This window comes from Candidatus Pelagibacter sp. HIMB1587 (genome assembly GCF_052047775.1).
Taxonomy (GTDB): Bacteria; Pseudomonadota; Alphaproteobacteria; order Pelagibacterales; family Pelagibacteraceae; genus Pelagibacter.
In genome coordinates this window covers 584,128-641,798 of record NZ_JBNAJJ010000002.1, presented here as the reverse complement: position 1 = coordinate 641,798, position 57,671 = coordinate 584,128, and the positions used below count along the sequence as shown (strand labels likewise).

General features: G+C 30.4%; 58 protein-coding genes and 1 riboswitch (2 of these 59 only partly in view). Of the genes, 15 read left to right on the top strand and 43 right to left on the bottom strand.

The window, feature by feature from the left end:
- The 4 genes in view from ACTTBE_RS07770 to mobA are tightly spaced (at most 49 nt apart) and all read right to left on the bottom strand, a layout consistent with a single transcriptional unit that may run on beyond the window.
- Positions 1-728, bottom strand: partial view of an aminopeptidase P family protein gene (locus ACTTBE_RS07770; protein ID WP_440677845.1) — the 5' portion only. The gene continues 490 nt to the left of window position 1, outside the view; only the first 728 of its 1,218 coding nucleotides appear in the window; its start codon is at positions 726-728; its stop codon lies off the left edge, out of view.
- Positions 729-734: 6 nt separating this feature from the next.
- Entirely contained in the window at positions 735-1,640 is a 906-nt protein-coding gene (locus ACTTBE_RS07765) for a DMT family transporter (protein WP_440676078.1), read from the bottom strand.
- Positions 1,641-1,689: 49 nt separating this feature from the next.
- A complete protein-coding gene (locus tag ACTTBE_RS07760) occupies positions 1,690-2,943 on the bottom strand; it encodes a molybdopterin molybdotransferase MoeA (RefSeq protein ID WP_440677844.1) in 1,254 nt (417 codons plus the stop codon).
- A complete protein-coding gene (mobA, locus tag ACTTBE_RS07755) occupies positions 2,940-3,563 on the bottom strand; it encodes a molybdenum cofactor guanylyltransferase (RefSeq protein WP_440677843.1) in 624 nt (207 codons plus the stop codon). Before mobA ends, ACTTBE_RS07760 begins: the two co-directional genes overlap by 4 nt.
- A 24-nt stretch (positions 3,564-3,587) precedes the next feature.
- Here mobA and ACTTBE_RS07750 point away from each other — a divergent pair, with 24 nt between their 5' ends.
- From ACTTBE_RS07750 to ACTTBE_RS07725, 6 genes are read left to right on the top strand one after another with little or no spacing between them, the layout of a single operon-like run.
- A complete protein-coding gene (locus tag ACTTBE_RS07750) occupies positions 3,588-3,986 on the top strand; it encodes an iron-sulfur cluster assembly scaffold protein (protein ID WP_440677842.1) in 399 nt (132 codons plus the stop codon).
- On the top strand, positions 3,987-4,463 hold the full coding sequence (locus ACTTBE_RS07745; RefSeq protein ID WP_440677841.1) for an HPP family protein: 477 nt from the start codon (positions 3,987-3,989) through the stop codon (positions 4,461-4,463). It begins immediately after the preceding gene.
- Between the two features lie 3 nt (positions 4,464-4,466).
- A complete protein-coding gene (fdhD, locus tag ACTTBE_RS07740; RefSeq protein WP_440677840.1) occupies positions 4,467-5,306 on the top strand; it encodes a formate dehydrogenase accessory sulfurtransferase FdhD in 840 nt (279 codons plus the stop codon).
- A 16-nt stretch (positions 5,307-5,322) separates the two neighbouring features.
- Positions 5,323-6,978 (top strand): NADH-ubiquinone oxidoreductase-F iron-sulfur binding region domain-containing protein, encoded by a 1,656-nt coding sequence (locus ACTTBE_RS07735; protein ID WP_440677839.1) that lies wholly within the window; start codon positions 5,323-5,325, stop codon positions 6,976-6,978.
- Positions 6,978-9,755 (top strand): formate dehydrogenase subunit alpha, encoded by a 2,778-nt coding sequence (fdhF, locus tag ACTTBE_RS07730; RefSeq protein WP_440677838.1) that lies wholly within the window; start codon positions 6,978-6,980, stop codon positions 9,753-9,755. The genes ACTTBE_RS07735 and fdhF overlap by 1 nt, the downstream gene beginning before the upstream one ends.
- Entirely contained in the window at positions 9,752-11,197 is a 1,446-nt protein-coding gene (locus ACTTBE_RS07725) for a protein adenylyltransferase SelO (protein ID WP_440677837.1), read from the top strand. The genes fdhF and ACTTBE_RS07725 overlap by 4 nt, the downstream gene beginning before the upstream one ends.
- A 1-nt stretch (position 11,198) precedes the next feature.
- On the opposite strand, the gene ACTTBE_RS07720 is transcribed toward ACTTBE_RS07725, so the two are convergent.
- Together ACTTBE_RS07720 and ACTTBE_RS07715 are read right to left on the bottom strand one after the other, a co-directional pair.
- Positions 11,199-12,302, bottom strand: a complete 1,104-nt coding sequence (locus tag ACTTBE_RS07720) for an NAD(P)/FAD-dependent oxidoreductase (RefSeq protein ID WP_440677836.1) — start codon at positions 12,300-12,302, stop codon at positions 11,199-11,201.
- A 2-nt stretch (positions 12,303-12,304) separates the two neighbouring features.
- Positions 12,305-12,772, bottom strand: coding sequence for a TspO/MBR family protein (locus ACTTBE_RS07715; RefSeq protein WP_440677835.1), 468 nt, complete (start codon positions 12,770-12,772; stop codon positions 12,305-12,307).
- Positions 12,773-12,793: 21 nt separating this feature from the next.
- Here ACTTBE_RS07715 and ACTTBE_RS07710 point away from each other — a divergent pair, with 21 nt between their 5' ends.
- Positions 12,794-13,552, top strand: coding sequence for an SDR family NAD(P)-dependent oxidoreductase (locus ACTTBE_RS07710; protein ID WP_440677834.1), 759 nt, complete (start codon positions 12,794-12,796; stop codon positions 13,550-13,552).
- Here ACTTBE_RS07710 and ACTTBE_RS07705 read toward each other — a convergent pair whose 3' ends face one another.
- From ACTTBE_RS07705 to ACTTBE_RS07660, 10 genes are all read right to left on the bottom strand, one after another.
- Positions 13,553-14,092: a DUF3833 domain-containing protein gene (locus ACTTBE_RS07705; RefSeq protein WP_440613940.1), complete on the bottom strand. Its 540-nt coding sequence runs from the start codon at positions 14,090-14,092 to the stop codon at positions 13,553-13,555.
- Positions 14,093-14,102: 10 nt separating this feature from the next.
- Complete coding sequence (locus ACTTBE_RS07700) at positions 14,103-15,281, bottom strand: class I SAM-dependent methyltransferase (protein WP_440677833.1); 1,179 nt, start codon at positions 15,279-15,281, stop codon at positions 14,103-14,105.
- A complete protein-coding gene (locus ACTTBE_RS07695; RefSeq protein WP_440677832.1) occupies positions 15,281-16,045 on the bottom strand; it encodes a DUF1365 domain-containing protein in 765 nt (254 codons plus the stop codon). The genes ACTTBE_RS07700 and ACTTBE_RS07695 overlap by 1 nt, the downstream gene beginning before the upstream one ends.
- Positions 16,038-17,276, bottom strand: coding sequence for an NAD(P)/FAD-dependent oxidoreductase (locus ACTTBE_RS07690; RefSeq protein WP_440677831.1), 1,239 nt, complete (start codon positions 17,274-17,276; stop codon positions 16,038-16,040). Before ACTTBE_RS07690 ends, ACTTBE_RS07695 begins: the two co-directional genes overlap by 8 nt.
- Positions 17,277-17,282: 6 nt before the next feature.
- Positions 17,283-20,153, bottom strand: a complete 2,871-nt coding sequence (gcvP, locus tag ACTTBE_RS07685; protein ID WP_440677830.1) for an aminomethyl-transferring glycine dehydrogenase — start codon at positions 20,151-20,153, stop codon at positions 17,283-17,285.
- Positions 20,153-20,533 (bottom strand): glycine cleavage system protein GcvH, encoded by a 381-nt coding sequence (gcvH, locus tag ACTTBE_RS07680; RefSeq protein ID WP_262589607.1) that lies wholly within the window; start codon positions 20,531-20,533, stop codon positions 20,153-20,155. The genes gcvP and gcvH overlap by 1 nt, the downstream gene beginning before the upstream one ends.
- Positions 20,533-21,633, bottom strand: a complete 1,101-nt coding sequence (gene gcvT / locus ACTTBE_RS07675; RefSeq protein WP_440677829.1) for a glycine cleavage system aminomethyltransferase GcvT — start codon at positions 21,631-21,633, stop codon at positions 20,533-20,535. The genes gcvH and gcvT overlap by 1 nt, the downstream gene beginning before the upstream one ends.
- A gap of 78 nt (positions 21,634-21,711) precedes the next feature.
- A riboswitch (glycine riboswitch) is annotated at positions 21,712-21,801 on the bottom strand.
- 31 nt (positions 21,802-21,832) lie between these two features.
- Positions 21,833-22,705 (bottom strand): DMT family transporter, encoded by an 873-nt coding sequence (locus ACTTBE_RS07670; protein ID WP_440677828.1) that lies wholly within the window; start codon positions 22,703-22,705, stop codon positions 21,833-21,835.
- Positions 22,705-23,646: a biotin-dependent carboxyltransferase family protein gene (locus ACTTBE_RS07665; RefSeq protein WP_440677827.1), complete on the bottom strand. Its 942-nt coding sequence runs from the start codon at positions 23,644-23,646 to the stop codon at positions 22,705-22,707. Before ACTTBE_RS07665 ends, ACTTBE_RS07670 begins: the two co-directional genes overlap by 1 nt.
- Positions 23,636-24,313, bottom strand: coding sequence for an allophanate hydrolase subunit 1 (locus ACTTBE_RS07660; RefSeq protein WP_440677826.1), 678 nt, complete (start codon positions 24,311-24,313; stop codon positions 23,636-23,638). The genes ACTTBE_RS07665 and ACTTBE_RS07660 overlap by 11 nt, the downstream gene beginning before the upstream one ends.
- 28 nt (positions 24,314-24,341) lie before the next feature.
- On the opposite strand from ACTTBE_RS07660, the gene ACTTBE_RS07655 reads away from it, so the two are divergent.
- The 3 genes from ACTTBE_RS07655 to ACTTBE_RS07645 are packed head-to-tail and all read left to right on the top strand — an operon-like array spanning position 24,342 to position 26,390.
- Positions 24,342-25,115 carry a 5-oxoprolinase subunit PxpA gene (locus ACTTBE_RS07655; RefSeq protein ID WP_440677825.1) on the top strand — a complete coding sequence of 258 codons (774 nt, stop codon included), beginning with the start codon at positions 24,342-24,344 and terminating at the stop codon, positions 25,113-25,115.
- Positions 25,115-25,600: a tetratricopeptide repeat protein gene (locus ACTTBE_RS07650; RefSeq protein WP_440677824.1), complete on the top strand. Its 486-nt coding sequence runs from the start codon at positions 25,115-25,117 to the stop codon at positions 25,598-25,600. Before ACTTBE_RS07655 ends, ACTTBE_RS07650 begins: the two co-directional genes overlap by 1 nt.
- Positions 25,601-25,604: 4 nt before the next feature.
- Positions 25,605-26,390: a putative hydro-lyase gene (locus ACTTBE_RS07645; RefSeq protein ID WP_440677823.1), complete on the top strand. Its 786-nt coding sequence runs from the start codon at positions 25,605-25,607 to the stop codon at positions 26,388-26,390.
- Here the strand turns inward: ACTTBE_RS07645 and ACTTBE_RS07640 are convergent, their stop codons facing one another.
- Genes ACTTBE_RS07640 through ACTTBE_RS07625 form a run of 4 tightly spaced genes read right to left on the bottom strand, consistent with a single transcriptional unit; the run spans position 26,391 to position 29,686 of the window.
- Complete coding sequence (locus ACTTBE_RS07640) at positions 26,391-27,098, bottom strand: ABC transporter ATP-binding protein (RefSeq protein WP_440677822.1); 708 nt, start codon at positions 27,096-27,098, stop codon at positions 26,391-26,393. It lies immediately after the preceding gene.
- Positions 27,088-27,810, bottom strand: coding sequence for an ABC transporter ATP-binding protein (locus ACTTBE_RS07635; RefSeq protein WP_440652829.1), 723 nt, complete (start codon positions 27,808-27,810; stop codon positions 27,088-27,090). The genes ACTTBE_RS07640 and ACTTBE_RS07635 overlap by 11 nt, the downstream gene beginning before the upstream one ends.
- On the bottom strand, positions 27,807-28,820 hold the full coding sequence (locus ACTTBE_RS07630) for a branched-chain amino acid ABC transporter permease (RefSeq protein WP_440677821.1): 1,014 nt from the start codon (positions 28,818-28,820) through the stop codon (positions 27,807-27,809). Before ACTTBE_RS07630 ends, ACTTBE_RS07635 begins: the two co-directional genes overlap by 4 nt.
- Positions 28,820-29,686, bottom strand: coding sequence for a branched-chain amino acid ABC transporter permease (locus ACTTBE_RS07625; protein ID WP_440635302.1), 867 nt, complete (start codon positions 29,684-29,686; stop codon positions 28,820-28,822). The genes ACTTBE_RS07630 and ACTTBE_RS07625 overlap by 1 nt, the downstream gene beginning before the upstream one ends.
- A gap of 147 nt (positions 29,687-29,833) precedes the next feature.
- Here ACTTBE_RS07625 and ACTTBE_RS07620 point away from each other — a divergent pair, with 147 nt between their 5' ends.
- Together ACTTBE_RS07620 and ACTTBE_RS07615 are read left to right on the top strand one after the other, a co-directional pair.
- On the top strand, positions 29,834-31,090 hold the full coding sequence (locus ACTTBE_RS07620) for an ABC transporter substrate-binding protein (RefSeq protein WP_440651084.1): 1,257 nt from the start codon (positions 29,834-29,836) through the stop codon (positions 31,088-31,090).
- 101 nt (positions 31,091-31,191) lie between these two features.
- Positions 31,192-31,803, top strand: coding sequence for a YjbE family putative metal transport protein (locus ACTTBE_RS07615; RefSeq protein WP_440677820.1), 612 nt, complete (start codon positions 31,192-31,194; stop codon positions 31,801-31,803).
- On the opposite strand, the gene panB is transcribed toward ACTTBE_RS07615, so the two are convergent.
- The 10 genes from panB to ACTTBE_RS07565 are packed head-to-tail and all read right to left on the bottom strand — an operon-like array spanning position 31,800 to position 39,500.
- On the bottom strand, positions 31,800-32,573 hold the full coding sequence (gene panB / locus ACTTBE_RS07610; RefSeq protein ID WP_440677819.1) for a 3-methyl-2-oxobutanoate hydroxymethyltransferase: 774 nt from the start codon (positions 32,571-32,573) through the stop codon (positions 31,800-31,802). The genes ACTTBE_RS07615 and panB overlap by 4 nt on opposite strands.
- Positions 32,566-32,967 carry a hypothetical protein gene (locus ACTTBE_RS07605; protein ID WP_440677818.1) on the bottom strand — a complete coding sequence of 134 codons (402 nt, stop codon included), beginning with the start codon at positions 32,965-32,967 and terminating at the stop codon, positions 32,566-32,568. The genes panB and ACTTBE_RS07605 overlap by 8 nt, the downstream gene beginning before the upstream one ends.
- Before the next feature lie 9 nt (positions 32,968-32,976).
- Positions 32,977-33,396, bottom strand: coding sequence for a VOC family protein (locus ACTTBE_RS07600; protein WP_440647864.1), 420 nt, complete (start codon positions 33,394-33,396; stop codon positions 32,977-32,979).
- Positions 33,397-33,417: 21 nt separating this feature from the next.
- A complete protein-coding gene (gene guaA, locus ACTTBE_RS07595; protein WP_440677817.1) occupies positions 33,418-34,980 on the bottom strand; it encodes a glutamine-hydrolyzing GMP synthase in 1,563 nt (520 codons plus the stop codon).
- Complete coding sequence (locus tag ACTTBE_RS07590) at positions 34,970-35,407, bottom strand: tetratricopeptide repeat protein (protein ID WP_440677816.1); 438 nt, start codon at positions 35,405-35,407, stop codon at positions 34,970-34,972. The genes guaA and ACTTBE_RS07590 overlap by 11 nt, the downstream gene beginning before the upstream one ends.
- Entirely contained in the window at positions 35,407-36,483 is a 1,077-nt protein-coding gene (gene guaB, locus ACTTBE_RS07585; RefSeq protein ID WP_440677815.1) for an IMP dehydrogenase, read from the bottom strand. Before guaB ends, ACTTBE_RS07590 begins: the two co-directional genes overlap by 1 nt.
- A gap of 37 nt (positions 36,484-36,520) precedes the next feature.
- Complete coding sequence (locus ACTTBE_RS07580) at positions 36,521-37,132, bottom strand: RlmE family RNA methyltransferase (protein WP_440677814.1); 612 nt, start codon at positions 37,130-37,132, stop codon at positions 36,521-36,523.
- Entirely contained in the window at positions 37,133-38,044 is a 912-nt protein-coding gene (locus ACTTBE_RS07575) for a glycosyltransferase (protein ID WP_440677813.1), read from the bottom strand. It lies immediately after the preceding gene.
- Complete coding sequence (pssA, locus tag ACTTBE_RS07570) at positions 38,044-38,850, bottom strand: CDP-diacylglycerol--serine O-phosphatidyltransferase (protein WP_440677812.1); 807 nt, start codon at positions 38,848-38,850, stop codon at positions 38,044-38,046. Before pssA ends, ACTTBE_RS07575 begins: the two co-directional genes overlap by 1 nt.
- A gap of 2 nt (positions 38,851-38,852) precedes the next feature.
- Positions 38,853-39,500, bottom strand: coding sequence for a phosphatidylserine decarboxylase (locus tag ACTTBE_RS07565; protein WP_440677811.1), 648 nt, complete (start codon positions 39,498-39,500; stop codon positions 38,853-38,855).
- A 76-nt stretch (positions 39,501-39,576) separates the two neighbouring features.
- On the opposite strand from ACTTBE_RS07565, the gene ACTTBE_RS07560 reads away from it, so the two are divergent.
- Entirely contained in the window at positions 39,577-40,791 is a 1,215-nt protein-coding gene (locus tag ACTTBE_RS07560) for an NADP-dependent isocitrate dehydrogenase (RefSeq protein WP_440677810.1), read from the top strand.
- Here ACTTBE_RS07560 and alaS read toward each other — a convergent pair.
- From alaS to ACTTBE_RS07530, 6 genes are all read right to left on the bottom strand, one after another.
- Positions 40,783-43,449 carry an alanine--tRNA ligase gene (gene alaS, locus ACTTBE_RS07555; RefSeq protein WP_440677809.1) on the bottom strand — a complete coding sequence of 889 codons (2,667 nt, stop codon included), beginning with the start codon at positions 43,447-43,449 and terminating at the stop codon, positions 40,783-40,785. The genes ACTTBE_RS07560 and alaS overlap by 9 nt on opposite strands.
- 94 nt (positions 43,450-43,543) lie before the next feature.
- A complete protein-coding gene (gene recA / locus ACTTBE_RS07550) occupies positions 43,544-44,698 on the bottom strand; it encodes a recombinase RecA (protein ID WP_440613910.1) in 1,155 nt (384 codons plus the stop codon).
- Positions 44,699-44,805: 107 nt separating this feature from the next.
- The gene (locus tag ACTTBE_RS07545; protein ID WP_440677808.1) at positions 44,806-46,104 is read right to left on the bottom strand and encodes a TolC family protein; all 1,299 of its coding nucleotides are present in this window, start codon (positions 46,102-46,104) and stop codon (positions 44,806-44,808) included.
- A complete protein-coding gene (locus tag ACTTBE_RS07540) occupies positions 46,101-47,069 on the bottom strand; it encodes a uridine kinase (protein ID WP_440677807.1) in 969 nt (322 codons plus the stop codon). The genes ACTTBE_RS07545 and ACTTBE_RS07540 overlap by 4 nt, the downstream gene beginning before the upstream one ends.
- Positions 47,035-47,400 carry a GFA family protein gene (locus ACTTBE_RS07535; protein WP_262589637.1) on the bottom strand — a complete coding sequence of 122 codons (366 nt, stop codon included), beginning with the start codon at positions 47,398-47,400 and terminating at the stop codon, positions 47,035-47,037. The genes ACTTBE_RS07540 and ACTTBE_RS07535 overlap by 35 nt, the downstream gene beginning before the upstream one ends.
- Before the next feature lie 13 nt (positions 47,401-47,413).
- Positions 47,414-47,797 (bottom strand): VOC family protein, encoded by a 384-nt coding sequence (locus ACTTBE_RS07530; protein ID WP_440677806.1) that lies wholly within the window; start codon positions 47,795-47,797, stop codon positions 47,414-47,416.
- A 188-nt stretch (positions 47,798-47,985) separates the two neighbouring features.
- Here ACTTBE_RS07530 and ACTTBE_RS07525 point away from each other — a divergent pair, with 188 nt between their 5' ends.
- Positions 47,986-48,381, top strand: coding sequence for a LexA family protein (locus ACTTBE_RS07525; protein ID WP_075506508.1), 396 nt, complete (start codon positions 47,986-47,988; stop codon positions 48,379-48,381).
- Positions 48,359-49,636, top strand: a complete 1,278-nt coding sequence (locus tag ACTTBE_RS07520) for a Y-family DNA polymerase (RefSeq protein WP_440677805.1) — start codon at positions 48,359-48,361, stop codon at positions 49,634-49,636. The genes ACTTBE_RS07525 and ACTTBE_RS07520 overlap by 23 nt, the downstream gene beginning before the upstream one ends.
- Here the strand turns inward: ACTTBE_RS07520 and ACTTBE_RS07515 are convergent.
- The 7 genes from ACTTBE_RS07515 to ACTTBE_RS07485 form a co-directional block, all read right to left on the bottom strand.
- Positions 49,633-50,874: an alginate lyase family protein gene (locus ACTTBE_RS07515; protein ID WP_440677804.1), complete on the bottom strand. Its 1,242-nt coding sequence runs from the start codon at positions 50,872-50,874 to the stop codon at positions 49,633-49,635. The genes ACTTBE_RS07520 and ACTTBE_RS07515 overlap by 4 nt on opposite strands.
- Positions 50,875-50,909: 35 nt before the next feature.
- Positions 50,910-51,944 carry a GMP reductase gene (locus tag ACTTBE_RS07510; RefSeq protein ID WP_440613904.1) on the bottom strand — a complete coding sequence of 345 codons (1,035 nt, stop codon included), beginning with the start codon at positions 51,942-51,944 and terminating at the stop codon, positions 50,910-50,912.
- 87 nt (positions 51,945-52,031) lie between these two features.
- The gene (locus ACTTBE_RS07505) at positions 52,032-52,922 is read right to left on the bottom strand and encodes a DMT family transporter (RefSeq protein WP_440677803.1); all 891 of its coding nucleotides are present in this window, start codon (positions 52,920-52,922) and stop codon (positions 52,032-52,034) included.
- Between the two features lie 47 nt (positions 52,923-52,969).
- Positions 52,970-54,121, bottom strand: coding sequence for a DUF1501 domain-containing protein (locus ACTTBE_RS07500; protein ID WP_440677802.1), 1,152 nt, complete (start codon positions 54,119-54,121; stop codon positions 52,970-52,972).
- On the bottom strand, positions 54,118-55,557 hold the full coding sequence (locus ACTTBE_RS07495; RefSeq protein ID WP_440677801.1) for a DUF1800 family protein: 1,440 nt from the start codon (positions 55,555-55,557) through the stop codon (positions 54,118-54,120). Before ACTTBE_RS07495 ends, ACTTBE_RS07500 begins: the two co-directional genes overlap by 4 nt.
- A gap of 19 nt (positions 55,558-55,576) precedes the next feature.
- The gene (locus ACTTBE_RS07490; protein ID WP_440677800.1) at positions 55,577-56,446 is read right to left on the bottom strand and encodes a glycosyltransferase family 2 protein; all 870 of its coding nucleotides are present in this window, start codon (positions 56,444-56,446) and stop codon (positions 55,577-55,579) included.
- A 3-nt stretch (positions 56,447-56,449) separates the two neighbouring features.
- Positions 56,450-57,671, bottom strand: the 3' portion of a protein-coding gene (locus tag ACTTBE_RS07485) for a glycosyltransferase family 39 protein (protein WP_440677799.1). The gene runs 98 nt beyond the window's last position; the window shows 1,222 of its 1,320 coding nt (coding positions 99-1,320); the start codon falls outside the window, past its right edge; it ends in the stop codon at positions 56,450-56,452.

Below are 57,671 nucleotides of genomic sequence, written 5' to 3'. Positions count from 1 at the left end.
ACTAATTTTCTATTAGTCTTTGGATTGTGAGCTCCATCTGTATTGATACCAGATTGAAACCATACCCAGGTATCCATGTACTCTGCACCTGGATAACTTTTAACAATCTCTCTTTCCATTCTATCTCTTGCTGCTATTGCTACTTCGATCTCCGTGTTATCTTCTCTAATATTTTTAGCTATTTCTTCACCACCAATATCTGCAATCCTTGCACCATTTCGAATGATCTCAATTTCTTCATCAGATTTAATCATTCTAAGTTTCATTAGGTCTTTTGAAACGTCACTAAATACAGAAAAAGTAAATAAAGATCCTATTTTGTCTCTCATATCTAAAGTGACATGATCATTTTCAATTCCAATGTTTTTTGGAGGCTCATCTCTTCCGATAATTGATACAATTGCTCTTAAAAAATTATCTCTCTTCCAATCTGTATAAATAACATTATCACAATGCGATCTACGCCATGGTTGGCTTGCATCAATATTAGCTGAAATTGTTGAAATTTTATCTTGAGTAATCACACATCCATATGGTCTTCCAAAAGAACAATAAATAAAACCTGTGTAATACGCAACGTTATGCATGGATGTTAAAATAATCATATCAAGACCATTTTTTTCCATCACTGATCTAAGTTTACTTACTCGATCGTTATACTCTTTATCTGTAAATGGTAATTTTACTTTTTCACCATTTTTTAGTTCAAAAAAATCTGGTCGTTCCATAATAATTTAATTTAATGCTATATAGCGTTTATTCCATCTCATAATTAAGCTGTAGTAGAATAAAGATACAAACAGAAAAAAACCTCCAATAATTGTATTTGTTGATGGCACTTCATTAATTCCTAAAATTGGTAACCAAACCCAAAATATTCCACCCACAACTTCTGTTAAAGACAATAATGTTAACTCAGCAGCTGGAATAGCCTTTGAACCAATTGAATATAAAATTAATCCTGAACAAACTAAAAATCCATGTAGTGAAAATAATGAACTATTATAGCTTGTAGCAAAGAATGCTTGTCCAGTAGATAAAATCATAATTGATGCAAACACAAAACAAAAGAAACCAGCAAAAGCAACTGTTGTAAATTTAGGAGTTTCTTTTCTCCATCTTAGTGAAACTGAAAATACTGAAAAACCTATCGATGAAGTTAGTCCAAATACAAAACCAATTAAAGATTTCTCACCAGTATTACCAATTGCCATAATCAATATACCTGCTGAAGCAATTATAATTGATATCCAAACATTAAGTGAAATTCGTTCTCTAAGAAATAAAAATGCCAAAAGAGCTGTAAAAAAAGGCATTGCAGCCAAACAAAGTAAAGTAACAGCAGCACTGGTGTTTGTTATCGAATAAATAAACGTGATCATCGCAACTCCAAGACCAGAGCCACCAACTACCCCTGATAATCCTATTTTATAGTAATTTTTGTAAAAGTTTTTGCCTTCTTCAAAATATAAGTAGAGATTAAGTAGAATAAAAATAGTTAAACCTCTTCCAAATATATACTGCCAGGGAACAAGATTGGGACTATCCATATATCTTACAACCAAAGGTCCAAATGACCATAATATGCCAGCAAACAGTACAATTGGAACAGCAAGTTTTGGATTTCTTAACTCTAACATTTGTAGAAATCTAATTCTAAAAAGATTTTTCTACAACAAAAATACGTTTCTAAATCAAAGTTTGATTAGAGTGGTTGGGGAAAAAACAATCTAAGATGTCCCCTTTTTTAAATTTTGATTTCCCTGCTGGCAACAAAGACCAAATGTTTGATTTAACAAAAGATTTTACTCTAAAAGACTCTTGCCCTTGTAAAATCTCAACTTCTATTTTTCCATTTTTAGTTGTGCTTAATTTACTTTTTGCAAACCTTGTAAAATTCTGTTTTTTAGAAAAACTATTTTTTAAAGTCGCCCTAACAGGCTGCTCATCGCTTAACCCTAAAATGTTTTCCATGAAAGGAATAACGAAAAATCTAAAGCAAGCAGATGATGACATTGGATTTCCTGGAAGTCCAAAGATTGCTTTTTGTTTTCCTTTAATTTTGGCAAATAAAATTGGTTTTCCTGGTCGGATTGCTACACTTTTAAAATAATTGGATAATTTAAATGTTCTAATAATACTTGGGATATAGTCATATTTTCCAGCAGAAACAGCGCCTGAAGTTATCAATATATCGCTATCACTATTTATAAGTTTCTTAATTTGTGATTTATAAATATTTTGATGGTTGTCTCTAAGTATTCCACCATTTTTAAAATTAAATAAAAAGTTTTCTTTAAGATTTTTTATATAATGACTATTAGAGTTCCTAACTTTCCAATTTGGAATTTTGTCTTGATCTGTAATTTCGTTTCCAGTTGAAAAAAATAAAATATTAATCTTCTTTTTAACTTTAATCTTTTTTATCCCCAAAGTTTTAAAAGCTAAAATATGATTTGGCTGAATAATTGTATTTTTTTTGACAACTATCTCACCTTTTTTGAAGTCTGAACCTGCAAATCTTACATGATTAAACTTTTTAATTTTTTGGTTAACTAAAATGTATTTTTTATTATTTTTATTTGGATAAAAAATAATTTGTTCTATTGGGATAATTGTATCAAAACCTTTAGGGATTATACCACCTGTCATTATTTCAACAGCATCATATTTTTTAATTTTTTTATTTAATGATTTTGTTCCTGCTGCAATAGATCCGATTATTTTAAATTGTTTTGGTGAATTTTTATTAATTCCGTTTGTATCTTTTGATTTAACTGCAAATCCGTCAAACGCAGCGTTATCTCCTGCTGGATAATTGATCTTTGAATAAATGTTATCTGAAATCACTCTATTAAGAGAGTTTTCACTTAATATAGTTTCATCTTTAATTTTAATTCTTGCTTTTTTTAAAATTTTTCTAGATTGATCGTAACTAATCATTTTTTTAATAATTCTTTAGCTTGTTCTAAATCTTCTTTTGTATTGATATTAAAGAAAGGATCTTGATTTGGAAACTCCATATTAATTGTTTTAACTCCAATACTATTAGCCCACAATTCAACTTTTCTAGCTCCTTTTTCTAGATCATCTTCTAATTGATCTAATAAATTCATCGACCATAAACCAAAGATGTTATGCCTAGTATTGTTTGATTTTATAAAAAATAAACTACTTTCATTTTCATCAATTTGATTGATGAATTGCTCTAAAATTTCTTTTTTAAAAAAAGGAGTATCTACTGGAAAAGTTGCTATCCATTGATAGTTTTTATTATGATCTCTTGCCCATTTCATTGCTGAAAGAACTCCGCCTAGAGGACCAAGATCTTTTTTAATATCTCCAATTAGTGAAATTTTATCTGAATTAGTAAACTTAATTGAATTATTAGATACTATTAATACTTCCTTAAATTCATCAATTATTTCTGCCAAAATGTAATCAATTAATATTTTATCAGCTAGCAATATCTGAGATTTGTCTTCACCAAACCTTTGTGACTTCCCGCCTGCTAGCACTGTTCCTAAAATATTGTTATGTTCCATTAATAAAATATAAAACATTCAAAGTTGAATTAAAGAAATTAAATGGATTTAAAAATTTTAGAAATCGCGTCTCACACAGAAAATAATAAAGTTTTAGAAAACTTTACTCACAAATCAAAAAACAAAAATCCTATTTGTGGAGATGAAATGGAAATAAGCTTAATTGTCAAAGATGACGTTGTAAAAGATATGGGTTATCAATGTAAATCTTGTATTTATTGCCAAGCATCCGTCAGCTTATTATCTAGAAAAATTAAGGATAAAAACTTAAAGGAAATAAAAGATTTTGTTACAGCTGGTGAAAAATTGTTTGAAGATGTTAAAGTAAGTCTAGAAAAACACTGGAAAGATTTTAAAGAAATTTTAGATAAGAAAAATCTTTCAAGGAAAGAATGTTTGCTTTTACCTTTAAGAACAATTGTTAAAGCATTAAAAATTTAAATGATAAAAATCACAAAACTATTATTGCAAAAAGCATTGATTGCAGGTTTTTTTTCAACAATCACTATAGGAGTGCTTACAGTATTAACCTATAAAAGTACTCTTGGATATTTTATTGCAGCATCATTTGGATCGTCTATGGTTTTATTATTTGGATTTCCTGAAAGTCCTTTTGCTCAACCAAAAAATGTTTTCTTTGGACATTTGTTAACTGCTTTAGTGGGGGTGTTATTTGTTAATTTTATTCCACTTCCAATTTATATGAGTATTGCATTTGCAGTAGGTATTGGGGTTTTCTTAATGATTTTATTAAATGTTGTTCATCCTCCTGCAGGAGGAAACCCAATAATTGTTATTATTGGAAGTGCTTCTTATGATTATTTAATTAATCCAATTATATTTGGATGTATCATAATTTTGTTGCTCGCAATTATAATCAACAAATATTTATTGCAAAAAAACTATCCCTTTAAATAATTTATGAATTCAAAATATAAAGTTTTAAAATATTCATCTAATAATTTTAAAGATGTTGAGGATTTAGTTTCTATTGAAGAGCCATTAGAGATTTCTTTAAAGTACAAAGAAAAAGATAATTGGGTTGAACAAACTTTATCTATTACGATGAGAACTCCTGGTAATGATGAAGATCTTGTAAGAGGATTTTTGTTTAATGAACAAATTGTAAAAAGTTTAAATGATATTGATGGTATTGAAAGTTATGGAGACAAAGTTGGTCAATATAAAATTCAAAATAAAATATTAGCAACACTTAATAATTCAGAAAATGTAAATATATCAAAAATTAAAAGAGATTTCTTAACCAACTCCTCTTGTGGTGTTTGTGGGAAATCTTCATTGGATGCGCTCGAGATAATTAAAACTACAAAGACAAAAGTCTCTGAACCTAAAATTTCAAAGGATGTAATTATCCAATCACCTGATATTTTAAGAGAAGGTCAGTCTGAATTCAGCAAAACTGGTGGTATCCATGCAAGTGGTCTATTTAACAGTGATGGAAAATTGATAGCTCTAAGAGAAGATGTTGGAAGACACAACGCTTTAGACAAACTTATCGGCTGTGCTTTGGAGAAAAACCAATTTGATCCAAAAGACCAGTTTATTACGTGTTCTGGGAGACTTAATTTTGAGCTAGTTCAGAAGGTTTTCATGACAGATATTGGGATTATGATCGGGGTTGGTGCGCCAACAAGTCTTGCTATCGATTTAGCTAATAAGTTTGACATTACCCTCATAGGTTTCGTAAAGAGGGACAGTTTTAATATTTACACAAATAACAAAAAAGTTAAGGTGGAATAATAAAAAAAGGGAAATTGTGTCAAAAAATATAAGTAATTTATCTGGAAGAATAGGCTTAAAAGACAACCTATTTAAGCAAATTTCAGAGAACACATTAAGTGAAAACCCTCAAGATATTAAAGAAATTGCAAAAAAACATAACCTTGGAGTTTCAACACTTCATGGTGCAGAATCTTTTTATGAATTTTTAAGACCTTCACATAGAGAAAAAAAAGCTTTCGTATGTAACGGAAGTGCATGCATGTGTGCAGGTACGCAAGACAAACTAAAAGATAAATTAAAAGAAAAATTAGGTGATGACAAAGTTGGAGAGATGTTTTGTCTGGGTCATTGTTATGAAAATCATGCATTTCACTATGATGGTGAAAATTATGCTGGAAAAGATATTGAAAAGATTGATCAAATTTTAAAAGGTGAAGAAATTAAACAAGAAAAATTTTTCTCTAAGAGCTATGCAACAACAAGTTTTTTAATGGATGATAAATTGTCATCAACAGATCAATTTAAAGAACACTTAAGTAAATTTTTAAAAACAGATAAAAAAGAAATAGTAAAATCATTATTAGACTCAAACCTTACAGGAAGAGGTGGCGCAGGTTTTCCAACAGGAATGAAATGGGATTTCTGTAGTAAAGCAAAAGGTGATAAAAAATATGTTATCTGCAATGCAGATGAAGGTGACTCAGGAGCTTTTTCGGACAGATATCTGTTAGAAGATCAACCATTAAAAGTTATTTTTGGAATGGTGTTATGTGGATTTGTAATTGGAAGTGATGAAGGAGTATTATACATCAGAGGTGAGTATCCAAAATCGATTGAAGCGATCAATGGATGTATTAATGAACTTAAAAAATTAAATCTATTAGGTGAAAATATTTTAGGGACAGATTTTTCTTTTGATCTTGGAATTTGTATCGGTCAAGGTGCATATATTTGTGGAGAAGAAACAGCTTTGATAGCTTCTATTGAAGGAAGAAGAGCTGAAGTAGATGTAAGACCTCCCTTCCCTGTAACAGAAGGGTTATATAAAAAACCAACTGTAGTTAACAATGTTGAAACTTTAGCTGCTGCAACTGGAATTTTATTAAATGGATCAGAAAAATTTTCTTCAGTTGGAAATAAAAAGTCAGCTGGAACAAAATTAGTTTGCTTAGATAGTTTCTTTAATAATCCTGGTGTTTATGAAATTGATATGGGAACACCGATGAAAAAAATATTTAATGAAATTGGTGGTGGATACAAAGAACCTGTCAAAGCTTTTCAAATAGGTGGTCCTTTAGGTGGAGTCGTTCCTTTAAGTGAAATAGAAAATCTAAATTTAGATTTTCAAGAGTTTACTGCAAAAGGTTTTATGCTAGGTCACGCAAGTGTAGTTAGTATTCCAAAAGATTTTCCAATGGCTGAATATATTCATCATTTGTTTGAATTTTCTGCAGAAGAATCTTGTGGAAAATGTTTTCCAGGAAGACTTGGATCTTACAGAGGAAAAGAAATGTTTGATCAAGCTAAGAAGAAAACAGCTAAAATTCCTTTAAAATTACTAGAGGAATTGTTGGTTACTATGCAAAAAGGCTGCTTATGTGCTCTATGTGGAGCGATCCCAACTCCTATTCAAAACATCCTAAAATACTTTGGCGATGAAATGAAAAATGATATGGTGAAAGATAATTAATGAGCTCAGAGAAAAGAAAAATTGCTTATATTGATGGAAAACCTTACGAAATAGGTCCTAATCATACATCTATTTTAAAATTCGTTAAAAGCTATGTTGGTGAAAAAAAGGTGCCAACTTTATGTGATGACCCTAACTTAGCACCATATGGAGCTTGCAGAGTTTGTTCTGTTGAAGTAGCTTTAGAAAAAGACGGACCAACTAGAGTAGTTGCATCTTGTCATACACCAGTTGCTGAAAACCAACATATATTCACTTCAAACGAAACATTAACAAGCCTTAGAAAAAATATTGTTGAATTAGTTTTAACTGATCACCCAATGGAATGTGATACTTGTGAAGTAAACAATAACTGTGAACTTCAAACAGTTGCAAATGATTTAGGTGTTGCTGATCATAGATACAATAGTCCTAAGCAACATAAAGGAATTCCAAGAGATACTTCTCATGATTACATGAGAATGAATTTAGATAACTGTATTAACTGCGGAAGATGTGTCAGAGCATGTGATGAAATTCAAGGATCATTTGTTTTAACAATGAGTGGTAGAGGGTTTGAGTCTAGAATTACAACAGATAACGATATGATGTTTGGAGATAGTTCTTGTGTGTCATGTGGAGCTTGTGCTCATACATGTCCAACGGATGCAATTTCAGATGTATTCCAATCTAAGTCAGCAGCTGTAGACAAAAAAGTCAGAACTACTTGTTCGTACTGTGGTGTTGGTTGTAACTTAGAAGCATCTATTAAAGATGATAAAGTAGTTGCAATAGATACTCCTAAACAAACAGAAGTAAACGCTGGTCACACTTGTATTAAAGGAAGATACGCATTTAGTTTTTATGAACATCCTGACAGATTAAAAACTCCATTAATTAAAAGAAATGGAAAGTTTGAAGAAGCAACTTGGGATGAAGCTTATGACTTTATCAAAAAAGAAATGAACAGAATTACAAAAGAAAACGGACCAGATGCTTTTGCTGGAATTTCTTCTGCAAGATGTACAAACGAAGAAAACTATGTGTTCCAAAAAATGATTAGGGCAGCTGTTGGGACTAACAGTGTCGATTGCTGTGCAAGAATTTGTCATTCACCTACAGCTTGGGGTATGCAGCAAACATTTGGAACAGGTGCAGCAACTAATTCAACAGAAGATATTTATCATGCAGATTTATTTTTAGTTATTGGTGCAAACCCGACTAATGCTCACCCAGTAACTGGTGCAAAAATCAAACAGCAAGTGATGAAAGGTAAAAAATTAATTGTCCTTGATCCAGTAACAACTGAATTAGCTAAACTTGCAGATTATCATATCAAACTTAGACCAGGAACTAACGTTGCGGTTCTAAATATGATGTTACACTTTATTATTAAATCTAAACTTTATAATGCTGACTTTGTAAGAGATAGAACTGAAGGTTTTGATAATTTCTTAAAAGAAATTGAAAGACAGGATGTTGATCAATTAGCAAAAGTAGCTGGTGTTGATAAACAACTAGTTAAAGAAGCTGCAATTGCTTATGCAACAGCAAGAAATTCAATGGAGTTTCATGGATTAGGAGTTACTGAACACGAACAAGGCTCTAAAACTGTGATGTTGATTGCTGATTTAGCAATGATTACAGGAAATATTGGAAGAAAAGGTGTTGGTGTAAATCCACTTAGAGGTCAAAATAATGTACAAGGTGCTGCAGATATGGGATGTCAGCCTCACCAAGGTGCAGGTTATTTTGAGGTAGCAGATGAAAACAATCAAAAATTTTATACTGAAAAATATGGTGTAACTCACCCTACTAAACCAGGTTTAAAAATCCCTCAAATGTTTGAGGCTGCAATCAGTAAAGAACTAAAAGGTTTATGGATTATTGGTGAAGATATAGTTCAAACAGATCCAAATAGTGCACATGTTATTGAAGCAATGAACTCATTAGAGCTATTAGTGGTTCAAGAAATATTTATGAGTGAAACTGCAAAACTTGCAACTGTCGTTTTACCGGGAACTACTTTCCTAGAAAAAGATGGAACTTTTACAAATACTGAAAGAAGAATTCAAAGAGTTAACAGAGCAGTTCCTCCATTACCAGGTACAAAACCAGATGGACTAATTGTAACTGAGATGATGCAAAAATTAGGTTTTGATCAACCATCTTATGATGCAGATCAAGTATTAGCAGAGATTGCTGATGTGGTACCATTCTTTAAAGGTGTTACTAGAGAGAGACTTGGTAAATTAGGATTACAATGGCCTGTAAAAGAAGATGGAACAGATACACAAATTCTACACACAGAAACATTTAAACTTGGAAAAGGAAGATTGAAAAACTTTGATTGGAAAGAATCTAGTGAGATAGAAGCTAATCAAAAAGATTATCCATTAATTTTAACTACAAGTAGAGTTTTACAACACTACAATGCAGCAACAATGACAAGAAGAACAAAAAACATAAACATTGTTGATGAGGATGTTTTACTTATTCACCCTAAAGATGCAGCTCATAGAGATTTAAATACAGGTGATATTGGAAGATTATATTCTGGACGAGGAGAAGTTGCTTTAAAAGTTGAAGTAACAGATAAAGTTAAAGAAGGAATTGTATTTACAACATTCCACTTCCCTGAACACATGGTTAATATGGTAACTGGTCATGGAAAAGATGAGGAAACAATGTGTGCTGAATACAAAGTTTCATCAGTTGAAGTTCAAAAAATTTCTAATCAATTTAAAACAGAAGTTAAGCCAAAAGAACATCAAGCTGAAGTTAGTTCATTAAAATGACCATCGGTTGGCATTTTGAAAATTCATATTCAAAACTATCAAAAACATTTAAAGAAGACATCAAGCCTACACCAGTTCATGAGCCTGAGCTTGTTATTTTAAACGAAGAACTTGCTAAAAATTTAAATTTAAACTTTTCAGGAATAGATAAAAAAAAATTAGCTGAAATATTTTCAGGAAATAGTTTGCCTGAAGGAACTAATTCAATTGCACAAGCATATGCTGGTCATCAATTTGGTCATTTCACGATGCTTGGAGATGGAAGAGCAGTTTTATTAGGAGAACATATAGATAATAAAAATCAACGTTTCGATATACAATTTAAAGGTTCAGGAAGAACTTCTTTTTCTAGGGGTGGTGATGGAAGAGCAGCTTTAGGTCCAATGCTGAGAGAATACATAATTAGTGAAGCAATTAACGCTTTAAATATTCCAACAACTAGAAGTCTTGCGGTTGTCAAAACTGGCGAAAAAGTTGTTAGAGAAAATTTGTTAAATGGAGCAATTTTAACAAGAGTTGCATCCAGTCATATTCGAGTTGGAACTTTTCAATATATTGCAGCCACTCAAAATCTAGAAGATCTTAAAACATTAGTTGATTACACAATTGATAGACACTATCCAGAAATTAAGTCCTCTAAAAACAAAGCTTTAGATTTATTAAATCTTGTAATGGAAAAACAATGTCAATTAGTCATTAATTGGATGAGAGTTGGATTTATTCATGGGGTCATGAACACTGATAATATGGCTATTTCTGGTGAAACAATTGATTATGGTCCATGTGCTTTCATGGATCAGTATGATCCAAAAACAGTATTTAGCTCTATAGATAAATTTGGAAGATATGCTTTTTCAAATCAACCACCGATTACAAAATGGAATTTAGCAAGATTTGCAGAATGTCTGATCCCACTTATTGATAAAGATGAAGATACAGCAATTAAAATTGCAACAGAATTAATTGATAACTTTCAAAATATTTATGAAGAAAAATGGTTAAATATGATGAGAGATAAACTTGGTTTATTTGGTGAAGATAAAAATGATCTAGCATTAATTAATAAACTTTTAGATTGGATGAAAAATAATAATGCAGATTACACAAACACCTTCTGTTATTTAATGGGTGTTGAAGTCGGTGATGAGATCTACAAAAATGAGGAATTTAAAAGTTGGATTAATGAATGGGAAAAAAGAGTAAAACTAAATAATTCATCTGACAAACATTTAGAACTGATGAAAAAAACTAATCCTATTGTTATACCAAGAAATCAAAAAGTAGAAGAAGCACTAGCTGATGCAGACAAAGGAAATCTAGAAACAATGAATAAACTTTTAAAAGTTTTAAGTAATCCTTACTCTGATCAAAAAAATATTATTGAATTTCAAAAACCTGCCCCAATTGGAAATGAAAAGTATCAAACTTTTTGTGGAACCTAATTTATAATACGTATGGCTCAGGTCTTGCACTTTTTCCCAATACTCTCTCAACTGAAAAATCACTAATATCAATTGTCTGATACGAGCCGGTAGTAATCAATTCTGTTAGTGCTCGTCCAATACCTGGAGCTTGCATTAATCCTCTTCCAGTAAAACCAGTTGCCATATAAACATTGTCGTACTTAGGATGTTTCCCAACAACAGCATTATTATCTAATCTGTTACAATCGTAGTAACCTGCCCAGCCTCCAGTTAATTTTAATTCTTCAAAAGCTGGAATTCTTTTTGCTAGTGCTGGCCAAACTAATTCTTCAAAATCATTCCATGCTGGCTCTAAATCGTCTGCACCAAATACTGACAATGGTGATCCTGCTAAATACTCTCCACCCTCAGGTCTCCAATAAACACCCGTAGTTAAATCACCAGTTAGAGGCATTTCTTTTATGTATGTTGGGCATTTTACTCTGAACACTGTGTGTTTTTGAGGCTCAACAGGAATATCTTCTAGTAATTCTTTAGTCCAGCAACCAGCTGCAGAAACAATTGTTTTAGCATTTATCTCTGAAAGACTTTTAACCTCTCCTTTTATAAATTCTGCTCCAAGTTCTATTGCCTTACTTTTCAGTGCACTATGAAACATAAAAGGATCAATCCAACCTTCACTTTGATTATCTGTGTAAGTAGCAGTCTCAACACCTTCATCATTTATATATGGAAATACTTTTGATAGTTCTGAGCCTTTGATATTTTTTGTACCTGCATCACATTCTTTATGATTTTCTAAAGCTTTATATTGTTCTTCAGCATGTTCAGGACCAAACATCAAAAGGTAACCATTGGTTACCATACTTGCTGTTGGATTAGGATTTTTTTCAGTTTTCAATAATTCTGGTATTTGAAAAATAAATTCTCTTGCAAATTTACCAAGTAAGATATTTTCTTTTTGAAAAAACTGTCTTCTAAAACCTCCTAAAGACAAAGGAAATGAAGCTGTTTTGTAAGTTGGATCTCTTTCAATGACCTTAACTTTTCTCCCTTCTTTTGAGAGAAAATAAGCTGTTGCTGCTCCAATTATGCCACCACCAACTACAACAACATCATCCATAATTAATTCAATATTATCAAACTTGTATTCAAAATTAGAGCAAAGCAACACCAAAGTAAATATGGAATCATTAAATACGAGCTCATCATTGTGACGCGTCTATATCTTATGATTAGATTGATAATAAATGCAATTAATACAACTAATACTAATAAAGCTAAAACCATGTTGTGAAATACAAAGAAAACTATACTCCAAGTTGCATTGAAAACTAAATGAATAAAATAAATATAAACTGTATTCATCTCTTTATTTTTGGAATGCCAATAGATCCAAATAGAAATTGTCATCAATAAATATAAAATTGTCCATACTGGACCAAACACCCAGTCTGGTGGATTAAAAACAGGTTTATTTAATAGAGAATACCAAGGCTCCTTGAAAGTAACTGTAGCTAATCCTCCAATTAATGAGGCTGAAAATGTAATGATAAGAAATAATATAAATGTTACAATTTTATTTTTTAACATAATGTTTATACATAACAAAAAATGAGCAAAAAAACTATTTGGATAACTGGTGGTAGCACAGGAATTGGTAAAGCTTTGGCAATTAAATTTGCAAACAAAGGATGGAATGTTGCGGTATCTGCGAGAAGAGTTGAGCTCCTAGATGAACTTTCAAAAAATTATGAAAATATTTCATCATTTCCCTTAGATGTTACTGATAAAACAAAATGTATAGAAGTTTTCAATAAGATTAAAACTAAGTTTGAAAATATTGATATATGTTTTTTTTCAACTGGTACATGGAATCCAAAAAAAGAAAAAGAAATCGATGTTGAGCAAATGGAAGATGTCTTTAAAGTAAATTTTTTTGGAACAGTGAACTCCATTAAAGCAGTGGAACAATATTATAGAGAAAGAAAAAATGGTATAATTACAATAGTTTCATCTATTGCTGGTTATAGAGGATTGCCTAATTCAACTGGTTATGGACCATCAAAATCTGCACTAAATAATTTAGCAGAAAGTTTATTTTTTGATTTTAAAAGGTACAATGTTCGAGTTTGTTTGGTTTCTCCTGGTTTTATTAAAACACCAATGACTGATAAAAACGATTTTAAAATGCCATTTTTGAAAACACCTGAATTTGCTGCTGATCAAATCTATGATGGTTTAATTAATAAAAATGTTTTTGAAATACATTTTCCAAAAGCACTTACTTTAACTTTAAAATTCTTTAGTTTTCTTCCAAGTAAGCTTTATTTTAAATTAGTGGGGAAGATGACTAAGCATCAAAAGAAGTAATTAATCTTTAACGAATACAACAGTTAGCTCTGCTACTTTAAATCCAAACTTAGTCATTGTAGCTCTGTTAATTGCAACCCTTTCATCTTGCTTAAAGATCCAATCATCAAAAGTAATTTTTAATTCTTTTCCTTTAACTGGAACTAATAACACATACTCAAATTTAAATGCAGGTCCGTAAGAATATCCTATTGCTTTTCCAACAACGTCCCCTGCTGTACCTTCATAATTATGTTCATCTATTTTAGTAATTGTCCACTCTCGGTCTTGAACTTCACCATCGTCCCAATTAAATTTTTCTTTTAAAATTAGTTGTTTGCCATCCCATGTTCCGTCTAAGTCGGCTGAGAATTGTCTTGTAACTTTTCCTGATCGATTTTGTAAAACACCCCAAGCTTTAACGTTTCCTGTAAGGTATTCTTCAATAATTAATCTAGGTTCTTTATTTTTAAAATCTTCTGGTTTCATGGCACTATTATTTGAGCAACTTGTAATTAAGAAAGCCAGAATTATCAACGAAATTGATTTAATTATTTTCATATTATTGGTGTTATTTATTCTGCATTGAAAATTGAATCAAATCAATATTTTTAGATTTAAATCCAGCTTCACAATAAGATAGGTAAAATTCCCACATTCTTTTGAAAGTCAGATCAAATCCTTGATTTTTAATTTGATCCCATTTTCTCAAAAACTCTTCTCTCCAGATAGCTAACGTTTCTGCATAATGATCTGCATAAGAAATGTACGAATTAATTGTTAAACCGTTATCTGAAACGTATCTATTAATGCTATTTTTATTAGGAAGAAATCCTCCTGGGAAAATGTATTTTTGAATAAAATCCTGTTTATTTTTGTATCTATCAAACAAACTATCATCAATGGTTATTGCTTGAATTGCAGCCTTTCCTCCATTCGATAAATTATCTTTTATTGTTTTAAAATAACTCTCTAAATAATTTTGCCCAACAGCCTCAATCATTTCAATTGAAGCGATCGAATTATATTTTCCTTGAAGATCTCGGTAATCTTTAATTTCGATATTTACTTTTTCATTTAGACCACACTTATGAATTCTTTTTTTTGCGTATTCAAATTGTTTTTTAGAAATAGTAATACAGTCTAGTTTCACATCGTATTTCTTTCCTAAATATTCTGCAAAGCCACCCCAACCACAACCAATTTCTAAAACTTTGTCACCAGAACTAGGTTTGATTAGATCAATTAATTTTTGGTATTTATTATTTTGCGCAACGCTTAAATTTTTTGAGCCATCATCAAAGATTGCGCTTGAGTAAGTTAAAGTATCATCTAACCATAATGAAAAGAAATCATTTCCAAGATCATAATGTTTTGCAATATTTTCCTTACTTCGACTTTTTGTATTTTTAATTATTTTATTTTTTACAAAATTAATTATAGGTAGATCAAGCAAACCAGAAAATTTATATATCACTTGAATATTTCTAGCTGTTAATTCAATTAGATCTGAAAGATTATCAGTTTCAAATTCACCTCTCATATAACTTTCAGCAAAACCAATACTTCCACCTCTAATTAAATTATAATTAAAATTTGGATTTTTTATCTTAATATTTGCATTTAAAGATTGTTCAGGGTTACCAAATTTTAAAATCTCACCTTCATGGGTAGTTATCTCAAGGTATCCATTTTTAATTTTACTTAAAAATTTAAAAACTAATTTATCTGCAGTTTTATTTAATAACATTAATTCTCTACCGTTATATTGTTTCTTATTTTTATTTTTTTTTTAATAATTTTAATTCCTTTCATCCATAATTTAAATGCTTCAAAATGGATTGCTGATATTATTTTAATGGTCATTAGAGGATGTTTTAAATAAGACTTTAATAATTGGCTGCTATTTAAATCAGTTTTTTTACCATCCTGAGATGCATATAAAATTTTTCCTTCTTGATCATATTGATCAATGATTACAGAAAGTTTTTCATCAGGATTAAGAATTCTAAAGAAATACTTACAATTCATTTCTATAAAAGGTGAAACATGAAATTTTTTAGAACAATTATTCTGAATTAGTTTATTTTCACTATCTACTCTAAAAACATAAGTATGTTGCTCACCAAATGTATTTTTCACCTCATATAATATAGATATTAATTTATCATTTTGGTTATAAACGAAAAAGATACTTAAAGGATTAAATACATAACCAAAAATCCTTGGATAACAGAGAAGCTTAATTTTAATATCTGTGGTGTCTATTTTATTTTGTTCTAAATTTTTCTTCACCCACTCTTCAAGAGAAGATCCGTCGCGTTCACCATGATCCTTTTCATGAAAACTGATTAGATTGAATTTATTCAATGAAAAGAAGCTTATCTCTTGATCTATTTTTCTTAATTCAGATAAATCAATTAAAAGTGAGAAAACGCTATAATTAAAATAATGCTCTTTAGGTTTAAAACGTTTATGGATTACTTTTCCGTTATATATGCATGAGTTATTCATTTAGGTATTTTAGCATTTCAATTGATGATTTTATTCCATCTTCATGAAAACCGTAACCAAAATAACTCCCACAAAAAAGTAAATCTTTTTTATTTTGTAAACTAGATAGCTCTGATTGAGCATCTAATGCTTCTTGATCATAATAAGGATGAGTAAATTTAACTATTTTAAGTATTTTGCTCTCATCAATTTCAAAATAAGGATTGAGAGTTAAAAAGATGTCCTCATCGCATTTAAGGTTTTGCAAAAGATTTAACCAATAAGTAATAGAGTTTTTTTCTAAATCCTTGTCATTGATTGATGAATTCCATGAGGACCATGCCTTTTTATTTTTTGGCATCGCTCTTTTATCTGTATGAATATATGCAATATTTTCCTTGTAACTAAAATTAGATAAAATTTTTTTCTCTTCATTAGTAGGATTATCAATCAACTTTAAAGCTTCATCAGCGTGAGCTGCTATTACAACCTTATCATAATCAAAAAATTCACTTTCACCGCCGTAATATAAATCTAAACCTTTTGACTTTCTTATAATTTTTTTAATTTTATAATTTTTAAAATATTCACCACTTATCTTTGAAATTACTTTATTCACATAAGTTCTGCTTCTATTGGTTACAGTATACCACTGAGGTCTATTTTTTAGTTTAAAGAGCCCATGATTTTGAAAAAATTTTAAAAAGAATGTTATTGGCATCTTGCTTGCTTCATAAGGTGGCATAGACCAAATTGCAGATACCATTGGGATAATATGGTAATCAATAAATGTTTTTGATAATTTATTATTTTCTAAATATTCACCTAAAGTAAGTTTTTGATCTATAACATTTATTTGATCACTATTTTTATAAAATTTAATGATATCAAAAAACATTTTTAAAAAATTAGGATTAAACAAATTAGATCTATTGGAAAAAATTCCATTTAAACCTTTTCCACAATATTCAAAGTTTGTATTTTCTACTGATACAGAAAATGACATGTCACTTTTTTCAATTTGAACATCATTTTCTTTAAAGAAATTAATTAAATTTGGATAGGTTTGAAAATTAAATACAATAAAACCAATATCTACAGATACTTTCTTTTCATCAAAAATTAAATCTATTGTATGAGAATGGCCACCAAAATGATCTTCTTTCTCAAAAAGATCTACATGATGTTTTTTTGATAAATAATAAGCAGCACTTAAGCCTGATATACCAGAACCGACTACGGCAATTTTCATTAATGGTTATGCCGCGTCTTCTTTAAACTCATCCATACTTGGACAAGTACAAAAGATATTCTTATCTCCATAAACATTGTCCACTCTTGCAACTGGTGGCCAAAATTTATTTGTTTTTAAGAACTTAGCAGGATAAGCAGCTTGCTCTCTTGTGTATTTATGCTCCCAATCATCTGAAGCAAGTTCTATATCTGTATGAGGAGCGTTCTTAATAGGATTGTCTACTTTATCAAACTCACCAGAATTGATCTTATCTATTTCAGATTTAATATTAATCAAAGTATCACAAAATCTATCAAGCTCAGATAAACTCTCACTCTCTGTTGGCTCTATCATCATAGTTCCCGCAACTGGCCAAGACATTGTTGGTGCATGGAAACCATAATCGATCAATCTTTTAGCGATATCTTCCTCAGTGATACCTGTCTCACTCTTAATTGATCGAATATCTATAATACATTCATGAGCAACATTGCCATTTGAGCCTTTGTACAAAATTGGGAAATGATCTTTAAGTCTATGGGCTATATAATTTGCGTTTAATATCGCAACTTGAGTAGCTAGTTTTAAACCTTCAGAACCCATCATTTTAATATACATCCAAGAAATTGATAAAATACTTGAGCTTCCCCAAGGGGCTGCTGAAACTGCGCCTATTCCTGTAGCGGGTCCACAATCTTTAACAACTGGATGATTAGGCAGGTAAACTTGCAAATGTCTCTTACATGCAATTGGCCCCATTCCTGGTCCTCCGCCACCATGTGGAATGCAGAATGTTTTGTGTAAGTTTATATGACAAACATCTGGACCAAAATTTCCAGGTCTTGCTATTCCAACAAGTGCATTTAGGTTTGCACCATCCATATAAACTTGACCACCATGTTTGTGTATCAGTTCACAAATATCTGTAATTTTTTCTTCAAATACACCGTGAGTAGACGGATATGTAACCATTAATGCTCCAAGATTTTCAGAATGTGCTTCTGCTTTTTTCTTCAAATCTTCAAAATCAACATTTCCTTCTTTGTCACAATCAACAACTACAACTTTCATTCCAACCATTTGTGCACTAGCAGGATTTGTTCCATGTGCTGAACTTGGTATCAAACATATATTTCTATTTTCTTCTCCTCTATCTAAATGATATTTTCTAATTACCATTAAGCCTGCATATTCTCCTTGAGCACCTGCATTTGGTTGAAGTGAAACACCAGAAAAACCAGTAATTGATCTTAACCAATTTTTAAGATCAGTGAATAATGCTCTATAACCTTCCATCTGCTCTACTGGTACAAACGGATGAGGCTCAGCTAACTCTCTCCATGAAATAGGAATCATTTCTGCAGTAGCATTTAATTTCATAGTACATGAACCAAGTGCAATCATAGTTCTGTTAAGAGCTATATCTTTATCTTCTAATTTTTTTAAATATCTAAGCATCTCTGTTTCTGAATGATATGAATTAAAAACAGGGTGTTCCAAGTATTTAGAAGTTCTCAGTAAATTTTTTGGTAAATTAGGTAAACTTACTGTTGGATCTTCTTTTTTAATAGACTCGGCTGCATTAAAAATTTTCAACAATTGATTTACTCTATAAACATTTTTCTTTTCATCAAAAGAAACGGCCAACATTTCAGAATTTACTCTTCTAATGTTTACTTTTTGATCCAAAGCATTTTTATAGATTTGATCAGTTTTATCTTTTGTTACAATTGTAACTGTATCAAAGAAATGATCTGAATAAATTTCATATCCAGATTGTTTTAATTTATCTGCAAAATTTTTAGCTAATTGAGAGACTCTTTCTGCAATAGTTTTTATTCCATCTGGCCCGTGGTAAATTGCATATGCTGCTGATACGATTGCTAACAATGCTTGAGCAGTACAAATATTACTTGTCGCTTTATCTCTTCTAATATGCTGTTCTCTTGTTTGAAGTGATAATCGGTAAGCTTTGTTTCCATGTCTATCAACAGACACACCAATAATTCTTCCTGGCATAGATCTTTTGAACTCGTCTTTAGTTGCAAAGAAAGCTGCATGAGGTCCACCATAACCCATTGGAATTCCAAATCTTTGAGAGCTTCCTACAGCAATATCAGCGCCTAATTCTCTTGGTGTTTTAAGTAGCGCTAAAGCTAATAAATCAGAAACTAATACAGCTTTTCCATTTTTTTTATGAATTTTACTGATGGCTTCACTTGGATCTTTGATGTCTCCTAAAGTTCCAGGATATTGAAGAATTCCACAAACTAAATCCTCTTTAAGTTGATCCAATACTTTATCTTCATTGCCAACAAGTACTTTTAATCCCATTGGCTCTGCTCTTGTTTGAATTACATCGATTGTTTGTGGATGACAATTTTCTGAAACAAAAACTAAATTACTATCCTTTTTATTTAATCTATGACTTAATCCCATAGCTTCTGCAGCTGCTGTTCCTTCATCAAGCAAAGATGCGTTTGCAATATCCATGCCAGTGAAATCAACAATCATTTGCTGAAAGTTTAGAAGCATTTCTAGTCTTCCTTGTGCTACTTCAGGCTGATAAGGAGTATATGATGTATACCAACCTGGATTTTCTAAAATATTTCTTAAAATTACATACGGAGTGTAAGTTCCATAGTAACCCATGCCAATAAAATTAGAATAAATTTGATTTTTTTTTGAAATTGCTTTCAATTTTCTTAATGCTTCATACTCAGAATTAGACTCTCCTATATTTAATCCATCTTTCAATTGTATCTTTTCTGGAACTGTACTTTTTATTAAATCGTCTAATGAATTATAATTAAGCTCCTTCAGCATTTTATTTTGATCTTCTTCTGAAGGCCCAATGTGTCTTTTTAAAAAGTCTTTTTGTGAGTTATGTAACATTAGCTAGCACTCTCCTTTGCAAATTTATCGTATTCTTCTTTATTCATTAAGCTGTCCATTTCTGAACTATCTTTCAATTTAAGTTTGAAAAACCAAGCTGATCCCTCAGGGTCTTCATTAATTTTAGCAGGATCATCTACTATAGCTTGGTTAGTATCAACTACTTCACCACTTACTGGAGTATAAACATCACTTGCAGCTTTAGTTGACTCAACTACTCCTGCTGTGCCATCTTTTTCAACGCTTGAACCTTTTTCAGGTAACTCAGCAAAAACAATATCTCCCAACATTTCTGTTGCATGCTTTGTAATTCCAATGGTGGCAACATCGCCCTCTACTGTAATCCACTCATGCTCTTTTGAAAATTTAACTTCACTCATTAGTTTACTCCTTTCACGTAACTTTTTTTATAAAATGGTAACCCGCAAACACTTGCAGGATGTTTTTTTCCTCTTACTTCCAGTAAAATTTTTGTATCAACTTTGGAAAACTCTTTATCTATGTAGCCCATTGCTATTGGACCATTTACACTTGGGCCAAAAGTTCCGCTTGTAACCTCACCAATAAGTTTTTCTGTCTCATCAAATATTTTAGTTTTTTCTCTAGCAATCAATCTTCCTTCTGGCTTGATGCCAATTCTAATTTTAGAGGTACCCTCTTCTATTTCTTTCATAATTTTTTCAGAACCAACAAATCCACCATTTGAAATTCTCTCTTTAGAAATCGCCCACTTTAAGTTTGCTTCAATTGGTGTTTTTTCTGTATCAAGTTCATGTCCATATAAGCACAATCCAGCCTCTAATCTCAAGGTATCTCTTGCCCCAAGTCCTATAAGTTGTGCTCCTTTTTCCATCAAATTCTGAGTAAATCCTTCGGCTAAATCGTTATTAATAGACACTTCAAAACCATCCTCTCCAGTATAACCAGACCTTGTAACAAAAGCTTTTTGATCTTTATAATCAAACCAGTTCCCTGTCATAAAATTAAGTTTTTCAACACCTTCTATTATGTCATTTAAAATCTCAACTGACTTTGGACCTTGAATTGCAATTAATGCTCTTTGATCATCAAGAACCATTTCATATTTACTGTTCAGTAAATCTGATAAAATTTTAAAATCATTATCTTTGCATGCTGCGTTTAAAATAATTAAATATCCTTTTTCAATTTTAGTGATTATCAAATCATCATGAATTCCAGCACTATCGTTCATTAAAAAACTATATTTAGAACAGTTTTGTTTCAAATTTTTTAAATCAAGTGGAAAAATTTTTTCAAGATCAGCAGTTAAGTCATCTCCACCATGAATAAATAATTGACCCATATGAGACACATCAAAAATACCTGAATTTGATCTTGTGAATTTATGCTCCTCAACAATCCCTTTGCTGTATTGTATGGGCATTTCATATCCAGCAAATTCTACAAATTTAGCTTGGTTATCTTGATGAAGTTTGTTTAAAGATGTTTTTTTTCCCATACTAACTCTGTCGTACCCATCTGTATTTTTGCCTGAGAGTTTTACTCCTTCGGCGAGAACTCAATCTCTTTCCAGAGTTAATATAATACGGTCCTTTTACCTGAGAGTTTCCTGGGCGGTTGCTCCTTCGGTGTCACAAAGTTTGTGATCTCTCCCGTTAACAAATATTCTAATAAATACTGTTTAATGTCAAATGTTATTAGATCGCTTTTTTTTCTGAGGTATATAAATTGTAAAATTGAAGTAAAACTGCAAAAATAACTATTGATCCTCCAATAATTACTATGAACGGTGGCTGTTCATTTATAAACAACCACGCCCATAAGGGACCTAGCACTGCTTCTGTTAGCATTATGATTCCAACCATTGCCGATGGTGTTCGTTGAGCTCCGATAGTAATAAAGATAAAACCTAATCCTAATTGTAAAAACCCAGCTAAAAATCCTAAAAAAATATCATTAGGAGATATCATTATTTTTTCTGACATTAGGAAACCTATTAACAACGCAAAAACACCTGCAACAAATTGAGCAGGAACCATATCAACAGTTGGATATTTTCTTACTACCAAAATTAATGTAGCAAAGGATATTGGCATTATGAAAGCTGCAATATTTCCAGACATTTGACCTGGAGATAAAGAACTTCCAACCATTAAAAGTATTCCTGAAATTGCAAGAATTATTGAAGTAAGAGTAATTGCTGAAATTTTTTCTTTTAAAAAAAAGTAACCAAATATTGCTAAAAAGATTGTTTGTGTTTGAATTATAAAATTAGCATTAGCAACTGTTGTGTTATACATGGCGAACACATAACCACTAAAACCAAGTGATAAAATAAATCCACCAAAGAAACCAGGAAATCCTAAATTATAAAAGGATCTAAATACTTGTTTCTTATAAGTTAAAGTTAAATACAAGCTAATAACAATTAGGAAGAATACCGTTCTCCAAAATAATATTTGCCAAAGAGTTGCTCCCTCAAATGATTTTACAATCAAACCTCCAAAACTAAGACTACATGCACCTAGAAATACTAAGAAGGGTCCAGGAAGTTTTCTGATAATATTCATTATATTTGATTAAGTAAGTTCTGAGTGTCCATCTCATATAATTTAAACAAAGTTTCAGCATCAGATAAATTTATCTCTTTAAATTTGATTTTTGAGCCAGGTGATATTTGTACCAATCGATCATAATCAACACTAGCTACCACCCCAATTTTTGGATACCCTCCAATAGTACCATGGTCTGACAGCATAATAATTGGGTTTCCATCTGCTGGTACCTGAATGACCCCTTTTAACAAACCTTCTGATTTAATATTGGTGTTTACAATATTTTCAATTTTTGGACCTTCTAAACGCATCCCCATTCTATCTGAAAGTTTTGATACAGAAAATTCTTTTTCAAAAAATATTTTTTTTCCTTCCTCTGAAAAATAATCAAAGTTTGGTCCTTTTATTACTCTGATATTTTCAACTTTAGAATTTATATAGTTAGTTTTTTTTTTACTTTGTTCTGTATTAATATTTAAGATATTTATTTTTTGACCGTTCTCTAATTTTTTTCCATCATTTGATCCGATATTTGCCTTGGTATTTATAGAGCAACTATTCCATTGAAATCTTAAATCTAATTCTCCACCAACTGCTAAATAACCATAAACTGATTTATTTGTTGAGATAAGATTGATTTCATCTCCACTTTCGATTTGATAACTCTCATAACAATTACCATCAATTTCTGTGCCATTTTTAATAATTTGAAAAACAATATCGCCAGTGACTACTATGTTAATTTTATCTCCAGAATATTTTAAATGTGGTCCTTGGTATGCAAATTCTATAACTGGAGAATTTAATTTATTACCTACCAGCTTGTTAGCTAAACTATAATTTCTATTATCCATTGCTCCGCTAAATGGAATTCCTATATGATATAAATTATTTCTTCCTTGGTCCTGAAAGGTTGTATTTACTCCAGCTCTTATAATTTGAAAATTATTTGTCATTGTAGCTATTATATTTTTCAAGATTTATTTGTTTGAAAACTACTATGTCGCCAGGATTTATTAAATTTGGCTCTTCCTCTTTTGAATTATCAAAAACATCTACAGGTGTATTACCAAGTATGTTCCATCCACCAGGGCTTTCAAATGTATAAATGTTTGCAAATTGTTCAGTTAAAGCAACTGATCCTTTGGGGACTTTTACTCTTGGTGTTTCTAATCTTGGTACTCTCATATTTTCATCCAAATCACCTAAAAAAGGCATACCGGCAATAAATCCGGTCATATAACAAAAATATTCCTTACTAAAAAAATTTTCTAAAATTTTATCTCGATTAATATTTAATTTTTCTTCTAATCTTTTTATATCAAGAGAAAATTGATCATCACAACAAACTGGAATTTCTATTTTAGTACTATTGTTGTTTTGAGTTTCATTAACATTTAAATTTTCAATCAATTTTTTAACTTCTTTAAAGTTTGTTTTTCTAAGGTCGTAAGAAACTATTAATTTATTATAAGAAGGAGTAAGATTATTTATACTTTCAACGTTCTCTTTTTTTAAAGCTTTAAAATATTTTATTACTTCAGAGTTAACTGATTTATTTACCTCTACACCAAAATCGCAATAAACAGCTGCGTCACCAAGATTTGATATATTTTTTATCATGGCATGTTATACTTCAACAATTAGAACTATGGAAATTAATATAAATTGTGATTTAGGTGAAAAATCAAAACACCATTCAAATAAATATGATCCAGACTTACTTGATATAGTAAATTCTGCTAACGTAGCATGTGGATTTCATGCTGGTGATGAAGAATCCATGAACCAAGTGGTTCAAATATCAAAAAAAAATGGCGTTAGTATTGGAGCCCACCCATCATTTAACGACCCAGAAAACTTTGGAAGACAAAGAATGAACCTAGCACCTGAAGAAGTTAGAAAATTAATTATTGACCAATATGAAATTTTACAAAAAATTGCTCAAGATCATGGAGAAAATGTTACTCATATAAAACCACATGGAGCGTTAAATAATATGGCGTGTGAGGATATTGATCTGGCAACTACTTTAGCAAAAGCAATCAATGAAATAAGTAAAGATTTGATCTATTTAGTTCCTACTGGCTCTAAAATGGAACAAGCAGCTAAAAAATTAGATATGAAGATTGCCTGCGAAATTTTTGCAGATAGAACCTATGAAGATGATGGAAATTTAGTTTCTAGAAAAAAACCACATGCATTAATTACTGATCCTGAAGAGGCTAAAAAACATGTATTAAGCATGGTAAAAAATCAGGCACTGAATTGTCACAGTGGAAAGCAAATACCTTGTGAAATCGACTCTGTCTGCATACATGGTGATAATGAAAGTTCACTTGCTACCGCAAGATCAATTAGAGAAAATTTAATTGAAAATGGACTAAATTTAAAACCTTTAAGCCAAATGGAGAAATTTTTATAATGATTAAAAAAATATTTATTACTTTGATATTTGTTTTGTTTGCTTCCAATGCAATTTCAGCAGGTTCAGACTCAACACCAAAGAAGGTAAAGTCAGATTATGATAAAGCAGTACAATCAATCAAATTTGCCAAAAAATATGAAAAAAAAGGCAAATTAGAAAAAGCTAAAAAAAGATATGCAAAAGCTCAAAAGCTTCTTCTCAAATCTAATAAAGTAAAGCCTCTTCAAGCAGATACTTTAAACTATCTCGGTTTTACAACTAGAAAACTTGGCGATTACGAAAATGGAGAAAAATATTATCTTTTAGGTTTAGAAATAGATCCAAATCATAAAGGTATTAACGAGTATCTTGGTGAATTATATGTTGCTACAAATAGAATGGATTTAGCTAAAGAAAGACTTAAAGTATTAGAAACTTGTAACTGTGAAGAATATAACGAGTTAAAAGAAATAATTGAGGGAACAAAGAAATCTAAATACTAATTTAATGCTAGATATTCAAGATCCATTAGAGGCAAGAAAAGTTATCAGAGAAAATAATTATAAGGAACAAACTGCAGGCGCTGCTAATAAGTATGTTCAAGGAAATCTTTGTATCTTACCAAGCAAATATGCAATGGACTTTGCTTCTTTCTGTCAAAAAAATCCAAAACCTTGTCCATTAATTGGATTTGGTACTAAAGGAGATCCTTCATTAAAAGATCTTGGTGATATTGATATTAGAACTGATGTCCCTCAATATAGAGTATGGGAAAAAGGAAAATTAATTGACGAACCATATGATATTAAAAAATATTGGAATGAAGATCTAACAACTTTTGTTTTAGGATGTTCAATGTCTTTTGAGCTTCCTTTAATTGAAGCCGGTATTCCAATTCAACACATAGAAAACAATACTATTGTTCCAATGTATAAAACTTCAATAGACTGTGAACCTGCTGGACAATTTTCAGGAAAACTAGTTGTGTCTATGAGACCCTTAAGTTCAAAGGATACTATTAGATCAATTCAAATTAGTTCCAGATTTCCTGCTGTGCATGGTGCACCTGTACATGTTGGTAATCCAAATGAAATTGGAATTAAAGATATAATGAAACCTGAATATGGTGATCCACCTAGGACAATAAAGAACAATGAAATTCCTGTATTTTGGGCATGTGGTGTTACTCCTCAATCTGTTTTAGAAAATTCAAAACCTGATTTTTGTATCACTCACAGTCCAGGTAAAATGCTTATTACTGATAAACTAAATAACGATCTTGCTGCTTTTTAATTAATTTCCTAAAAAAACTTTAGTTACTCTCTCATTATCAATTAGATCTTCTGATTTACCATCAATAACTAATCTGCCACTTTCTAAAACATAGCCTCTATCTGCCATACTTAATGCAAGTCTTACGTTTTGTTCTACGAATAAAATTGATATCCCCTCTGCAACTATATTTTTAAATATCTTAATTAAGTCTTTCATAACCATTGGTGATAGACCTAAAAAAGGCTCATCGACCATTAAAAGTTTAGGTAAACCCATCATGCCTCTAGCTATAGCTAACATTTGTTGCTCACCACCAGACATTGTTTTTGCTAGCTGATCTGATCTAGTTTCTAGCTTTGGAAATATCTTATAAACTTTGTTTAATGAATTTGTTAACTCTTCTTTAGCCTTAGGATGCCAAGCACCCAACAAAAGATTTTGTTTAACAGTAAGATGAGGAAATACCCTTCTTCTTTCAAGAACATGTGAAATTCCTAATTCAGTTCTTCTATAAGTTGGAATATTTGAGATTAAGTTATTATCAAAAGTAATAGAACCTTTTTTATGTTCAACGAGATTACTTATAGTGTTTAAAACAGTACTTTTACCAGACCCGTTTGGTCCTAAAAGTGCAACCATTTCTGCTTTATTTACGTTAATTGAAACATCCCAGATAACTTGAAAATCATCATACAAAACATCAATATTTTTTACATCAAGCAGCATCAAATGTTCCTAAGTAAGCATCTATTACTTGTTTATTGTTCTGAATTTCTTTTGGTTCTCCAAATGCAATTCGTTTTCCCTGATCTAATGCAAGAACATTGTCAGAAATTTCCATTATAATATTTATGTTATGTTCTATTGTAATAATTGTTACACCAGTTTTTTTTAATTTTTTAACAAGTTCAACAAGTCCAGGGATAGTCTTTTGATCCACACCTCCTGTTACTTCGTCCATCAAAAGTAATTTAGGATCAATAGCCATAGCTCTAGCCATTTCTAATCTTTTCCTTTGTCCGGTTGATAACTCTTTTGCAAAATGATGTCTTTTCTCAATCAAATCTACAAAGTCAATAATCTCTAAGGCTCTATCTCTTGCTCTTTTAATATCTTTCTCTTTAACAAACGCTCCAATCATAACATTTTCAAGTAATGTTTGATCTGCGAAAGGTTTTAGTTTTTGGAAGGTTCTACCTACTCCAAGATTGCTAATTTTATCAGGACTAATTCCAAAAATATTTTTGTCATAAAATTTAACTTTTCCAGTGTCTGGTTTTGTAAAACCAGTAATCAAATCAAATAAAGTAGATTTACCAGCACCATTAGGTCCTATCACTCCTAAAATTGACCCTTCTTCAACGTCAAAAGAAATATCTCTATTTGCATGGATTCCACCAAAAGATTTACTTAAATTTTCAACAGTTAATATTTTCATCTTTGTTTTTTTCTTTCTAAAATATCTTTAGGAATAAATGAGATCAGACCGTTTGGTCTAAAAATACAAATAATCATTAAAATCAAACCATAAAAAATTAAGTCAACAGCACCACCCGTACCTCCTAAATAAATTCTTGAATATTCTGAAATTGGCACAAGTATTGCAGCACCTATAATTGGACCCCAAACATTTCCTATTCCACCAAGTACTGTGATTAATAAAACTATAATTGATATCTCAATATTAAAAACTCTATCTGGATCAATAATTAAAATATATTGAGCAAACAAGCTACCCATCGGAGCCATGATCATTGCTGAAATCACATAAGCTATAATTTTATAATTTGAAACATTGATACATAAACTTAATGCTGCTTGTGGATCGTCTCTAACTGCTCTTAATCTGTAACCAAGTTTTGATCTACTCAACAACCAGACTAAAAAAAATGTGATTAAAAAGAATATTAAAAAAACGTAATAATAGGGAGCTTTACTGCTATGAAACTGCAATGCAGACCATGAGTCTTCTGGTGTCATTGTCACCCACAATCCTGATGCAGCTCCAACTAAATCCCATCTTTGAAAAACTACTTGGAAACTTATCCCAATTAACAATGTGGCAATTGCAAAGTAGTGGCCACTTAATCTAAGCATTGGTATACCAATTAAGACAGCAAAAATTGCTGAAACTAACATGCCAAAAAATATGCTGATCCAAGGAGTTATTCCGTATTCCATATAAAAAAATGAAGTTGCATAAGCACCTATTCCAAAGAATGCTCCATGGCCTAAACTAATCTGACCAGAAAAACCTGCAATTACATTCCAAGACTGAGCCATAACTGCATGCATGAAAATCATAATAAATAAATGGAGATAAAATGAATTCATCCCAAAAAGCGGCAGTGCAAACAAAAGTATAATTAAACCAGCAATAATTGATATAACCCTGTTATTTGTATTCCAAATTGGTTCTGATTTTGCAATTGCTAACTTACTATCCATTAATACCTACCAAACAGACCTTGAGGTTTATAAATCACAACTAAAAGATAAATTGCAAATACATACAAAAGTTTAAATGATGGATCGATCAATAATCCACCAAGAGATTCTACTAATCCTATAATTATGCCAGCATATAAACACCCAATGATACTCCCAAAACCTCCTAATGCTACTGCAACGAAAGCAAATAATGCAAAATTAATACCAACATCAGTAAAAATAAAAAAATAATTTGCCATCATTCCACCTGCTACACCTACACAACCAAGTCCAATCGCCCAACCAATAGCAAACATTTTATTTGATGGAATTCCTAAAATTTCTGCCGCATGTCTATCTTGAGCTGTTGCTTGAAGAGCTAATCCAGTTTCTGTTTTTGTTACAAACCAATACAAACCAAAAAATGCAACTAGACAAACAAGACTTGCATATAATTGGGGCTGACCAATAAACACAGATCCAATTTCAATACGTCCTTCTAGTAAAGGTTTATCAACATTTCTAAAGTCTGGTGTCCATAATAATTGAGCGATCGATCTAATAAAAATAGATAATCCAAATGTTGCACAAATTTGGATAAGCATTTTTGCTTTTAAGATATAGCGAATTAAAAAATAATGAGTAACAATTCCACAAAATGCCAATAAAAGTATAGTAATTGGAATTGAAAACAGTGGATCTAAACCAAATAAAGACCAAAGCCAAAATGATGAAAACATAGACAACATCAAATGCTCTCCATGAGCAAAATTTACAATTTCCATTAATCCAAAAATTAAACTTAAGCCTGCTGCAATTAATGCATAGATTAATCCCATCATTAATCCTGTGACTATAGCTTGAATTATAATTTCAGAAGTCATTTGGTTTATTATTAAAGTATATATAAAGAATGTATATATTAAACAAATACTTCTTAAGCATTGATAAAATAAAAAAACTAAACCATTGAATTGATCAATTGAATAGTATTAAGTTAGATATTTAAAAATTAAACAAGAGGGAAAAAAATGAGAAAATTAATTCTTACAGTATTTACTTTTTTTTCATTAGTATCTGCGCCAGCAATTAGTTATGCAGAAGATGTAAAAATTGGAGTACTTTATCCACTTACAGGACCTGTTGCTCAGGTTGGTAAAGACGCTGTTGCAGCAGTTAAGACAGCTTTGGATATTATCAATAACAGTCACAACATTCCAGGTATGCCACTTGCAAAAGATGCCGGATTAAAAGGATTGGGCGGCGGTAAAATATCTATCGTTGTTGGAGACCATGGTGGAAAACCAGATATCGGTGTTGGTGAGACTGAGAAAATGTTAAATTCTGATAAAGTTCATGCAATGTTTGGGGCTTACTACTCATCAGTAACTGGTGCTGCTAGTCAAGTATCTGAGAGAGCAGGAATACCTTGGGTAAACGGTGAGTCTACTTCTCCAAAATTAACAACAAGAGGATTTAAATACTTCTTCAGAGTTACTCCACACGATGGTGAGTTTACTCAACTTATGTTTGAGTTCATGAACGACTTTAACAAAAAGAATAGTAATAAGTTAAAGACACTAGGTATTATTCATGAAGATACATTGTGGGGTGCTGATAGTGGTGGAACTCAAGACAAAATGGCTAAAGAACAAGGTTATGATGTTATAGAGAAAATTAGCTACAAAGCTAAAACAACAACTTTGAGTTCTGAGGTACAAAGATTGAAAGCAAAAAACCCAGATGTTTTATTGCCTTCATCTTATACAGCTGATGCATATTTATTTTTAAATACTGCAAAAGAACTTGATTATAATCCTAAACTTTTAGTCGCTCAAAACGCTGGTTATACAGATCCTAAATTCATAGACACAATGGGAAGCAAAGCAGAAGGTGTAATTACAAGATCACCTTTTAATACTGACTTAGCAAAAACTATTCCTATGATTGGAACTGTAAACGACTTGTTTAAAACACACTCTGGTGGAAGAGATTTATCAGATGTGCCTGCAAGAGCATTTACAGGTTTTATGGCTTTAGCTAATGCAATTAATAATGCCGGATCAACAGATCCTGAGAAAATCAGACAAGCTCTAGTAAATCTAGATATGTCATCTGAGTCTTTAATTGTTCCTTACAGAGGAATTAAATTTGGAGCAGACGGCCAAAACGAAAAAACTAGAGGTATTTTAATGCAAGTTCAAAATGGAAAATACTGTACAGTATATCCATTTGAATTAGCAGCTTGTGAATTAAAATATCCTATGCCTACTTGGTCTGAAAGATAATTTAATAAAAATACAATTATTAAGGCGGTCAAATTTTTTGACCGCCTTTTTTTTATTCTTTTGATTGCAATCTTGTTAAATTAAAATAATAATTAGACATCTTGATTGAAGAGCTCATAATTCTAACCCAAATTATTTTTATTACTATTATCTTAACTGCAGATAATGCAGTGATCGTTGGTTCTATTGCATCAAATTTTGTACCCAAAAATAGAAAACAAATTATTTTATGGGGTGTAATTGGAGCGTTTGTTTTTAAAATCTTTTTTGCAATCTTTGCTACTTTTTTATTTGAATTTTATTTTATAAAAATTTTAGGTGGATTATTGCTGGTATGGATAGTTAATGATTTAAGAAAAGATCTTGTTGATATAAAAAATATAAAACCTTCAGTTAAAAAAACAAAACAACCATCGTACATAAATAGTATAGGTAAAGTGCTATTTGCTGATCTGATGATTAGTTTTGACAATGTTATAGGTGTTGTTGCTGCAGCTCAAGGATATTTTGGCTATATGATTTTTGGTCTTGTCCTATCGGTCATTCTTACTGGTGCATTAGCTACTTATATGGCTAATTATATTCAAAAACATATTTGGATAGCTTACATTGGTTTAATATTTATTTTAGTTGTTGGTCTACAATTAATTATAGGTGGTTTGGTAGATCTCGAGATACTCAATATTAACGAAGAATTTAAAAAATATTTTTAGTTAAAAGAGTATTTTTTTGAGGGAAATTTTCTTTTTTTAACCTCAGCTGCATACTTAGATACTGCTTTTGATATTTCTGTTTTTATATTTGTATATTTCTTAACAAATCTAAATTTGATTGGATTTAAACCTATTAAATCATCGAATACCAAAATCTGTCCATCACAATTATTAGATGCTCCTATCCCAATTGTTGGAATGCTAATATTTTTAGTTACTTGTTTTGCTAATGATGTTTGAACACACTCTAAAACCATACAAAATGAACCAGCTTCTTCAAGTAACTTTGCGTCTCTCATAATGTTTTCTTTTTCGCTTTGTTTCTTACCTTTAAATTTAAATGTTTTATCTGACTGAGGTAAAACTCCTATATGACCCATTACAGGTATATTATTTTTAACTAAAATTTTAACTGTATTTATAATTTTCTTTCCTCCCTCTAATTTGACCCCGTCACATTTGGTTTTTTTCATAATTAATTTTGCATTTTTCAATGCCTCTTTAGAATTACGATAAGTATTGTGGGGCATATCAACAATCATTAAACTTTTTTTAATGCCCATACGAACACTCTTGGAGTGTTCAATCATAGTATTTAAAGTTACTTCTCTAGTAGACTTATAATTATATAAAACTGACCCAAGGGAATCCCCCACTAAAATTAGATCACAATAATTATCTAAAACTGAAGCGATATTTTTTGAATAAGCAGTTAGACTAACTATTTTTGATTTATTTTTTTTTCTTACAAAATTTTTAATTTTATTCATTTCTTAATTCTTGATTTATATAAGTATTTAAGAGCTTTTTAGATATAGATAGTTTTTTTGCAACTGCAGTTTTTTCATCAATAATTCTCCAAAAAGGAAGGTTGGGTTTTTTTAATTTTCTTTTACTTTGTTCCTCTAATGATGCTTCTATAGCAATTCTCAAAAATATTCCTGTAGAAACAGGACATGTTTTGTTTGCTTTAGCTTTTTTTGCCAATGCGTTTCTCATTTCAACAACTGTCTTTTTTTTTCCTTTTGGAATTTTTTTTATGAAATTAGCAATCGATGATGGTGACGACACTAGCATTGTTTCACCTTTTTTAATATCTGCAAAGTTAAAAGTTAATTTTTTAATTTTCTCTTTATATGGTTTGTTAAACTTCTCAATCCACATTAAAAAATGTTACCAGGTACCTGTATTCTCCATAGAGGACCAAGGTTCTTTTGGTTCTAAATTACCTTCTTGTAATATTTCTATTGAAATTTTATCAGGTGATCTAACAAATGCCATATGACCATCTCTTGGTGGTCTGTTTATAGTATAACCCATGTCCATTAATCTTTGGCAAGTTTCGTAAATATTATCTACTCTATATGCAAGATGACCAAAATTTCTTGAACCTTCTCCTAGTTCATCCCCATCCCAATTATATGTGAGCTCAATTTCTGCTTTGTCATCATTAGGAGCTGCAAGAAAAATTAAAGTAAATCTTCCTTTTTCATTTTCCATTCTTCTTGTTTCTTTTAAACCAAGTCCTTCACAGAAGAATCTCAAAGATTCATCTACATCCTTAATTCTGATCATTGTATGTAAATATTTCATAAGGTGTTTTTATAATTAAAATTACTCTAATTCAATAGTACTTGGAGGCTTAGAAGTAATATCATACACAACTCTATTAATTCCTCTTATGCTATTAACAATTTTGTTAGAAATAGTTTGCATAAATGATTTTTTAAATTCATAAAAGTCTGCAGTCATTCCATCTTCAGAGGTAATTGCTCTAAGTAAACATAAATATTCATATGTTCTATTATCACCCATAACTCCAACTGTTTTAACTGGAAGTAATGCTGCATAAGCTTGCCAAATTTTGTGATAAAGTCCATGATCTCTTAAAGCTTGAATAAAATAATGATCAGCTTCTTTTAAAATTTTAATTTTTTCATTAGTAATTATGCCAGGCATTCTGATTGCTAAACCTGGGCCAGGAAATGGATGTCGTGAAATTATTTCTTGACTTAAATTTAACTCTAAACCTAATTTTCTAACTTCATCTTTAAATAGAAATTTTAATGGCTCTACTAACTTTAAGTTCATTTTTTTAGGTAAACCACCCACATTATGGTGAGACTTTATTTTCGAAGTTTGACTCCCTGTAACAGACTTACTTTCGATTAAATCTGGGTACAACGTTCCTTGTGCTAAAAATTTTACATTTTTTATTTTCTTTGCATACCTTTCAAAAATTTTAATGAATAGATTTCCTATTATTTTTCTTTTTCTCTCTGGATCAGAAACATTTTTTAATTTACTTAAAAATTCCTTTTCAGCATTCACGTAGATTAAATTCATTTTTAATCTTTTTTTAAAAGTTTGAACAACCTGAACTTCTTCGTTTTTTCTAAGCAATCCAGTGTTTACAAAAATACAATATAGTTTTTTACCTATTGCTTTGTTCAATAACTGAGCAACGACACTACTATCTACACCACCTGATAATGCACAAATAACTTTATTGTCTCCAACTTGAGATCTTACATCTTTAATTAATTGTACTTTTTGATCTTTTGAAGACCAATTTTTCTTAATTTTACAAATAAGAAAAATAAAATTACTAATCAGTTTTTTTCCACTTTCTGTATGTGTTACCTCTGGGTGAAACTGCACACCATAAAAATTTTTGATTTTATTTTCTACAATTGCAAATTTAGAATTTGAGCTTGATGCAATTACTTTAAAATTTTTAGGTAATTTAGATACTTGATCAGCATGGCTCATCCAGACCACTTTAGATTTTTTTGTACCAAAAAAATTATTAGTTAAGAGACTATTATTTTTTTTAATTACATTTGCTAAACCAAATTCACGGTGCTTTGATTGTTTTACTCTTCCTCCATTAAGTTTTGACAATATTTGGTGTCCAAAACAAATACCAAGAACAGGAATATTTAGTTCTAAAATTTTTTTGTCAAATGAGTACTTATTAATTTGATAAACATTGAGAGGACCTCCTGATAAAATTATACCTTTTACACTTTGATTAATTTGATTAATTTTAATTTTTTTATGACTTACAATATCTGAGAATACTCCAAGTTCTCTAATTCTTCTTGCTATTAATTGTGTAAATTGTGAACCAAAATCTACAATTAAGATTTTGTTAAGGCTATTATCAAGACTCATTACTTGGTTCTAGATTTTTTAAAGACTCTAAAATTTCATTATTTTCATTACATAATGACTTACATACTTGAACAAATGTTTCAGATAATTCTTTAACTTTATCATAATTAGATTTTTCAAGTGCAATTTTCATTAGCATTAAAATAGCTTCTTCATTTTGAGGATCAATTAATAAAGTGGTTTCTAAGTTGTATTCTTCTTTTCTTTGATCTTCCTCGTGATTATAAATTTTTGCTAAATACAAATATGAATTTGCATCCTTTGGATTAAATACAATATTTCTCTCAAATAAAAATCTTGCATCCTCATATTTTTCTTTTTCATACAATTTAATTGCTTCATTAAAAAAATTTTCCTTTGAAAAAGAATTAGATTGAAACGAAACAATTAAAACAACCAGTGAAATAAATTTCAAAATTTTATCCATTAATATTTACTATCATTTTTAATTACATCTACATTATGAACCATACTTTCATAAAATCCAGCTTTAGTAATTTTAACAAATTGTGGTTTGTTTCTCAATTTCACAATCTCTTTTGAACCAAGATAACCCATAGACGATTTAAGGCCTCCAATTAATTTAAATATAATACTGCCAACATCACCTTTGTATTTTACAAAACCTTCTACTCCCTCTGGAACATACTTGGATGTATCTTTTTGCTTAGTTTGAAAATACCTATCTGCTGAACCTTTATTCATAGCTCCTACAGAACCCATCCCTCTAAAGCTTTTAAATAATTTTCCATTTTTCTTAATTAATTTACCAGGTGTTTCATCTGTACCTGCAAATAAAGAACCTATCATTACAGCATCCGCACCTGCTGCAAAAGCTTTTGCCAGATCGCCAGAATATTTTATTCCACCATCAGAAATTATTTTTACATTTTTATTTTTAAGTCCATTTCTTACAGATAAAATTGCACTTAACTGTGGAACACCTATTCCAGCAACTAACCTTGTTGTACAGATTGATCCTGGTCCAATACCAACTTTAATAATATCTACCCCTAAATTAATTAAAAATTTTGCTGCTTCAGGTGTTGCAATATTTCCAGCACATAAAGCGACTTTCTTACTTTTAATTTTTTTTATATATTTAACTATTTCTCCCACTTTTTTGGTATGTCCGTGAGCTGTATCTACTACAATTAAATCAACACCTTCTTTAAGTATAGCTTTAGCTCTATCAAATTCAGCAATTGATGCTCCAACAGCTGCACCAACTAATAATTTTTGTTTTTTTACTTTTTTAATTTCTAATATTTGTTTTTGGATATCTAAATTTCTGTGAATAACTCCAATTCCTCCAGCTTTACCAATTGCTATTGCCATATTGCTTTCTGTAACAGTGTCCATTGCAGAAGACAAAAGTGGGATTTTAAGTTTTAAATTTTTCGTTAAGTTTACTGATGTATTTACTTCAGATGGCAATATCTCCGAGTACTTCGGGGCCAACGTAACATCGTCAAAGGTGAGTGCTTCTTTTATAGGAACCATGATCTTTTATATACGATTCCTTTTAATTTTAAAGTCTCTATCTAAGTTTTTTACAAATTATAAAACTTTCTTTTGAATCTTTTCTACTCGATTTAGGTTTAAAAACCTTAACTTCTTTAAAATATTTTTTACCTTCTGCGACTATTTCGTTGAAAGTTCCACCCATAAAGATTTTAGAAATAAAATAACCATTTTCATTCAATAAATCTTTTGCAAATACCATTGCTTCTTTACAAAGTTCTCCTGTTTGAATTGAATCAATATTTTTAATTCCTGTAGTATTTACAGCCATGTCTGACATGACAACATCCACTTTAGACGTTGTATTTTTTTTTATTTCTTCTTGAACTCCTTCTTCAGTGAAATCACCCTGTATTTGAAGACTAGAGCCAATTGGCTCCATCTTTTTTAAATCAATTGAAATTAATTTCCCATTTTTAGAAACTTTATTTGCATATTGAGACCAGCTTCCAGGGGCAGCTCCAATATCAATAACAGTTAATCCACCTTTAAAAATTTTAAATTTTTCGTCAATTTCTATAAGTTTGTATGCAGATCTCGCTCTATAACCATCAACTTTTGATTGTCTTACGTATGTATCTCTTCGCTGTTTGTTAACCCAATTTTTTGAAATTTTATTTTTTTTCAATTAATTTTCAAATCTTAAGCTTTTATTTAATTTCTTGCCATCAAGAGTTTTGATTTCTATTTTAATATCTTTATTTACTCTCATGTCTTGATTGTCTTTCCAAATGCCAGCAGCAAGATGCATTATTCCAATTTTGTAATTAGGTAAGTAAGGTTCAACAAAAGTATTATTTACCTCATCAAATTTTGGTAAAAGATTGCTTGTTATCCAATTACAATTTAAAGGTAAAAATTCTGTTTCAATATTGTCGTGATAAACAGAAATGTTCATTGCAAGTTGTTCAGAGCCAAAAATATCTCCACCTTTTAAAGTTTCTCTGAGATTATTTTGCCAAATTTCCCAAGATTTAGAATTTTTTTCTAAAGAAAAAACACCTATATTTATATGAGGTGCAAAAGCTAATTTCCTAGCTTTGTCCAAATTAATTTTAGAATTTACTGCATGTTTAAAATTTTGAGATTTAATTATTGCGAGTTTTCCAAAAACCCAATTTACTTTTGAGGTAATTTTATAACCTGGTCCAATAGTTTGGGTTATTCCCAATTTATTGTCATCACATGCTTTAAAATACAATTCTATTGTTTGCCAATCATTGACCCAAGCATCACAATCAATCCATAGATATTTTTCATAATTAGGAAAATATTTTGGGAGAAATGCCCTTGAAACTTGACTTTTTAACCACTCTCTTCCTTTAATTTTGCTTTCAGGAACTTTAATATCCCACTCTGCAGATTTAATTTCATCTACTTTAGATAATAATTTATTTTTTTGTTCTTCTGATAATCCAGCATCCAAAACACATATTGCAGTATCTTTGCTCGCTTCGAACTGTTTGATAGAGTCTATTAATTCATCTAATAAAGGGAAATAATTAGAGTCTGCTAAAGAAACAATGGTATTTTTTTTCATTACAATACATCTTCAAGATCGTCATCTTCATCGTCATAATTCTGACCTTCGTTTTGTTTTTTAAGTTTTTGATAATGAAAAAAGCTTATTGGAAGCATAGTTAAATAAATTAAAGCACTCACAGAAATCACATTAAAAGGGTATATTAATAATAGTCCAAAAAATAGAACAATTCCAAATAATAAGAAAATTGTTGCTTTTCTTTGAATTACAATTTTTTTAAATGAATAGCTTGGAAACTTACTAATCAATAAAAAAGAGGTGACGATAAAAAATAATGGTACAATAATCTGATAGTCTATTTTAAATAATTCAATACTAGACATACTAAAAATCAGTGGTGTTAATACTAAAATTCCGCCAGCTGGGGATGGGACACCCTCAAAAAAATTATCTCTCCAAGATGGTTCACCTCCTGTATTTACATTGAAACGTGCCAATCTTAATGCAACGCAAATTACATATATTAAACAAACTAACCATCCAAACCTTCCAAGTTCATTTAATTTCCAAAAATACATTATAAAAGCAGGAGCAACTCCAAAGCTTATCATATCAGTCAAAGAATCTAATTCTTTTCCAACTTTTGATGTGCCTTTGATCAATCTTGCTATTCTTCCATCTAGTCCATCAATTACAGCTGCTATAATTATTGCAATAATTGCAAACTCATATCTTCCATCTAAAGCAAATCTTATAGAAGTAAGACCAATACAAACACCTATAAGTGTCAACATGTTGGGTAAAATTACTCTAGCACTCCTCTTTTCAGGAACTATTTTAAAATTTTTTTTGGGTTGTTGCATATCTATCTTTTAGCTAATAGAGTTTCCCCTGAAATAGCAGTTTGACCAATTTTAACCAATGGTTCATAATTTTCATAATACACATCTGCTCTACTTCCAAATCTTATCATTCCAATTCTATCACCTTGGTTTAATGTTTGATCCTTATTAGTCTCACACACAATTCTTCTAGCGACTAAACCTGCTATTTGAACTATGACAATATCATTTCCATGATTGTCTTTTAATTTATAATAATTTCTCTCATTGTCTTCACTCGCTTTATCGAATGAAGCATTTAAAAACTTTCCTGGCTTATACAAAATATCTTCAACTTTTCCCGAACAAGGTGTTCTATTTACATGACAATCAAATACATTCATGAAAATACTAATCTTTTTAAATTTCTTGTTTTCTAAATTTAATTCTTTTGGTCCATCTGCCTCTTCAACTTTAATTACCTCTCCGTCCGCTGGACTTACTAGATAATTATCATCTCCTATGATTATTCTTTCAGGGTCTCTGAAGAAATAATAAACCCATATAGTTAATAACAATCCGATTAATCCTAAAAATCCATTTACTAATAGCAAGATGATTGTTATGAAACCTGCGATTACAATAAACTTGTAACCCTCTGTGTGTATCTTTGGAAATATCTTGGTAAACATATTCTTCTATTTGCTAATTTTCGATTAATATGTATATAAACCAATCAAATTCAATTAATAAGATAAATTTAATTTAATGAGCAAAATCAAGGTAAATAACCCAGTTGTCGAGTTAGATGGCGATGAAATGACTCGAATTATTTGGGAATTTATTAAAAATAAATTAATCCTTCCTTATATCGATCTAGGTATTGAATATTACGATCTTGGGATGAAAAGTAGAGACAATACTGATGACCAGATCACAATTGACTCAGCAAATGCAATCAAAAAAATTGGTGTTGGAATTAAATGTGCAACTATCACTCCTGATGAAGCAAGAGTAAAAGAATTTGATTTAAAAAAAATGTGGAGATCTCCAAATGGAACAATCAGAAACATTATTGGTGGGACAGTTTTTAGAGAACCTATAATTTGCAAAAATATTCCAAAGTTAGTTCCTTCATGGACAGATCCTGTAATTATTGGAAGACATGCTTTTGGTGATCAATATAGAGCAACTGATTTTAAAGTACCTGGTAAAGGTAAAATGGAAGTTAAATGGACTTCTGAAGATGGAAAAGAAGAAATAAAATATGAAGTTTTTAATTTCACTGGTCCTGGTGTAGCACTATCAATGTATAATTTAGACAAATCTATTCAAGACTTTGCAAAATCATGCTTTAGCTATGGATTAATTAAAAAGTGGCCAGTCTATATGTCTACAAAAAATACAATTCTAAAACAATACGATGGAAGATTTAAAGATATTTTCCAAGAAGTTTTTGACAACGAATACAAAGAAGAATTTGAAAAACATAAATTAACTTACGAACACAGATTAATTGATGACATGGTTGCATGTGCAATGAAATGGAGCGGGAAATATATCTGGGCTTGCAAAAATTATGATGGTGATGTCCAGTCTGATACTATGGCTCAAGGTTATGGATCACTAGGATTAATGACAAGTACTCTGTTAACTCCTGATGGAAAAGTGATGGAAGCTGAAGCTGCCCATGGAACTGTTACTAGACACTATAGAATGCATCAACAAGGAAAAGAAACTTCCACAAATCCTATTGCATCCATATTTGCATGGACAAGAGGATTGGCTCACAGAGGAAAATTAGATAACAACCAAGAATTAATTAAATTTGCTCAAACATTGGAAGCTGTATGCATAGAGTGTGTTGAAAATGGTTCGATGACAAAAGATTTGGCAATTCTTGTTGGACCAAATAGTAAGTTTTTAACTACTAATCAGTTTTTAGATGAAATTGATGGTAATCTTAAAAAGAAATTAAATTAAAGATTTAATTTTTTCAAAAGCATCATTTATTTTGGATTGGTCTTGACCACCTGCTTGAGCAAAGTCTTTTCTTCCACCACCTCCTTTACCTCCGATTACTTCTGAACCTGCTTTTACAAATTTTACTGCATCAAATTTGTCAGTTAATTTTTCAGTTACACCTACAGCAATACCGACTTTGTCATCTTTGCTTGCAAAAACAATTACAATACCTTCACCCAATTCTTTTTTGCCTTTATCTACAAGTTTTCTTAATTCTTTAGGTGGAAGATCTTCAACATTTTGAAATCTTACTTTGACCCCATTAACATCTTGATCATTAACTTTATTTTTGGATTGGTCTTGTAAAATTGAATTAACTGATAAAGTTTCCAATTGTTTATTTAAATTTTTGATTAAAACTTTTTTATCAGTTTCATCTAAATTAGGTTTTCCACCAAGTTCTGAGATTTGCTTACTTAATTCATTGATTTGTTCATCATCTTTTTCAGATGATAAGTTTAACATTTTCTCTTTATTTTTAAGATAATCATCTAACTGCTTATCTCTTAAAGCCTCTACTCTTCTAACTCCTGCGGCAATTGATGATTGGCTAATAATTTTAAATTTGCCAATATCACCAGTGTTTTTTACATGTGTTCCACCACATAACTCAGTTGAAAAGTATTTTTCTCCTTCATCCCCCATCGATAATACTCTTACTTCATCTCCATATTTCTCACCAAATAAAGCCAAAGCTCCATTATCAACTGCCTCTTTAGGTGTCATTATTCTTGTGGTTACATCTGATTGTTTAGAAATCATATCATTTACATGACTTTCTATTTTTACCATCTCATCATTTGAAATTGGCCTCATATGGCTAAAATCAAATCTTAACCTTTCTGGCTCAACAAGAGATCCCTTTTGAGTAACGTGCGGACCTAAAACTCGTCTTAAAGACTCATGTAATAAATGAGTTGCTGAATGATATGCTCTTGTATCATTTCTTTTCTCAATATTAATTTTCATTTCAACATCTTGCTCTAATTTTATTGAACCTTTTTTGACTTTTCCGTAATGAACAAATAGATCTCCCAATTTCTTTTGAACATCTGTTACTTCAAATTCAAATTCATCCTTAATAATCATTCCTGTGTCCCCAACTTGACCTCCAGATTCAGCATAAAATGGAGTTTGATTAACAACAATGATACCCTCATCTCCAGCATTTAAAGTATCAACCTCTCTATGGTTTTTAAGAAGAGATTTTATCACTCCTTGTGCTTGATCATTTTCATACCCTAAAAATTCTGTAGCTCCATGTTTTTCTTTTACACCATACCAAACTTGCTCAACTGCACTATCTCCAGATCCTTTCCAATTTTTTCTTGCGAGCTCAATACTCTCTCTCATCAACTCGCCAAATCTTTCTTTATCAAATTCTAAAGATTTTGATTTTAAAATATCTTCTGTAAGATCAATCGGAAAACCATAAGTTTCATAAAGTTTAAAGGCAATGTCACCTGGTAAAACTTTATCTATTTTAGAAATTTCATCATTTAAAATTTTAATTCCTCTATCTAAAAGAACTAAAAATTTCTCTTCTTCCATCTTTAAAGTTTCTTTAATCAAAGACTCTGCTCTTTTTAGTTCAGGATAATTTCCTGACATTTCATTTAATAGGGTATCAAACAATTTTGAAAATACTGGATCCTTGGCTCCTAATAAATGAGAGTGTCTCATCCCTCTTCTCATAATTCTTCGAAGCACATACCCTCTTCCTTCATTAGATGGCAATACTCCTTCAGCAATTAAAAATGAACTGGCTCTTAAGTGATCAGCAATAACTCTAAAACTAGATAAATTAGATTTATCTGATTTAATTTTAATTATATCCGAAGCTGAATTAATTATTTTTTTAAAATGATCTGTTTCATAATTATCATGAGTGCCTTGTAGCAAAGCAGCAATCCTCTCTAAACCCATCCCTGTATCAACAGATGGTTTTGGAAGATTTATTCTTTTATCTTTTGTAACTTGTTCAAATTGCATGAAGACTAAGTTCCAAATTTCAATAAATCTGTCTCCATCTTCATCTTTAGTGCCAGGTAATCCTCCATGTAAATGATCACCATGATCAAAAAAGATTTCTGAACAAGGTCCACATGGTCCTGTCTCTCCCATTGACCAAAAATTATCAGAAGTTGCTATTCTAATTATTCTATCGTCGCTAAAACCTGCTATTTTCTTCCAAAAATTGAAGGCTTCATCATCTTCATGAAATACAGTTACATAAAGTCTATTTTTGTCTATTCCAAAATCTTTGGTAATTAAATTCCATGCATAATCAATTGCTTGCTCTTTAAAATAGTCCCCAAATGAAAAGTTTCCTAACATCTCAAAGAAAGTATGGTGTCGAGGTGTGTAACCTACATTTTCTAAATCATTATGTTTTCCACCTGCTCTTACACATTTTTGTGAAGTAGCTGCTCTTACATAATCTCTTTTTTCTAAACCTGTGAATACGTTCTTAAATTGAACCATTCCAGAGTTAGCAAACATCAATGTTGGATCATTATTTGGAACCAAATTACTAGATTCTACAATCTGATGATCATTCTTTTCAAAATACTTTAGGAAAGTATTTCTAATTTCATTGAGAGATTTGTCTGCCATATTTTTAAAATACAGCTTTTTTATTTTATGTCTAGATGCAGTACGGGAAAAAAGGCGCTTAAATTAAGCGCCTTTTATTAATAAAGATGACCTATTAATTCTTTTTAGATGGAGGAGTAGCTTCAGCTTTTGCTTCTTCTTCTTTTTCAGCTACTTTCTTTTCTTTTTCCAATTTTTCAGGATCTATCGGGTTTCCTTCTATTTTTTTAGAGATAACACCAGCTTTTTCCCTGATTGCCATTTCTATTTCTGCGGCAACTTTAGGATTTTGAGCTAGATAAGTCTTAGCATTCTCTCTACCTTGACCAATCTTCTCTCCTTTATAAGCATACCATGCTCCTGATTTTTCAATAATATCTGCTTTGGAACCAAGATCAACTAATTCACCCATCTTGCTAATTCCTCTTCCGTACATCAAATCAAATTCAACTACTTTAAATGGCGGAGCTACTTTATTTTTAACTACCTTCACTCTTGTAGAGTTACCAATAATTTCATCTTTGTCTTTGATGGCACCAATTCTTCTAATGTCCATTCTAACAGACGAATAAAACTTAAGTGCATTACCACCTGATGTAGTTTCAGGACTTCCAAACATAACTCCAATTTTCATTCTAATTTGGTTAATGAAAATCATCATTGTGTTTGTATTTGAAATTGAACTTGTTAATTTTCTTAAAGCCTGACTCATTAATCTTGATTGAAGACCAACATGGTGATCTCCCATCTCTCCCTCGATCTCAGCTTTTGGTGTTAAGGCTGCAACAGAGTCGATTACAATAACTGAAATAGAGCCTGATTTTACTAGCGTATCAGCAATTTCTAATGCTTGTTCACCAGCATCTGGCTGTGAGATTAAAAGTTCTTCAGTATTTACACCTAATTTTTTTGCATAAACTGGATCTAAAGCATGCTCTGCATCAACGAATGCACAAATTCCACCTGCTTTTTGAGCCTCAGCAACAACTTGTAATGCTAACGTTGTTTTTCCAGATGATTCTGGTCCATATACTTCAATAATTCTTCCTTTTGGTAATCCGCCTATACCTAAAGCTAAATCAAGACTTAAAGAACCTGTTGAAACAGACTCAATATCCATAGCTCTCTTTTGGCCAAGCTTCATCACAGAGCCTTTTCCAAAATTATCTGTAATTTGAGCTATTGCAGCATCTAATGCTTTGTTCTTTTCTTTAATATCCATTTCTTGATCTTTAGTAGATTTAACTACTTTTAGGTTACTTTTCGTCATTTTTTGCCTCTTTTTTTACGTTTTTTAACAGTCGAATCATGATTTAAATGTACACATTTTGTTCTCATTGGCAAGATCTTTGTTTTTAATGAGTAAAAAAGACTGAATTACTTAAGATTTAAATAGTCGCTATTTAAAAGACCTACTGATTTTAAGACTCTGTATTGAGCTAATAAGTAGCTTCTTTCAGCTTCAGCAAGATTAATTTTTGCATTTATTAAGTTTGATCTAGATTGAAGAACATCAAAAGTAGATCTTCCAGATCCGCTTTCATATTCAAAGCTAATTCCTTCAGTTGCAACTTCTGACGCTTTAACCTGTGATTGCACAGCTTGTAAAAAACTCCTTGAAGACTGTAAAGTTGACCAAGATGAAGTCACTGACTGCGTATTATTTTTTTGCGCATTCTCTAGTAATAATCTCTTCATACCTTTTGCTTGAAGATTTTTGCTTACATTAGATTTATTTTTTCCACCAAATTGAAAAGGCCAAGACACTGTTGCTTGTAAGACATCTTTTTCTCTTTCATCATAAGTTGCACTTAAATCATCGGTATAAGTTCTCTCTAATGAAATTTTTGCTGTTGGTGAAAGATCAGATCTTGCAATTTTTACATCTAGTTCTGATTGTCCGTATTCTATTTCAGCAATAATTAATTCAGGACTTTTCTCTAAAGATATTTTTTTAGCTTCACTTAAATTTTTAGGGATTGTTACTTGCGCGTTATATATTTTTTTCAATTTTGCTTCTTCAGCAATAGTGCCAATTACATTTTCATAATTTAATCTACTAGTTACAATATTATTTTGAGCTTCAATATATCTTGCTTGTGCACCTGCAAGAGAAGATTGGGATTGTGCTAAATCAGATGCTGTGATTTGCCCCCTACTTAATCTTGCATTATCTAATTCAAATTGTCTTTGAAGTAAGTTTACGTTTTCTTCATTAATATTTAATTTTTCATAAGCTAAAATTAATCCTGTATATGCTTCAATAGCTCTTAAGAAAATTTCTTGTTCTTTTTTAATTAATTTTGCTTCTGTTAAATTTAATCCTAACTTACTTTTTTCATATGCTGTTTTTCTTCCACTACCATCAAGTAATGTTTGTTCAAGTTTAATTGAGGAAGTCGTTGTATCAGTATCAGTAATTGATGCATCTCCACCACTTTGATTTGTAAGTTTATTAGTATCTTCAAAGTTTTTTGTACTAGAAAGAGTTAAGTTAGGTAACAAATCACTTCTAGACATGTTGATTACTTCTTGTTGAATTTCTAAATTTTTTCTTTCTGCTTGAAGCTCAAGATTATTATCAAAAGTTTGTTTAAGCGCTTCCTTTAAAGTTGCTGAAAATGCACTTAACGGAAAAACGAATGCACAAAAGATAATTATTAGAAACTTTTTCATTTATTATATTTTATTGTCTTAATTTGATGGTTGCTATTTAAATTTAAGATAATTGTAGAATATTTTGGTGCAAATTTAAACATGTTCTGTGTAATTCTTTGGTAAGTTTGCATAAAGTTAATAACGTCTCCCTTACTCATTATTTTATGACTAGATTTATTTTTAGTATTTAACCACAACTTATGCTCTTGTTTAAGTCTCCATTTCTGAAGCAAACTGAAGTTTTTTGCTTTTAAATAAATCAGACAATTCAATTGAGAATATAGTTTTTTGTATTTTGTCTTTAGTTGCTCGTTTACATATTTTCTCCAAGTAAGATTTTGATCTTTAGTTCTTTCAAGGGAATTAATTGACTTTTTAAGTGTTTTATTAACTTCAGCTCTTGCACCAACACACCACCCCTCAAATATAATTACATCTGGTTGCTCTTTAACATTGTACCAACTTTTTTTAGGTGATCGATCATCAACTGCCTTGTTAAAACTAGGTAACTTTATTGATTTAAAGTTTTTACTTTTTGATTTTTTAAAGAAATCCAACATAATTTTTGCATCATGCGTTCCAGGTACTCCTCGTGTCATCAACATAGGATGGACTTTATTGGATAAAATAGATCTCTCTTTTCTTGTTTTATAAAAATCATCAATAGAAATTTTAAATACTTTTAATTTAAAATATTTTTCTAATATTATTTTTATAATTGAACTAATTGTTGTTTTACCAGTTCCTTGTCCTCCTGCTAAACCAACAAAGTAAGGTTTTTTACTATTAGCTTTTTTTGCAATCCAAAAACATACTGGAATTAGAAAAGATTTTAACATCTTATCTTTGTTGCTAAATTTTTCTTTTGAAGTTTCTTGAGACTTAATAAATTTTAGACAATCACTTTTAACTTTTTTAAAACACTCAGCAGTAGATTGCATTAAACTTTTATTTTTCTTGATCCATTGGATGGTTAAGACCATCAAATTGAGCTATCTCTTTTATATCTTCAACTTTAACTTCATCAACACAACCTAAATTAAATCCAGTCATAGCTGGTGCACTTCTTGGATTGTGATGAGTGTAAATTCCACACTCAGTGCAAAAATAATGCTTAGCAACTTTTGTATGATATTGATAAAGTTTTATTTTATCCTCGCCTTTTGTAAGTTTAAAATCTTCGTTTTTAACCATACCCATTGTTGCATTTTTTCTTTTGCAAATTGAACAATTACATCTGACAATCTTTGCTAATTCATTAACCGTAGAATTAATTTCAGCTTCTACAGATCCACAATGACAACTTAGTTTCATATATCTCCTTAATTTAAGTTAAAATACTTTTTGCTGCAATCTTATTTCCATCTAAATCACGAACGTATGCATAGTAATTTCCATCTTTTCTAACACCCGGTCCACCTTCATCTGTTGCTCCTTTTGATATTGCAACTTCATAAAATTTATCCACTGCTTCTTTTGTGTCAGCTAATAAAGTAGTTTGTGAACCATTTCCAAAAGTTGCAGGTTCACCATTTACAGGATGGGTTACATAAAATTGAACTTTATCTGGATCATTTGAATGAGCATAACCCAAATACTTTTCTGTTTTTAAAATTCTTTTTAATTTCAAAGGTTCAAAAACAGCATCATAAAAATCACCTGATTTTTGGTGATCATTAGAACCAACCATGACAAAATCTAAAACGTTCATAATCAAACTCAGAATTTATATATTTAAATAACCAACTTAAACTATCTATGGTTGAAGTTATCCACAAGTCCACAATATGTGGATTAGATGTTCACGTTTTGATTCACTTTTGATTCAGTTACAGACTCAAAATACAACCTATTGAGTGTATTCCATAAATAGTCTATAAAGTAGAACAAAACAAGAACATGAAACTAACAATCCCATATTATCTACATAAAGCAGGTGCTGGTTTTCCTTCTCCTGCAACAGATTATATCGAAGAAGATATCGATCTAAACATGCATTTAATAAGAAATGTTCCGGCAACTTTCATCATCAGAGTTCAAGGTAAATCCATGGTTGATGTTGGTATTAATGATGGAGATTTATTGGTCGTTGATAAAAGTTTAAAACCAAAAAACTTTTCAACTGTGATTGCAAATGTTCATGATGAACTTGTAGTTAAAACTTTAGTTCAGGAAAGAGATAAAAAATTTTTAACTTCTGGATCTAAAGAGTTTTCTGACAGAATTTTAATTAATGAAGAACAAGATGTTTTTATTTGGGGAGTAGTTACTTATGTCATCCACTCAGTATACTAAAAAAATAGCACTCGTTGATTGTAATTCTTTTTATGTTTCTTGTGAAAGATTATTCAATCCTAAAATAAGAAAAAAACCAGTTGTCGTTTTATCTAATAATGATGGCTGTATTATTTCAAGATCTAACGAAGCAAAAGCTTTAGGAATTAAAATGGGAGAACCTTATTTTAAAGCAAAAGATATTATTGTTAAAAATAATGTAAATGTTTTTTCATCAAATTATTCTTTATATGGAGATTTATCGAGAAGAGTAATGCGTACCCTTAAAAGATTTAATTCTGAAATAGAAGTTTATTCAATTGATGAAGCCTTTTTAGATTTATCAAATTTTAAAGATCAAGATGTAGAAAAAGTTGGAAAAGAAATTAGAGAAACAGTTTTACAATGGACTGGTATTCCAACAAGTATTGGGATCGCAAAAACAAAAACGTTAAGTAAAGTTGCAAATCATATTGCAAAGAAAAAACAATCAGGGGTTACAAGTTTAATTGGAATAGATAATTTAGATCCTATTTTAGAAAAAGTTGAAATTAATGATGTCTGGGGTGTTGGCAGACAACTTACTAAGTTTTATCAAAAGCATAGAATTTATAATGCGAAGCAACTTAAAAATAAATCTAATACATGGATTAAGAAAAGTTCCAATGTTTTAAGTTCAAGAACAGCAATGGAACTTAGAGGGATTCCTTGTATTGATTTAGAAACAACTACTACCAAAAGAAAGAGTTGTGTGGTTTCAAGATCATTTGGAAAGAGAATTGAAACGTTTCAAGAATTAAAAGAAGCAGTTGCAAACTATTGCTTAAATGCATCTGAAAAAATTAGATCAGAATCTTTAGTTGCAAAAGCAATCACTGTATTTGTAAGAACAAGTCCTTTTCATAGAAACTTTGGTTATTATTCAAATGCAAAGACAGTTGATTTTCCTATTGCAACAAACAACAGTATTGAAACAGTTAAAACTGCAGTTTCAATATTGGAGAGTATTTTTAAAAATGGTTATCGTTATCAAAAAGCAGGTGTGATGCTTACGGGGCTATCTAATGCTAGTGATAAAACAAATTTATTTACTTCTGAAAAGGATGAAAAGATAAATAGTTTAATGAAATCAATTGATAATACTAATCATCGGTATGGAAGATCTACTTTAAGTGTTGCAAGTGCTGGGGTTCATAAAAAGTGGAATATGAGAAGACAATATTCTTCTAAAATTGATACAGCTGATTTCTATTGTTTACCAACGATTAGAGCTTAATTTGATATAAGCATTGGATGTAATGTAAAAACTCGAGAAGGCTCAGATTTAATCTTAGGTAGATATTTGTTGTTATAAGTTTCGTTGTATTTTTTAACAACAATGTCTGAATTTTTATAATCTGGAAATTTACTTACATAAACCATCAAATAAGTTGAGGATTTTACAAAACTTGTTGAGGGTTTTTCAATAGAACCCCATCGATCACCTGCTCCTGGACATGAAATTGCATATTTTTGATTTGTTTTTGATGGATCCATTATCCCCTGAATTACAAAATCTGCTCCATTGTGTAAACTTCTGCCATCAACTTCATAATTAAATAAATCTTTACCTGTTGCATCTTTTAATAAGGATGCCATCATTAAGAGATATCCATAGCTATCAGAATTATATTTTAAACCCATGCCGCTTCTTTGAGTATCAATAGGAAAACTACCGTCTGGTCTCATATCATTAACGGCAAGCTTAACAACATCAATCGAATGTTGGATTGCTTTCAAGTCATTGATCATCAATCCCCAAATCATAGTAATATAGGAAGTTAAATAAGCTTTATTATCTTGCCTATCCTTCCATCTACTTTTTGCAACTTTCTTTACTAAATTATTTAACCAAGGTCCTAAAATTCTTCTCTCTTCTGTATCTAGCTTATCAGCAATAACAGCTGTTGTTGTTAAGATTGAATTTATTAAAACCATCATTTGCCAATCGACAGGTTTTTTTCCCCACGAAACATTAATACCTTTTCTCAAAGCATCTTTTTTTGCCCAATCTAATAAAACTGTTTTGATTTTATCGATGTTTTCTTCTTTATTGCCAGCTCTTCCTACATATGCTGCCTCTTGAAAATACTTCATTGCAAAATTAGCTTCTGCTACTTCTTCACCATAATTTTCATCTAATTTTATTATTTCTAGGGGCTTTGGTGCTCTAATTAAGCCTATCTTATGTTTATCTTCATCAGACAGTTTGTAAAATGGAGTAATCCATTCATTTTTAATGAAATAATCTTCTTTTTGTTTTGTTAGTTTATAACCAAAACCTTCACCATAGGTTGGGTGTTCAAAACATTCCTTTGCTTTTTTATGGACGTTCCACAGAGCTTTAGTTTTACTTTTAGATAAAACTTTTTTTGGTTTTGAGGTTAAATCAAGATCATTATAGCTATTTAAATTTTTTGAATAACTAGTGTTAGTTAAAATGAGCAAAACAAAAACAACTAAAATTTTTTTCATTTTGAATATTTTATATTAATTTTTAAATATTAAATCTATTTTACAAAAGTATCATTAAATTGATTAGATACTCTTACAAAAGTTGTACATTTACTTAATTGTTTAAGTGATGGTGCACCTACATAAGTACAACTACTTCTAACGCCACCTAGAATATTTAAAACAGTATCGTTTATTTTGCCTCTATATTTAACTCTAACTTTTCTTCCTTCACTGCTTCTGTAATCTGCTAATCCACCATAATGCTTTTTATTAGCTACTTCTGAGCTTGATCCATAAAATTCAATATATTTAGATCCATTTACTTTTACTATTTTTCCTTTTCCTTCATCATGACCTGCCAACATTCCACCTAACATTACAAAATCTGCACCACCTCCAAAACCTTTTGCAACATCACCAGGACAAGTACATCCTCCATCTGCAATGACATGTGCGCCTAATCCATGAGCTGCATCTGCACATTCTATTACAGCACTTAATTGTGGATACCCTACTCCAGTTTGAATTCTAGTTGTACAAACACTTCCAGGTCCTATCCCAACTTTTACAATATCTGCGCCACTAAGAACTAATTCTTGGGTCATATCTGCAGTAACAACATTTCCTGCAATAATAGTTTTGGTTGGGTATTTTTCTCTCACTGATTTGATAAAGTTTGTGAAATGCTCTGAGTAACCATTTGCTACATCAATACAAATAAATTTGAAAAAACTAAATTCCTTTAAAACCTTATCTAAGTTTTGAAAGTCCTCTTTTTTAATACCAACACTAAGTGCAATGTTTGGATAGATTTTTTTAATATTTTTATTTTGTTTTATTTTTTTTACATCATGTTGCTTTGTTAAACATGTAATCATTTGATGATCATTTAATTTTTCAGCTATACTTAATTCACCAACACCATCCATGTTGGCTGCCATAATAGGAATACCTGACCACTCGTTTTTACTATATTTAAATCTGTAGGTTCTAAGAAGATTAACGTCTTTTCGACTTTTTAATGTACTTCTCTTAGGTCTAAATAAGACATCAGAGTAATCTAGCTTAAGCTCTTCTTCTATTCTCATAAATCAAAATGCTATTATTTCTTAGATACTATTTCAATTCAAAATAGACCCTGTGGATAAGTTTTAAGGATTAGTTTCAGATAATTTTTATTTAATTTTACCTAATTGCTTCTGTCTCATTATAATTATAAGTCCACTTATAACAATCATTACAGCACCTAGATAAGTATTATATTCTGGTGTCTCATTGAAAAAGAAGTATCCATATAAAATTCCCCAAAGTATTGCTGTGTATCTAAAAGTTGATGTAACAGAAACCAATGCAGCTTTAATTGTTAGTACTGAGAAAATATAACCAAAAGATAAAAAGAAAGCCGAAATAATTAAGATAATACTTTGTTCTAAGTTAAATGAATAAAATTTATAAACAGAAAGAACTCCAAAAAATATTGTAACTACCAAACAAGTAATAAACGCTATTTGAAGACTATTGTGTCCAGTTTTTATATTTTTAGTTACCAAATCTCTTATTGATAAAAAGATTGCAGAAAGAAGTGGAAATATAAAGTAATAACCAAATTTTAATTCAGCTGGATTAATGACTATTACAACACCTGTAAAACCTATTATAACTGCGCTCCATCTTTTCCATCTAACTTTTTCATTTAAAAATAATGCTCCAAAAGTTGTCATTATTATTGGGGCCAAACTCAATAAAATATAAACCATTGCAAAAGGTAATTTTGCAACCCCTATAAAAAACCCAACAGCAGCTAATGCTTCTAAAATTCCTCTTATAGTTAGTTTGTTAGAAGAAAATATTATTCTTAAATTAAATTGGTTTTTAATACTTAAAAATATTCCTATAAATATTAGACAACAAATTCCTCTTAAAAAAATAATCTGATTTAAAACTGCCAATTCATCAAAGCTTTGGTAAATATGTTTAACTAATGCATCATTGGTTGCAAAAGAAAATTGCGCAATAACCATGTAAACGATACCAAGTAATTCATTATTTAATTTTTTTTCAGGCATGAGCGTGCCTATATACATTTTAATTAAAAAAATCTAAGAGTAATTTATTAAGCTTTAAAAAGCTTATCGGATAAGTTGTCTAATTTATCACCCCAGAAAACATCTTTTTGAATTCTTTCAAACTCAACATCAAACACTGTAGACATAGCAGATGCATATACTGATCTTGCATCAATTGTTGAATTTAAATCTCTTCCTTCAAATAATTCTTTTTTCTTTAAGCCAGGCCAATCAGCATGAACTTGGGCTTTCTTAACCAATCCACCAGCTAAAAAGATTGCAGAACCATAGCCATGCTCAGTTCCATTACTACTGTTTTGTTTTATTGTCCTTCCAAATTCTGTAAGTGTAACAATTAGGGTATTATCAAAAGCATCTTTTGACATAGATTGTTTAAGACCTTTTAATATTCTGTCATAATCTGAAAGACAATCAGCATGTGCACCATTTGTTGCTCCTTGCGCAGCATGAGTATCAAATCCATCAATTTCAAATACAGCTACTCTTGGACCATTAGATTTTGAAAGCTCTTCTCCTGCGTTTGCAGCAAGAGACCAATTTTTTCTGCTTCCTGTGTTTTTTAAATCTCTTGTCATAACAATTTTTAAATTTTCACTTAATAGTTTTTCATCATATTCTTTGAAAGCTTGTTCAATTAAACCTAATGTAGCATTACTTGGCAATCTATCACCAACAGGATAATAATTATTATTCATTGGCACACCTCTAATTAACAAAGGCATTGGTAGTGCAAGAGCTAAACCATTTCCCGTAAGTCCAGCAATATTCATTCCTCTTCCAAGCCATCCCGTTTTTTCTTGATATGGAATTTTTCCACCTGTTTCCATTAAATTTTGACCATCAAAATGTGATCTTCCAGTATATGGAATATTTGTTGCGTGCACTGCAGCTCCTAAATTTTGATCATACAATTGTTTAAATGTTTCAAGAGCTGGATGTAAATCAAAGTCACTTGTTAGCTGTAAAGTTCTATCAAGATTTATTTTACTTCTAAGTTTTTCAAAATTTTTATCCCCTTTAATTGGTAATGCGCATAATCCATCCATACCACCACGCAACATAATGACTACCAAATTTTTTTTAGAAGCATTATTTGCTAATGTTGGTGAACCAAAACCTGCAAAATATAAAGAAGTTAGAGCAGTTGCTTTTAAAAAATCTCGTCTATTTATCTTCATGCTTTTAAAAACTCCGGGTGGTTGAATAATAAAACATTTCTCTCACTTTTTCTGTGAACCATATTTTTGTACATATAGTCTAGAATTTTGTCAGGATTATCAAAGTTTTTGTTAACTATATTATAATAAAAATCATTATTATCATTTTCAGGCTTGGTAAATGAGTAACTCCTATCAGCAAACACCAACCTTCTAATTAATAATTCTGGAGACATCCAGTCATCTGAGTGATCTGACCATCCATTAGGTTGTTTTGCTCTATATGGATGATGACCAAGATTGTTTAATAATCTTTCTGGCATTCTTTGTTTTCTTGTTGGTTTGGTACCTAATTCATATGAGTCCATTAATTCTGGTGATGGTGGCCATTGCAAATCTCCAATTTTTGCAACTTGAATCAACCAATTTTCAGGGGTCTGAAATTTTTTATATTTATCATTATATTCAAAGGCAACCTTTATAGCTGCTTTATGTATTTCAGGAATATGTCCATCTGATTTTTTAAATGCATCAATTATTGGCTGCTTCATCTCTTTTGTTGGCTCGTCTGTTATTAAATATCTACACAGTCTTTCAGCAACAAAATCTCTACAGTTAGGATGATTTACTAAATCTTTAATTACAGCAGCTAATGCTTTTTTACCTTTTTTATATTCTTTGCCTAAAACATTTTTTTTGCCTCGTTGATGATATTCAGAATTAAACCAAACATTTGCTGTCTCTAATTTTTTTTTACTCCACCTCTGTTGCCAACCTGTCATAATATAAGCTAATTGAATGACATCTTCCTGAGTGTAACCAGCTTTAGGGGAAACTGTATGAAGTTCCATAAGTTCTCTCGCATGATTTTCATTAATTGTTGCTGGTTCCTTCTTTCTTCTTCTCCAATCTTCACTAGCAGTAACACTTTTTGGACCTGCACTTTCACTGTTATCTAAGTGGTGTATCATTGCCCAAGAAAGAGTTACATCATAAACCATTTTTTCAAAAGACTGGTTTAAGTTCGGCCAAATAATTTCTCTTTGATAAGGACCTGTTGAATAATTTGCTAAAAAATCTTTTTCACTGATAGCAAAGAAGTTACCCCAAAACATCCATAGTTTTGTCAGGACTGGATTGCTACCATTAATTGCCTCGTTGTGTCTTATGGAAATATCTAAAGATTCCCAAAACTTCTGTCCTGTATCATGTCTCAATTGATCTTTATGAGTTTTATATAGATTTTTATTATCTTTATATTTTATTCTTAATACTTTCCTGTCTCCATAAACCCAATCTCTATAATGACCTCTAAGTTCTTTTTCTGAAAGAATTTTTCCGTTCCATGAAAATTCTGGAATTTCATCTACCTGATTTAATGCCCAATTTAATGGATCTGAAGGAACTTCTTCATTGGGTCCTATTCCAAAAGCAACTTTTCTAAAAAAGTTTTTCATTATCAATAATATAAATAAATTACTTTATTTTATCAATATCGTGGATGTTTGTTAAAGAATTATTCAATTCTTCAATATTTTCTCTTAAAGCTAAACTAGAAATTGAATAAATCATTATTAATAACAAAACTAAAGGCAGTGATGTTACGATTGACGCATTACTTTTGATTAACAAAATATAAAAAACAATAAATAAAGCTGAACGAATTAAAACTGTTTTTCTAAAAACACTTATTATTGAAAGAGAGTGTTTTAATAATTTAAAAAAACTCATCTGAGATGGGCCAAAATATCTTTTTCCCCTAATTGATGGAGAAGAAATTAAATCTTTTTCAATTTTTTTTAATGATCCTGAAAAACTATTCCATGTAGATTTTTCATCTAACATTTTTTTAATAGTTGCTTTTGAAAGACAGGTAAAATTACCAAATTTAATTGATTGCCCAGTAAATGCTAAGGTTAAAAATTTGTGAAATTGGTAACACAATTTAAAAAACATACTTTCTGATCTTTTAACCCTTTCACCAATTATAGATCTGTCTCCAGCTTCCTTTGATAATTCAATAAAATTTTTAATTTCTTCAGGTCTATCTTCGCCGTCTCCATCCATAGGAATTACATAATCAAATTCTTTTTTTTCATAGATATATTTCAAACCAGAAGCAATACATCTTGCATGACCTCTGTTTTCTTTCATGTTGATGATTTCAATTGAATGAAAATTTTCAATGTTTGGATATTCATCAATAATTTGTTGTGAAGAGGCATCATTAATTACCACTAATGATATTTCAGAATTTAAATCTTTTATCTCATGATTAATATTTTCAATTAATAGCTTCAAAGACTCGCGGTCATTATAAACAGGTACTAAAATAACATATTTCATAGATTATCTGGATCCAACGCAGATACTATCAAGACACATATAATCTTTCAATTGATCAAGTTTCTCTCTTTGAACTATGCCTTCCCAAACTGGTCTAGATTTTAAATGATAAGATAAATTGCCTGCATTCCACTCATCTCCAAGAACAACATTGATGGTTGAGCTAAATTGTTGATCCCAAGCATATTGAGTTTTCATTGCAATTTCTTTTCCTGGATAGTCTGTTCTTTTGTTATCTTTTGATACTGAAACATAAGCGTACAAAACAGGTGATAAAAAGAAAAAGAATAAAAATCCAATCATAAAAGGTTTTATTTTTTTTAAATTTATTTGTGATTGAAATAAATAAACAATTAACGTTCCAAAGAATAAATAAAATGGTGTCATCCACATTGTTCTGATTTTTGATCCTGTAATCAAAGAAGTTAAAAACATCAAAGCAATCGGTAAAATATTGATTGCTAACAAAAATAATAAATTTTTATCTTTGAAATTTATTTTGAATTTAATTTTTTTAACCAATAACAACGTTAAAATTATAAATGGAATTAATATACCAATTTGTTTTCCTAAAAATATTAATGGAAATTTGATGTGATCAATAAAACTTGATTCCTCTAAACCTGTTCTTGCAAGTCCATAAGTAATTGTAATGAATTCATTATTGTTTAACCAAATTAAGTGAGGAACTAAAGCAACTATAAATACCTCTATTATAATCAAATATTTAAAATCAAACTTTCTTTCTTTCTTTAAAATCAAATAAATAAATAAAAGTGCAATAGATAACAATAAGTAAATAAATAAATATTTTGATAAAAATCCTAATGCACCAAACAAACCTATTAAAAAACAATCCCAAAACTTAATATTTTTACCACTATAAACTTTCCAAGAATAATATGCTGTTAATGACCAAAAAGGTAATTGGCATACATTTACGTTAAACTCAGGTGTAGTAAAATTATAAAAATAAATCGTTTCAATTAATAAAACTGAAATTAAACCAAAAAATTTGTTTTTAAGTATTTCGTTCGAAAGTTTAAAAACATAAAAAAAAGAAATAATTACAAAAATTTGGCTTAGTAAGTAATAAGCCCAATCCTGTGAACCAAAAATTTGAAAAAAAACTTCTGGAAAAAAAGCACTCATAGGAGGATGCTTATTAAAACCCCAATCTAAATTACTTCCCCAAGCTAAAGCTTCAATTGTATCTAAGGGTAAA

Excerpts from the sequence above, each read along its gene's own strand:
- ACTTBE_RS07690 (WP_440677831.1), bottom strand. The coding sequence starts at position 17,276 with ATGAAAATTGCCGTAGTCGGTTCTGGTATATCAGGCTTAAGTGCTGCT.
- ACTTBE_RS07750 (WP_440677842.1), top strand. The coding sequence starts at position 3,588 with ATGGATTTAAAAATTTTAGAAATCGCGTCTCACACAGAAAATAATAAA.
- ACTTBE_RS07645 (WP_440677823.1), top strand. The coding sequence starts at position 25,605 with ATGCTAGATATTCAAGATCCATTAGAGGCAAGAAAAGTTATCAGAGAA.
- ACTTBE_RS07500 (WP_440677802.1), bottom strand. The coding sequence starts at position 54,121 with ATGAAGATAAATAGACGAGATTTTTTAAAAGCAACTGCTCTAACTTCT.
- ACTTBE_RS07560 (WP_440677810.1), top strand. The coding sequence starts at position 39,577 with ATGAGCAAAATCAAGGTAAATAACCCAGTTGTCGAGTTAGATGGCGAT.
- ACTTBE_RS07520 (WP_440677805.1), top strand. The coding sequence starts at position 48,359 with ATGTCATCCACTCAGTATACTAAAAAAATAGCACTCGTTGATTGTAAT.
- ACTTBE_RS07605 (WP_440677818.1), bottom strand. The coding sequence starts at position 32,967 with ATGTGGATTGAGAAGTTTAACAAACCATATAAAGAGAAAATTAAAAAA.
- ACTTBE_RS07630 (WP_440677821.1), bottom strand. The coding sequence starts at position 28,820 with ATGGATAGTAAGTTAGCAATTGCAAAATCAGAACCAATTTGGAATACA.
- gcvP (WP_440677830.1), bottom strand. The coding sequence starts at position 20,153 with ATGTTACATAACTCACAAAAAGACTTTTTAAAAAGACACATTGGGCCT.
- recA (WP_440613910.1), bottom strand. The coding sequence starts at position 44,698 with ATGACGAAAAGTAACCTAAAAGTAGTTAAATCTACTAAAGATCAAGAA.
- ACTTBE_RS07640 (WP_440677822.1), bottom strand. The coding sequence starts at position 27,098 with ATGCTGCTTGATGTAAAAAATATTGATGTTTTGTATGATGATTTTCAA.
- ACTTBE_RS07665 (WP_440677827.1), bottom strand. The coding sequence starts at position 23,646 with ATGACAAATAATTTTCAAATTATAAGAGCTGGAGTAAATACAACCTTT.
- ACTTBE_RS07670 (WP_440677828.1), bottom strand. The coding sequence starts at position 22,705 with ATGAATATTATCAGAAAACTTCCTGGACCCTTCTTAGTATTTCTAGGT.
- guaA (WP_440677817.1), bottom strand. The coding sequence starts at position 34,980 with ATGAGTCTTGATAATAGCCTTAACAAAATCTTAATTGTAGATTTTGGT.
- ACTTBE_RS07540 (WP_440677807.1), bottom strand. The coding sequence starts at position 47,069 with ATGGTCTTAACCATCCAATGGATCAAGAAAAATAAAAGTTTAATGCAA.
- ACTTBE_RS07720 (WP_440677836.1), bottom strand. The coding sequence starts at position 12,302 with ATGGATGATGTTGTTGTAGTTGGTGGTGGCATAATTGGAGCAGCAACA.
- pssA (WP_440677812.1), bottom strand. The coding sequence starts at position 38,850 with ATGCAACAACCCAAAAAAAATTTTAAAATAGTTCCTGAAAAGAGGAGT.
- ACTTBE_RS07590 (WP_440677816.1), bottom strand. The coding sequence starts at position 35,407 with ATGGATAAAATTTTGAAATTTATTTCACTGGTTGTTTTAATTGTTTCG.
- ACTTBE_RS07655 (WP_440677825.1), top strand. The coding sequence starts at position 24,342 with ATGGAAATTAATATAAATTGTGATTTAGGTGAAAAATCAAAACACCAT.
- ACTTBE_RS07495 (WP_440677801.1), bottom strand. The coding sequence starts at position 55,557 with ATGAAAAACTTTTTTAGAAAAGTTGCTTTTGGAATAGGACCCAATGAA.
- fdhD (WP_440677840.1), top strand. The coding sequence starts at position 4,467 with ATGAATTCAAAATATAAAGTTTTAAAATATTCATCTAATAATTTTAAA.
- ACTTBE_RS07525 (WP_075506508.1), top strand. The coding sequence starts at position 47,986 with ATGAAACTAACAATCCCATATTATCTACATAAAGCAGGTGCTGGTTTT.
- ACTTBE_RS07530 (WP_440677806.1), bottom strand. The coding sequence starts at position 47,797 with ATGAACGTTTTAGATTTTGTCATGGTTGGTTCTAATGATCACCAAAAA.
- ACTTBE_RS07575 (WP_440677813.1), bottom strand. The coding sequence starts at position 38,044 with ATGAAAAAAAATACCATTGTTTCTTTAGCAGACTCTAATTATTTCCCT.
- ACTTBE_RS07695 (WP_440677832.1), bottom strand. The coding sequence starts at position 16,045 with ATGAATAACTCATGCATATATAACGGAAAAGTAATCCATAAACGTTTT.
- ACTTBE_RS07635 (WP_440652829.1), bottom strand. The coding sequence starts at position 27,810 with ATGAAAATATTAACTGTTGAAAATTTAAGTAAATCTTTTGGTGGAATC.
- fdhF (WP_440677838.1), top strand. The coding sequence starts at position 6,978 with ATGAGCTCAGAGAAAAGAAAAATTGCTTATATTGATGGAAAACCTTAC.
- ACTTBE_RS07620 (WP_440651084.1), top strand. The coding sequence starts at position 29,834 with ATGAGAAAATTAATTCTTACAGTATTTACTTTTTTTTCATTAGTATCT.
- mobA (WP_440677843.1), bottom strand. The coding sequence starts at position 3,563 with ATGTTTTATATTTTATTAATGGAACATAACAATATTTTAGGAACAGTG.
- ACTTBE_RS07515 (WP_440677804.1), bottom strand. The coding sequence starts at position 50,874 with ATGAAAAAAATTTTAGTTGTTTTTGTTTTGCTCATTTTAACTAACACT.
- ACTTBE_RS07565 (WP_440677811.1), bottom strand. The coding sequence starts at position 39,500 with ATGTTTACCAAGATATTTCCAAAGATACACACAGAGGGTTACAAGTTT.
- gcvT (WP_440677829.1), bottom strand. The coding sequence starts at position 21,633 with ATGGGAAAAAAAACATCTTTAAACAAACTTCATCAAGATAACCAAGCT.
- ACTTBE_RS07535 (WP_262589637.1), bottom strand. The coding sequence starts at position 47,400 with ATGAAACTAAGTTGTCATTGTGGATCTGTAGAAGCTGAAATTAATTCT.
- ACTTBE_RS07505 (WP_440677803.1), bottom strand. The coding sequence starts at position 52,922 with ATGCCTGAAAAAAAATTAAATAATGAATTACTTGGTATCGTTTACATG.
- ACTTBE_RS07510 (WP_440613904.1), bottom strand. The coding sequence starts at position 51,944 with ATGAGAATAGAAGAAGAGCTTAAGCTAGATTACTCTGATGTCTTATTT.
- guaB (WP_440677815.1), bottom strand. The coding sequence starts at position 36,483 with ATGGTTCCTATAAAAGAAGCACTCACCTTTGACGATGTTACGTTGGCC.
- ACTTBE_RS07715 (WP_440677835.1), bottom strand. The coding sequence starts at position 12,772 with ATGTTAAAAAATAAAATTGTAACATTTATATTATTTCTTATCATTACA.
- ACTTBE_RS07625 (WP_440635302.1), bottom strand. The coding sequence starts at position 29,686 with ATGACTTCTGAAATTATAATTCAAGCTATAGTCACAGGATTAATGATG.
- ACTTBE_RS07760 (WP_440677844.1), bottom strand. The coding sequence starts at position 2,943 with ATGATTAGTTACGATCAATCTAGAAAAATTTTAAAAAAAGCAAGAATT.
- alaS (WP_440677809.1), bottom strand. The coding sequence starts at position 43,449 with ATGGCAGACAAATCTCTCAATGAAATTAGAAATACTTTCCTAAAGTAT.
- ACTTBE_RS07725 (WP_440677837.1), top strand. The coding sequence starts at position 9,752 with ATGACCATCGGTTGGCATTTTGAAAATTCATATTCAAAACTATCAAAA.
- ACTTBE_RS07545 (WP_440677808.1), bottom strand. The coding sequence starts at position 46,104 with ATGAAAAAGTTTCTAATAATTATCTTTTGTGCATTCGTTTTTCCGTTA.
- gcvH (WP_262589607.1), bottom strand. The coding sequence starts at position 20,533 with ATGAGTGAAGTTAAATTTTCAAAAGAGCATGAGTGGATTACAGTAGAG.
- panB (WP_440677819.1), bottom strand. The coding sequence starts at position 32,573 with ATGAATAAAATTAAAAATTTTGTAAGAAAAAAAAATAAATCAAAAATA.
- ACTTBE_RS07710 (WP_440677834.1), top strand. The coding sequence starts at position 12,794 with ATGAGCAAAAAAACTATTTGGATAACTGGTGGTAGCACAGGAATTGGT.
- ACTTBE_RS07650 (WP_440677824.1), top strand. The coding sequence starts at position 25,115 with ATGATTAAAAAAATATTTATTACTTTGATATTTGTTTTGTTTGCTTCC.
- ACTTBE_RS07700 (WP_440677833.1), bottom strand. The coding sequence starts at position 15,281 with ATGTTATTAAATAAAACTGCAGATAAATTAGTTTTTAAATTTTTAAGT.
- ACTTBE_RS07600 (WP_440647864.1), bottom strand. The coding sequence starts at position 33,396 with ATGAAATATTTACATACAATGATCAGAATTAAGGATGTAGATGAATCT.
- ACTTBE_RS07745 (WP_440677841.1), top strand. The coding sequence starts at position 3,987 with ATGATAAAAATCACAAAACTATTATTGCAAAAAGCATTGATTGCAGGT.
- ACTTBE_RS07705 (WP_440613940.1), bottom strand. The coding sequence starts at position 14,092 with ATGAAAATAATTAAATCAATTTCGTTGATAATTCTGGCTTTCTTAATT.
- ACTTBE_RS07490 (WP_440677800.1), bottom strand. The coding sequence starts at position 56,446 with ATGAAATATGTTATTTTAGTACCTGTTTATAATGACCGCGAGTCTTTG.
- ACTTBE_RS07660 (WP_440677826.1), bottom strand. The coding sequence starts at position 24,313 with ATGATAAAAAATATATCAAATCTTGGTGACGCAGCTGTTTATTGCGAT.
- ACTTBE_RS07765 (WP_440676078.1), bottom strand. The coding sequence starts at position 1,640 with ATGTTAGAGTTAAGAAATCCAAAACTTGCTGTTCCAATTGTACTGTTT.